The 57,546-nt window shown below is 67.8% G+C and carries 50 protein-coding genes (2 of these 50 running past the window's edge); 16 read left to right on the top strand and 34 right to left on the bottom strand.

The window, feature by feature from the left end; all coding sequences use genetic code 11:
• Positions 1–1,345, top strand: partial view of a lipopolysaccharide biosynthesis protein gene (locus tag JW805_14160; protein MBN2973158.1) — the 3' portion only. It extends 149 nt beyond the left edge of the window; 1,345 of the gene's 1,494 nt are visible here — the last part of the coding sequence; its start codon lies off the left edge, out of view; the stop codon is at positions 1,343–1,345.
• A gap of 6 nt (positions 1,346–1,351) precedes the next feature.
• Here the strand turns inward: JW805_14160 and JW805_14165 are convergent, their stop codons facing one another.
• On the bottom strand, positions 1,352–1,777 hold the full coding sequence (locus JW805_14165) for a CBS domain-containing protein (protein MBN2973159.1): 426 nt from the start codon (positions 1,775–1,777) through the stop codon (positions 1,352–1,354).
• A 68-nt stretch (positions 1,778–1,845) separates the two neighbouring features.
• On the opposite strand from JW805_14165, the gene JW805_14170 reads away from it, so the two are divergent.
• Positions 1,846–2,151 carry a hypothetical protein gene (locus JW805_14170; protein ID MBN2973160.1) on the top strand — a complete coding sequence of 102 codons (306 nt, stop codon included), beginning with the start codon at positions 1,846–1,848 and terminating at the stop codon, positions 2,149–2,151.
• Between the two features lie 90 nt (positions 2,152–2,241).
• Here JW805_14170 and JW805_14175 read toward each other — a convergent pair whose 3' ends face one another.
• From JW805_14175 to JW805_14195, 5 genes are all read right to left on the bottom strand, one after another.
• Positions 2,242–3,024: a DUF4167 domain-containing protein gene (locus JW805_14175; protein MBN2973161.1), complete on the bottom strand. Its 783-nt coding sequence runs from the start codon at positions 3,022–3,024 to the stop codon at positions 2,242–2,244.
• A gap of 279 nt (positions 3,025–3,303) precedes the next feature.
• Entirely contained in the window at positions 3,304–4,113 is an 810-nt protein-coding gene (prmC, locus tag JW805_14180; protein ID MBN2973162.1) for a peptide chain release factor N(5)-glutamine methyltransferase, read from the bottom strand.
• A 124-nt stretch (positions 4,114–4,237) separates the two neighbouring features.
• Complete coding sequence (gene prfA, locus JW805_14185) at positions 4,238–5,311, bottom strand: peptide chain release factor 1 (protein ID MBN2973163.1); 1,074 nt, start codon at positions 5,309–5,311, stop codon at positions 4,238–4,240.
• Positions 5,312–5,405: 94 nt separating this feature from the next.
• Positions 5,406–6,617, bottom strand: coding sequence for a histidine--tRNA ligase (locus JW805_14190; GenBank protein ID MBN2973164.1), 1,212 nt, complete (start codon positions 6,615–6,617; stop codon positions 5,406–5,408).
• A 40-nt stretch (positions 6,618–6,657) separates the two neighbouring features.
• A complete protein-coding gene (locus JW805_14195) occupies positions 6,658–7,341 on the bottom strand; it encodes a response regulator transcription factor (GenBank protein ID MBN2973165.1) in 684 nt (227 codons plus the stop codon).
• Positions 7,342–7,458: 117 nt separating this feature from the next.
• Between JW805_14195 and JW805_14200 the strand changes: the two genes are divergently transcribed.
• The 6 genes from JW805_14200 (at position 7,459) to JW805_14225 (ending at position 16,814) form a co-directional block, all read left to right on the top strand.
• Positions 7,459–8,226: a hypothetical protein gene (locus JW805_14200; protein MBN2973166.1), complete on the top strand. Its 768-nt coding sequence runs from the start codon at positions 7,459–7,461 to the stop codon at positions 8,224–8,226.
• A 32-nt stretch (positions 8,227–8,258) separates the two neighbouring features.
• Positions 8,259–8,681 (top strand): DUF2147 domain-containing protein, encoded by a 423-nt coding sequence (locus JW805_14205; GenBank protein ID MBN2973167.1) that lies wholly within the window; start codon positions 8,259–8,261, stop codon positions 8,679–8,681.
• Entirely contained in the window at positions 8,674–11,301 is a 2,628-nt protein-coding gene (mprF, locus tag JW805_14210) for a bifunctional lysylphosphatidylglycerol flippase/synthetase MprF (protein ID MBN2973168.1), read from the top strand. The genes JW805_14205 and mprF overlap by 8 nt, the downstream gene beginning before the upstream one ends.
• Positions 11,302–11,441: 140 nt before the next feature.
• Entirely contained in the window at positions 11,442–14,759 is a 3,318-nt protein-coding gene (locus JW805_14215) for a glycosyltransferase (GenBank protein ID MBN2973169.1), read from the top strand.
• A 131-nt stretch (positions 14,760–14,890) separates the two neighbouring features.
• Positions 14,891–15,121 carry a hypothetical protein gene (locus JW805_14220; GenBank protein ID MBN2973170.1) on the top strand — a complete coding sequence of 77 codons (231 nt, stop codon included), beginning with the start codon at positions 14,891–14,893 and terminating at the stop codon, positions 15,119–15,121.
• Positions 15,122–15,158: 37 nt separating this feature from the next.
• On the top strand, positions 15,159–16,814 hold the full coding sequence (locus JW805_14225; GenBank protein ID MBN2973171.1) for an MFS transporter: 1,656 nt from the start codon (positions 15,159–15,161) through the stop codon (positions 16,812–16,814).
• Between the two features lie 37 nt (positions 16,815–16,851).
• Here the strand turns inward: JW805_14225 and JW805_14230 are convergent, their stop codons facing one another.
• Both JW805_14230 and JW805_14235 read right to left on the bottom strand, forming a co-directional pair.
• The gene (locus JW805_14230) at positions 16,852–17,811 is read right to left on the bottom strand and encodes a hypothetical protein (protein ID MBN2973172.1); all 960 of its coding nucleotides are present in this window, start codon (positions 17,809–17,811) and stop codon (positions 16,852–16,854) included.
• Positions 17,808–18,575, bottom strand: coding sequence for an SDR family oxidoreductase (locus JW805_14235; GenBank protein ID MBN2973173.1), 768 nt, complete (start codon positions 18,573–18,575; stop codon positions 17,808–17,810). The genes JW805_14230 and JW805_14235 overlap by 4 nt, the downstream gene beginning before the upstream one ends.
• 166 nt (positions 18,576–18,741) lie before the next feature.
• Between JW805_14235 and JW805_14240 the strand changes: the two genes are divergently transcribed.
• Positions 18,742–19,986 (top strand): FAD-dependent oxidoreductase, encoded by a 1,245-nt coding sequence (locus tag JW805_14240; GenBank protein MBN2973174.1) that lies wholly within the window; start codon positions 18,742–18,744, stop codon positions 19,984–19,986.
• A gap of 122 nt (positions 19,987–20,108) precedes the next feature.
• Here JW805_14240 and JW805_14245 read toward each other — a convergent pair whose 3' ends face one another.
• Positions 20,109–20,594, bottom strand: a complete 486-nt coding sequence (locus tag JW805_14245; GenBank protein ID MBN2973175.1) for an Lrp/AsnC ligand binding domain-containing protein — start codon at positions 20,592–20,594, stop codon at positions 20,109–20,111.
• 82 nt (positions 20,595–20,676) lie between these two features.
• Here JW805_14245 and putA point away from each other — a divergent pair, with 82 nt between their 5' ends.
• From putA to JW805_14260, 3 genes are all read left to right on the top strand, one after another.
• Positions 20,677–24,294 carry a trifunctional transcriptional regulator/proline dehydrogenase/L-glutamate gamma-semialdehyde dehydrogenase gene (gene putA / locus JW805_14250; protein MBN2973176.1) on the top strand — a complete coding sequence of 1,206 codons (3,618 nt, stop codon included), beginning with the start codon at positions 20,677–20,679 and terminating at the stop codon, positions 24,292–24,294.
• Positions 24,295–24,402: 108 nt separating this feature from the next.
• Positions 24,403–26,769: a hypothetical protein gene (locus tag JW805_14255; protein MBN2973177.1), complete on the top strand. Its 2,367-nt coding sequence runs from the start codon at positions 24,403–24,405 to the stop codon at positions 26,767–26,769.
• A gap of 225 nt (positions 26,770–26,994) precedes the next feature.
• Positions 26,995–27,171: a hypothetical protein gene (locus tag JW805_14260; protein MBN2973178.1), complete on the top strand. Its 177-nt coding sequence runs from the start codon at positions 26,995–26,997 to the stop codon at positions 27,169–27,171.
• Positions 27,172–27,244: 73 nt separating this feature from the next.
• Here the strand turns inward: JW805_14260 and JW805_14265 are convergent, their stop codons facing one another.
• From JW805_14265 to JW805_14300, 8 genes are all read right to left on the bottom strand, one after another.
• Entirely contained in the window at positions 27,245–27,859 is a 615-nt protein-coding gene (locus JW805_14265; protein ID MBN2973179.1) for a F0F1 ATP synthase subunit B, read from the bottom strand.
• Complete coding sequence (locus JW805_14270; GenBank protein MBN2973180.1) at positions 27,852–28,343, bottom strand: hypothetical protein; 492 nt, start codon at positions 28,341–28,343, stop codon at positions 27,852–27,854. The genes JW805_14265 and JW805_14270 overlap by 8 nt, the downstream gene beginning before the upstream one ends.
• Before the next feature lie 68 nt (positions 28,344–28,411).
• Positions 28,412–28,639, bottom strand: a complete 228-nt coding sequence (locus tag JW805_14275) for a F0F1 ATP synthase subunit C (GenBank protein MBN2973181.1) — start codon at positions 28,637–28,639, stop codon at positions 28,412–28,414.
• A gap of 40 nt (positions 28,640–28,679) precedes the next feature.
• Positions 28,680–29,471 (bottom strand): F0F1 ATP synthase subunit A, encoded by a 792-nt coding sequence (locus JW805_14280; GenBank protein MBN2973182.1) that lies wholly within the window; start codon positions 29,469–29,471, stop codon positions 28,680–28,682.
• A gap of 41 nt (positions 29,472–29,512) precedes the next feature.
• Positions 29,513–29,830 carry an AtpZ/AtpI family protein gene (locus JW805_14285; GenBank protein MBN2973183.1) on the bottom strand — a complete coding sequence of 106 codons (318 nt, stop codon included), beginning with the start codon at positions 29,828–29,830 and terminating at the stop codon, positions 29,513–29,515.
• A gap of 426 nt (positions 29,831–30,256) precedes the next feature.
• Positions 30,257–30,637 (bottom strand): YdbL family protein, encoded by a 381-nt coding sequence (locus JW805_14290; GenBank protein MBN2973184.1) that lies wholly within the window; start codon positions 30,635–30,637, stop codon positions 30,257–30,259.
• Position 30,638: 1 nt separating this feature from the next.
• On the bottom strand, positions 30,639–30,809 hold the full coding sequence (locus JW805_14295; GenBank protein MBN2973185.1) for a YnbE family lipoprotein: 171 nt from the start codon (positions 30,807–30,809) through the stop codon (positions 30,639–30,641).
• 56 nt (positions 30,810–30,865) lie between these two features.
• Entirely contained in the window at positions 30,866–34,009 is a 3,144-nt protein-coding gene (locus JW805_14300; GenBank protein ID MBN2973186.1) for a YdbH domain-containing protein, read from the bottom strand.
• Between the two features lie 59 nt (positions 34,010–34,068).
• On the opposite strand from JW805_14300, the gene radC reads away from it, so the two are divergent.
• The gene (radC, locus tag JW805_14305; GenBank protein ID MBN2973187.1) at positions 34,069–34,761 is read left to right on the top strand and encodes a DNA repair protein RadC; all 693 of its coding nucleotides are present in this window, start codon (positions 34,069–34,071) and stop codon (positions 34,759–34,761) included.
• Positions 34,762–34,973: 212 nt separating this feature from the next.
• On the opposite strand, the gene JW805_14310 is transcribed toward radC, so the two are convergent.
• On the bottom strand, positions 34,974–35,399 hold the full coding sequence (locus tag JW805_14310; GenBank protein MBN2973188.1) for an OsmC family protein: 426 nt from the start codon (positions 35,397–35,399) through the stop codon (positions 34,974–34,976).
• A gap of 282 nt (positions 35,400–35,681) precedes the next feature.
• The gene (locus JW805_14315) at positions 35,682–36,914 is read right to left on the bottom strand and encodes a polyhydroxyalkanoate depolymerase (GenBank protein MBN2973189.1); all 1,233 of its coding nucleotides are present in this window, start codon (positions 36,912–36,914) and stop codon (positions 35,682–35,684) included.
• Positions 36,915–37,080: 166 nt separating this feature from the next.
• On the opposite strand from JW805_14315, the gene JW805_14320 reads away from it, so the two are divergent.
• A complete protein-coding gene (locus tag JW805_14320; GenBank protein ID MBN2973190.1) occupies positions 37,081–38,847 on the top strand; it encodes an ATP-binding cassette domain-containing protein in 1,767 nt (588 codons plus the stop codon).
• Between the two features lie 126 nt (positions 38,848–38,973).
• Here the strand turns inward: JW805_14320 and JW805_14325 are convergent, their stop codons facing one another.
• Positions 38,974–40,671: an acyl-CoA dehydrogenase gene (locus tag JW805_14325; GenBank protein ID MBN2973191.1), complete on the bottom strand. Its 1,698-nt coding sequence runs from the start codon at positions 40,669–40,671 to the stop codon at positions 38,974–38,976.
• On the opposite strand from JW805_14325, the gene JW805_14330 reads away from it, so the two are divergent.
• On the top strand, positions 40,670–41,683 hold the full coding sequence (locus tag JW805_14330) for a threonylcarbamoyl-AMP synthase (GenBank protein MBN2973192.1): 1,014 nt from the start codon (positions 40,670–40,672) through the stop codon (positions 41,681–41,683). The genes JW805_14325 and JW805_14330 overlap by 2 nt on opposite strands.
• A gap of 5 nt (positions 41,684–41,688) precedes the next feature.
• On the opposite strand, the gene JW805_14335 is transcribed toward JW805_14330, so the two are convergent.
• Both JW805_14335 and msrA read right to left on the bottom strand, forming a co-directional pair.
• The gene (locus JW805_14335) at positions 41,689–41,958 is read right to left on the bottom strand and encodes a hypothetical protein (GenBank protein ID MBN2973193.1); all 270 of its coding nucleotides are present in this window, start codon (positions 41,956–41,958) and stop codon (positions 41,689–41,691) included.
• A gap of 69 nt (positions 41,959–42,027) precedes the next feature.
• Positions 42,028–42,570: a peptide-methionine (S)-S-oxide reductase MsrA gene (gene msrA / locus JW805_14340; GenBank protein MBN2973194.1), complete on the bottom strand. Its 543-nt coding sequence runs from the start codon at positions 42,568–42,570 to the stop codon at positions 42,028–42,030.
• A gap of 70 nt (positions 42,571–42,640) precedes the next feature.
• Between msrA and galE the strand changes: the two genes are divergently transcribed.
• The gene (gene galE / locus JW805_14345) at positions 42,641–43,636 is read left to right on the top strand and encodes a UDP-glucose 4-epimerase GalE (protein MBN2973195.1); all 996 of its coding nucleotides are present in this window, start codon (positions 42,641–42,643) and stop codon (positions 43,634–43,636) included.
• Here galE and JW805_14350 read toward each other — a convergent pair.
• The 12 genes from JW805_14350 to cyoB form a co-directional block, all read right to left on the bottom strand.
• Positions 43,587–44,333, bottom strand: a complete 747-nt coding sequence (locus JW805_14350; GenBank protein ID MBN2973196.1) for a phosphatase PAP2 family protein — start codon at positions 44,331–44,333, stop codon at positions 43,587–43,589. The genes galE and JW805_14350 overlap by 50 nt on opposite strands.
• Positions 44,334–44,342: 9 nt before the next feature.
• Positions 44,343–45,314 carry an alpha/beta hydrolase gene (locus JW805_14355; protein MBN2973197.1) on the bottom strand — a complete coding sequence of 324 codons (972 nt, stop codon included), beginning with the start codon at positions 45,312–45,314 and terminating at the stop codon, positions 44,343–44,345.
• On the bottom strand, positions 45,304–46,494 hold the full coding sequence (locus JW805_14360; GenBank protein MBN2973198.1) for a rhamnogalacturonan acetylesterase: 1,191 nt from the start codon (positions 46,492–46,494) through the stop codon (positions 45,304–45,306). The genes JW805_14355 and JW805_14360 overlap by 11 nt, the downstream gene beginning before the upstream one ends.
• Complete coding sequence (locus tag JW805_14365; protein MBN2973199.1) at positions 46,491–49,193, bottom strand: hypothetical protein; 2,703 nt, start codon at positions 49,191–49,193, stop codon at positions 46,491–46,493. The genes JW805_14360 and JW805_14365 overlap by 4 nt, the downstream gene beginning before the upstream one ends.
• A 128-nt stretch (positions 49,194–49,321) precedes the next feature.
• Positions 49,322–50,347 carry a phytase gene (locus JW805_14370; GenBank protein MBN2973200.1) on the bottom strand — a complete coding sequence of 342 codons (1,026 nt, stop codon included), beginning with the start codon at positions 50,345–50,347 and terminating at the stop codon, positions 49,322–49,324.
• On the bottom strand, positions 50,344–53,151 hold the full coding sequence (locus JW805_14375) for a TonB-dependent receptor (protein MBN2973201.1): 2,808 nt from the start codon (positions 53,149–53,151) through the stop codon (positions 50,344–50,346). The genes JW805_14370 and JW805_14375 overlap by 4 nt, the downstream gene beginning before the upstream one ends.
• A 291-nt stretch (positions 53,152–53,442) precedes the next feature.
• Entirely contained in the window at positions 53,443–53,979 is a 537-nt protein-coding gene (locus tag JW805_14380; GenBank protein ID MBN2973202.1) for a response regulator transcription factor, read from the bottom strand.
• Positions 53,976–55,274: a HAMP domain-containing histidine kinase gene (locus JW805_14385; protein ID MBN2973203.1), complete on the bottom strand. Its 1,299-nt coding sequence runs from the start codon at positions 55,272–55,274 to the stop codon at positions 53,976–53,978. The genes JW805_14380 and JW805_14385 overlap by 4 nt, the downstream gene beginning before the upstream one ends.
• Positions 55,271–55,966, bottom strand: a complete 696-nt coding sequence (locus JW805_14390) for an SURF1 family protein (GenBank protein ID MBN2973204.1) — start codon at positions 55,964–55,966, stop codon at positions 55,271–55,273. Before JW805_14390 ends, JW805_14385 begins: the two co-directional genes overlap by 4 nt.
• Complete coding sequence (gene cyoD, locus JW805_14395) at positions 55,963–56,364, bottom strand: cytochrome o ubiquinol oxidase subunit IV (GenBank protein ID MBN2973205.1); 402 nt, start codon at positions 56,362–56,364, stop codon at positions 55,963–55,965. Before cyoD ends, JW805_14390 begins: the two co-directional genes overlap by 4 nt.
• Positions 56,361–56,996 carry a cytochrome o ubiquinol oxidase subunit III gene (gene cyoC, locus JW805_14400; protein ID MBN2973206.1) on the bottom strand — a complete coding sequence of 212 codons (636 nt, stop codon included), beginning with the start codon at positions 56,994–56,996 and terminating at the stop codon, positions 56,361–56,363. The genes cyoD and cyoC overlap by 4 nt, the downstream gene beginning before the upstream one ends.
• Positions 56,997–57,004: 8 nt before the next feature.
• A protein-coding gene (cyoB, locus tag JW805_14405) for a cytochrome o ubiquinol oxidase subunit I (protein MBN2973207.1) crosses the window boundary here: on the bottom strand, positions 57,005–57,546 show its 3' end. 1,465 nt of this gene lie beyond the right edge of the window; only the last 542 of its 2,007 coding nucleotides appear in the window; its start codon lies beyond the right edge, outside the window — the gene reads right to left on this strand; it ends in the stop codon at positions 57,005–57,007.

Genomic DNA, 57,546 nt, shown 5'->3' on the forward strand with positions numbered 1-57,546 from the left:
CCTCGTGATTCGTATCTTGAGTCCGGCGGATTATGGTCTGTTCGCGATGACGCAGGTCATCCTGGTCCTGCTGAACATGCTGAACGGCTATGGACTAGCCAGCGCCGTCATCCAGAAGGCCGAGATCGACGACCGCGCCGTCCGGCAGCTGTTCGGGATGCTCATCCTGCTCAATGCCGGCCTGGCGCTGGCGCAGTTTCTCGCAGCACCGCTGGCCGCCGCCTATTTCCGTCACCCGCAAGTCGGCGAATTGCTGCGAGTGCAGGCCGCCTTGTACATGACGACGCCCTTCATCGCCCTTCCCTATGCGCTGCTGTCGCGGCGGATGGAGTTCAAGCGGCAATCGGCGGTCAATCTGATGTCGGCCGTGCTCGGGGCGATCGCCGCCTTCGCCGGCGCGGTCAGTGGCCTGGGCGTCTGGACCCTCGTCCTGGCGCCGGCGGTCATGTGGACGACGCGTGCCGCGGGCATGATGTGGGCGGCGCAGTGGTGGCGGATGCCCAGCTTTGATTTTCGCGGCGCCGGCGGCATCGCGCGGTACGGCGGTCTGATGGCGGCCGGTCAGATGTTCTGGTTCGTCCAGAGCCAGGCCGACGTGTTCATCGCGGGACGCACGCTGCCCGCCTATGAGTTGGGCATCTACACGACCAGCCTGTTTTTGGCGCAGATCTTCGTGTCGAAGTTCGTACCGCCGCTGAACGAAGTCGCTTTTTCCGCTTATGCGCGCATCCAGGACGATGGCGCGTCGATGGCGGCGGCGTTCCTCACGTCGGTCCGGACCATTTTCCTGGCAGCGATGCCCTTCTACCTTGGTCTCGCGGTCGTCGCCGATCCGCTGGTATCGGTGGTCCTGGGCGAGAAGTGGCTGGACACCGGGCCGATCGTCGCGCTGCTCGCGCTGGCGATGCCGTTCATGACGCTGCAAGTGCTGTTCGCGCCGGCCAGCGACGCCCGCGGGCATCCGGAGATCAGCGCGCGCAATTCAGCGACCGGCGCGGTGGTGCTGGGAATCGCCTTTTTGGTCGGAGCGCACTGGGGTGTCCGCGGCCTCGCGATCGCTTGGATCGCCGCCTATCCTCTGTATCTTGCGATCTGTGCGCGGCGGACGCTGCCGGTGATCGGCGTGCGCGCGCAAGCGGTCGCCGCCGCAGTCGTCGTGCCGGTGCTCGCGGCCATCGTGATGGCCGCAGCGGTATGGCTGCTCGATCGCGCGCTGCCGGTCCTGTCGCCGGCAGCGCGACTCGTCATCCTGATCCCGGCGGGTGGCCTGATCTATCTGGCCGTGTTGCTCGCGGTTGCGCGCGACATGATCCGCGAGACGATCGACCTCGTGCGCAACCGTTAAACCGTATCAGCTTCCGATATAGTCGCGCATGGCTGCGGCCTCGGCCTCGATCCGGTCGATGCGGTGTTTTACCAGGTCGCCGATCGAAACGATGCCGACCAAGGCGTCGCCATCGACCACCGGCAGGTGCCGGATGCGCCGATGGGTCATGACCGACAGCGCGCCCAATACCGGCTCGCCGGGGGCAATCGTTTCGACAGGCGTCGTCATCACGGCGCGAACCGGTCGATCGAGCACGTCGGCGCCGTCGTTTGCGAGATACCGGATCACATCGCGTTCGGAAAAGACCCCGGCGACCGTACCACCCTCCATCACCGGAACCGCCCCGATCCGCTTGTCGGCAAGCAACCGTACCGCATCACCGACACTGGCATCCGCGTCGATCGTCGCCACATCGTGACCCTTGCCGCCCAGGATTACCGCGATCGTCATCGCTTCCTCTCCGCTGCTGCTTTTCCTGCGTTGAGCATCGCGCAAAGCCGGTCCATTGCAAAGCCCCTATGCCACGCCACGACCCGATCCCCCGCCCCGATCCGCTCGACGACCCGGCCTATGCCACGCATGTGTGGGGCCGCTTCAGACGGATCCTGCGGTGGATGACGCTCGTCTCGATTACCGCCGGCGCAGGCGCAGTCGCCATCCTGTGGCGATCGGTCGGGCCGCTGCCCATTCATATGGCCATCGCGACCTTTCTGGGCGTCACGTTGACCATCCTGATGGCCGCGCTACTGATGGGGCTGATCTTCCTGAGCTCGGGCAGCGGCCATGACGAAGCGGTCGAGCGGATCGACCCGGACGCCGGATAAGAAAAAGGCCAGGATCGCGCGAGGCGATCCCAACCCTTGATCTCGCATGCGAAGCGTCCGGCTGCGCTGGCCGGTCTCGCTTCGCTCGACTTATGCTGCGGGTGGAACCGCCTCGTCTTCGGTGCGCACCCGGCGCGGGCGACCACGACGCGGACGCTCGGCAGGGGCTTCTTCCTCCGCTGCGACCGACGCGACCGGATCGGTCGAGATCGCCGGCGGCAGCAACGCAGCGTCGAAGCCGTTGCCCTGATCGGCGTCCTGCGCCGCTTCGCGCCGCGGACGACGGGTGCGGCGGGGTTCGTCATTCGCGGGAATCGGCGCGGGACGCTCTTCCGATGCAGCCTCGCCGCCGTTCAGTTCGCGCGGCTGACGACGCGGGCGCGCTTCCCCCTGATCAGTGCCGGCGTCGCGGTCGCGGCGCGGACGCGCTTCGCGGTCACCGCGGGGCGCGCGATCGGCGCTGTCGCGGTTCTCGCGATAGTCGCGGCGCGGGCGCTCCTGACGCTCGCCGTCCTCGCCACCCTGCTGATATTGCGCCGGGCTGGCGACTTCGCCTTCGAAGCCGAAATCCTCGCCCTCGTCGTCCATGTCCTCATCGCGCTGGCGACGGGCCTGGCCATTTTCCTCGGCGCGCGACCGCGTTTCGGCGAGCACGCGGAAATAATGGTCGGCGAACTGGAGATAATATTCGGTGTTGACCCGATCGCCCGCGCGTTGCGCATCGGCGGCGAGATTCTTGTATTTCTCGAGCAGCTGGGCGGCATTGCCGCGTGCACGATTGTCGATGCGATTGCCGTTATCCGGGCGACCGGGGTTACCCCCTTGACGCTGCCCGCCGCGGCCGCGACGGCGGCCGGCCTGACGATTGTTCATCAAAGTGTTCGGTCCTGTCCTATACTGGCATCTGCATGCGCGCGCCTCAAAAACCGCTGCGCGCTGCGGATGCATGACATCCCCCCGGATACCGAACCTCTTTCCCTGAAAAAGAGGTTAGGCCTCCCGCCAAGGCCACCGGACGTCAGCGGCTCTGTAGCTTGATGGAGCCGGCCCCAACCAATTCAACGATTTGGAAGTGGGTGCCTGCCCTGCCACTGGTCTTAGCGGTTAGGGCATCGCTCGCCAAGCATTATATTGTGCGGCAGCGCGTCGGCTTCAAGTGACGACCAGGCATCGCGCCCGCCCCGCGAGGTCGCGGGCAAGTGTGACGGTGAACTCCTGTTCAACGAACAGCGCAGCGACGCTGTCGGCCTGGGTCGCGCCGATCTCGATACAGGCGACGCCGCCGGGCGCGAGCTGCGGGCGGAGCACGGCGGCGATCCGGCGATAGTCGTCGAGGCCATCGGCACCGGCGAACAGCGCGGATGCGGGCTCCCATTGGGCGACGTCGCGCGGCAGAACTTCGTCGGCGCCGATGTATGGCGGATTGCAGAGGATCAGGTCGTGCGGGCCGCCGTGGCCCGTCCAGTCGCCGCGCAGGATCTGCGCGCGGTCGGTCAGGCTCAGCCGTTCGGCATTATCGCGGGCGATGGCGATGGCGGCATCGGAGGCGTCGATGCCGATGCCGGTCGCTTCGGGCCATTCCGCGAGCGCGGCGAGGAGCAGCGCGCCGGAACCGGTGCCGAGGTCGAGCACCGAGCGCGGGCCGGGCGTCCCGGCGAAACGATCGATCGCGGCCTCGATCAGCGTCTCGCTGTCGGGGCGCGGGATGAGGACACCGGGAGCGACATGGAGCGTGATCGTCCAGAAATCGCGGGTGCCGGTGATGTAGGCGACGGGTTCGTGGCGGAGGCGGCGGGCGACGAGGTCGGCAAACGCCGGCGGCATGGGGTCGTCGAGGTGACGCAGGATCAGCGCGTCGCGCGAGGTGCCCAGCGCATGGGCCATCAGCAACTCGGAGTCGAGGCGCGGGGTTTCGGAGACGTCGGCGAGCTGGGTCGTTGCGGCGCGGAGGGCGTCCCGCACGCGATAGCCCTCTCCCCCTTGGGGGAGAGGGTTGGGAGAGGGGCGATGCAGCGAGGACAGTTCTCGGTGAGACACCTCCCCCTCTCCCAACCCTCTCCCCTGAAGGTGAGAGGGCTTTATCGGGTCATTCATTGATGGACGCCAACCGCTCGGCTTCGTCCTCGGCCAACAGCGCGTCGATCAGCTCGTCCATCTCGCCCATCAGGATTTCGGGCAGCCGGTGCAGCGTCAGGTTGATGCGGTGGTCGGTCACGCGCCCCTGCGGGAAATTATACGTCCGGATCCGCTCCGACCGGTCGCCGGAGCCCACCATCGACTTGCGCGCGCCGGCGCGCTCCGACGCCAGCCGCTCGCGCTCCGCCTCGTACAGCCGTGTGCGCAGCACCTTCAGCGCCTTGGCCTTGTTCTTGTGCTGGCTGCGTTCGTCCTGCTGGATGACGACGAGGCCGGTCGGCAAGTGGGTGATGCGGATCGCGGAGTCGGTCGTGTTGACGTGCTGCCCGCCCGCGCCGGACGCGCGATAAATATCGATCTTCAGGTCCTTGTCCTGAATGTCGACGTCGACCTCCTCGGCCTCCGGGAGCACCGCGACGGTTGCAGCGGAAGTGTGGATACGCCCGCCGCTTTCGGTCACCGGCACGCGCTGCACGCGGTGGACGCCGCTTTCAAACTTCAGCTTGGCGAAGACGCCTTTGCCGACGACAGAGGCGACCACTTCCTTGTAGCCGCCGGCATCGCTGTCGGAGAAGGAGATCAGCTCGACCTTCCACCCCTGGCGGTCGGCATAGCGCTGGTACATGCGCAGCAGGTCGCCCGCGAACAGCGCGGCCTCGTCGCCGCCAGTGCCCGCGCGGATTTCGAGCATCGCGGCACGCTCGTCCGCCACGTCGCGCGGCAGCAGCGCGAGCGCAAGCGCGCGATCGGCGGCTTCCAGCGCGCGCTCGTTATCGTGCAGTTCCTCGATCGCCATCGCGCGCAGCTCGGCATCGCCGTCCTGCGACATATAGGTCAGGCTCTCGGCCTCCTGCCGCAAGCGGCGCACTTCGGCGGCGGCCAGCGCGACCGGCTCGATCTCGGCATATTCCTTCGACACCGCGACGAAGCGGTCGCCCGGCAGATCGCCGGTCGCCATCAACGCCTGCAGTTCGTCACGCCGCGCCTCGATCTGGCGGATGCGGTCGGCGGGGATGCGGGTCATATCTGCTCCCCGGCCGGCACCCCGGCGGAGGCCGGGGCCCAGCTACGGGCTGCTTGCACCTGGGCCCCGGCCTTCGCCGGGGAACGGACTGGTGTCACCCCAACGCCTCCAGACCACGCGCGACCGACCCACGCAAGACCCGCGAGCGCGGCGCACCGCCGGCAAACGTCAGCGTCTCGGCCGGATCCAGCTTCACCGCCTTGTCGTACCGCTTCTTGGGCGATCCGGTCGCGACGATATCAGCGGACAGTCCGCTCTTCCGCAGTTGAGAAAGCGCCGACAGCGCCTGCGCATAATCGGCATCGTCCTCGACGACCACGATCACGTCCGGCCCCGTCTTCACCGGCTCGTCCAACAACATCGCCAGCCGCTCGATCCCCGCGGCCCAGCCGACGCCCGGTGTCGGTTGTCCGCCCAGGCTCTCGACCAGCCCGTCATAGCGCCCGCCGGCCAGCACCGTTCCCTGCGCGCCCAGCCGGTCGGTCACGAACTCGAACGCCGTGTGGCGATAGTAATCGAGCCCACGCACCAGCCGGTCGTTGCGCGTCCACTTCACTCCCGCCGCATCGAGGCCCGACGTGACCGCCGCGAAGAAGTCGCTCGCCTCCGCGGTCAAAAACTCATCGATCCCCGGCGCCGAATCCGCGATCGGCCGGTCGCGCGGGTCCTTCGAATCGAGGATGCGCATCGGGTTCTTGTCGAGCCGGACCAGGCTGTCCTCGCTCAATACGTCGCGGGCGCCCGCGAAATGCTCGACCAGCGCCGCGCGCCACGCGTCGCGCGTGGGGGCATCGCCCAGCGTGTTGAGCTGGAGCGTCACGCCCCCGGCAATGCCCAGTTCGCTCAGCAGTTGGTCCGCCAGCGCCAGCAGTTCGACGTCCGCCGCCGGCTCCGCCGCGCCCAGGATTTCGGCGTCGATCTGGTGGAACTGGCGATACCGCCCCTTCTGCGGGCGTTCGTAGCGGAATACGGGGCCGTGCGTCGCGACCTTGATCGGCGCATGCTGCTGCCAGCCGTTGCCGATATAGGCCCGCGCGATGCCGGCAGTGAATTCCGGGCGCAGCGTCAGCGAATCGCCGCCGCGGTCGGGGAAGGTGTACATTTCCTTAGATACGACGTCGGTCGTCTCGCCGATCGAGCGGGCGAAGACCTGGGTATCCTCGAACACCGGCAATTCGACGCGGCCGAAGCAATAGAGTTTGCGGATACGATCGAACGCCTCGACCACGCGGGCGAAGCGGCGTTCCTCGTCGAACGCGATGTCCTGCGTGCCGCGCACGCGCTGCGGAGTCTGGATGCGGGCCATAAGCGCCGCGCCTTATGTCAGCCCGTCCGCAAACGCTACCCTATCCCGCCGCACCCAGCCGATAGCCGACACCGCGGACGGTCTGAAGCAAGGGCCTGGCGAACCCGTCGTCGACCTTGCGACGCAGGCGGCTCAGATGAACGTCGATGACGTTGGTGCCGGGATCGAAGTGGTAATCCCACACCGCCTCCAGCAGCATCGTGCGCGTCACGACCTGATCGGCGTGACGTAGCAGGAATTCGAGCAGGCGGAATTCGCGCGGTTGCAGATCGATCGTCTGTCCTGCACGGCGGACGCGACGGGCGAGCAGGTCCATTTCCAGATCGTCGTAGCCAAGCTGCGTCTGCGGTGCGTTCGTCGCGGCACTCCCGCGCCGGATGAGCAGTGCGATCCGCGCGGCAAGTTCGGCGAAAGCGAACGGCTTGGTCAGATAATCGTCCGCGCCCTTGGTCAATCCGGCGATACGGTCCTCCGGCGCGCCGAGTGCGGAAAGCACGATGACCGGCGTCTCGATTCCCGCGCCACGCATGCCGGCCAGCACCGCCATGCCGTCGATCCCGGGCAACATCCGGTCGAGCACGATACAGTCGTAGGTGCCGTCCGTCGCCAGGAACAACCCGTCGCGCCCCGTGGCGGCGCGGTCGACGGTATAACCCGCCTCCGCCAACCCCTTGGTCACGAAGGCGGCCATCGCGTCGTCATCCTCGATCACCAGGATCTTCATCGTCCATTCCTTGTCTAGCGCCCGACCCTCATAGCTCGTTGCGGGTCGGAAAGAACATTACGGATCGGTCATGTCCCGGTCAGCGCCCTGCAGCCCGGCGTGCGCCACACACACATCATGAGAAAGACGATCCGCCATCGTCTGCGTCGCACGATGCTGGTGCTGTTGGCCGCGGCCGGCATGGTCGGATATGTCTGGCATCTCGGCTATTTCGGCGGGCCGCTCTACACCTTGGTTCGCGCCGACGCGCCCGCACCGCCTGCGCGGCGTGGGCTGGTCGGCGTACTGCTGTCGGGCGACATGGGCTTCAACACCGGCATGGGACCGCGGATCGCGGCGCATCTGGCGGCCGAGGGCCTGCCTGTCCTCGGCGTCAACTCCCTGACCTATTTCGCGCGGCGCCGCACGCCTGAGCAGGCCGCCGCGCTCGTCGAACAGGCCGTTGCCCGCGCCGCCGCGCTGCCGGGCGCGACGCGGGTGGTGCTGATCGGCCAGTCGTTCGGCGCGAATGTCGCGCTGGTCGGCGTGCCCAAGCTGCCGGCCGCGCTCCGGGCGAAGCTCGCCGCAGTCGAACTGGTCGTGCCGGCCGATACCATGGCGTTCCAAGCGACACCGGGCGGCATCATCGATCTGGGCCATGACGGCCCCGCCCTTCCCTACGCACGGGCGCTGATCGATCTGCCGGTGCTGTGCATTCACGGTTCGGAGGAGGTCGATAGCCTGTGTCCGGTCTGGCGCGCCGCCAATGTCCGGTCGGTGGCGCTGCCGGGCGGGCATTTCCTCGGCAACGACGCCGCAGCGGTCGCCCGCGCGCTGCTGGCGGGTCCGATCATTACCGAAAGTTCAGGCACCGGCCAACGCACCGCAACGTCGCACCGACCATAGCCGGGCGGCGACGGACCAAGGGACGGACGGGCATGGGGACGCTGAGAGAGATCGGACTGGCGGCGGCAGCGATGCTGGCGAGCATACCGGCCGGCGCCACGCCGACCTCTCCCGCAGGCTTATGGATGAGCCCGCACAAAAGCGTGGTGGTTGAGACCGGGGCGTGCGGCGACAAGCTTTGTGGCCGGATCGTCTGGGCGAACGGCGAGGCGCAGGGCGACGCGCGCGACGCCGGCGTCGAGCATCTCGTCGGCACGGTCCTTCTTCAGGATTATCGCCCCACCGGCGACGGCCGTTGGAAAGGCACGGTCTTCGTCCCCGACATGGCGCACAGCTTCGCCTCGGAGATCGACACCGTCTCCCCGGAGGTGCTGCGCGTGAAGGGCTGCATCCTGGGCGGGCTGTTGTGCAAGTCGCAGCTATGGACGCGGATTGCGTCGGTCCCGCGTGACTAGGCTGCGTGCCCTTGCCGCGCGGTATCGCGGCTGGATCATCGGCGGCGTCGCGCTAACGCTGCTCGTCGTGGCGCTCGGCGCCCTCTACCGACTGACGCACGAGGTCCATCTGAAGGACGTGAAGGCGGCTGTGGCAGCGCTGTCGCCGGCACGCCTCGGCCTGGCCGCCACGCTGACTGCAGCAAGCTATCTCGCGCTCACCTTCTACGACGTTCTCGCGCTCCGGATCATCGGCCGGGCGCTGCCGTGGCGGACCGCTGCGACCGCGTCCTTCACCAGCTATACGCTGAGCCATAACCTGGGCCTGGCGCTGCTGACCGGCGGGTCGGCGCGCTACCGGGTCTATACCGCCGCCGGGCTCGACGGGCCCGACGTTGCGCGCGTCGTCGGACTGGCGGGGGCGACCTTTTGGGCCGGAGTCGTCGCAGTCACGGCACTGGCGCTGGTATTGCACGAAGGGCCGCTGATGCTGCCTGGCCTGACGCTTGGTGCCGGTCAGACCCAAGCGCTGGGCGCCGCCGTCCTCGCCCTGATCGCGTCTGTTTTTGTCGCGACCGCCATCGTTCGCACGCCGATCCGCCTGTTCGGCTTCGTCGTGCCCCTCCCCAGCCCCGGCCAGTTCGCTGCGCAGATGCTGGTCGCGGCCATCGATCTGTCCTGCGCGAGCGCCGCCCTGTTCGTCCTGCTGCCGCAGGCCGCGCCCTCGCTGCTGCCGGCGTTCGTCCTTGCCTATGCGCTTGGCATCACAGCGACCGTGCTGACCCATGTCCCGGGCGGAATCGGCGTGTTCGAGGCGGTGGTCATGAGCGTCCTGCCAGGCGACCGCACGACGTTGCTTGCGGCACTCGTTGCGTACCGCGCGATATATTATTTCGCCCCGCTCGGCATCGGCATTGTCCTGTTGGCGTGGCACGAGGGTCGACGCCAGCGGGGCACCGCACGCATCCTGACCGGGCTCGAAGATGCCGTCGCCAGTCTCGCCCCGTTGCTGCTGGCCGCCGCCGCCTTCGGTGGTGGCGCTCTGCTGCTGCTGTCGGGCGCACTGCCCGCGCTGCAACCGCGCCTGCGCGACCTGGCCCACATCCTGCCGCTGCCGTTCATCGAGGCAAGCCACCTGGCGGCCAGCCTGGTCGGCACGCTGCTATTGCTCCTGACGCCGGGGCTCTACCGCCGGCTCGACGGCGCCAATCTTGCCGCGCGCGTCCTGCTCGTCGCCGGCGCGATTTTCTCGCTGGCCAAGGGCATCGATTACGAGGAGGCCGTCGTCTGCCTGGTCATCGCCGGGTTGTTGCACTGGACGCGCGGCGCCTTCTACCGCCGCACCGCACTGACCCACGCACCGATGAGCATGGGCTGGCTGGCGAGCGTCGCCGCGGCGTTCGGTGCTGCGACCTGGGCGGGCTTCTTCGCCTTCCGCCGCGTGCCCTATTCCGACGACCTGTGGTGGCGGTTCGCGCTGCACGGCGACGCCCCGCGGTTCCTGCGGGCAAGCGTCGCAAGCGCGGCGGTGCTGATCGCGATCGCCGTCTGGCGGTTTTTGTCACCGGCCCGGCTGCCGGCGACGCCCGAGCGGATCGACACCGATCGGCTCGACCGCGCGCTCGAACACGCCGACCGCACCGATGCGATGCTCGCGCTGACCGGCGACAAGCGGTTCTTCTGGTCCAGCGACGGCACCGCCTTCGTCATGTACGCGGTCACCGGCACCACTTGGGCGGTGATGGGCGATCCCGTCGGCCCGCGCGACACCTGGCCTGAACTCATGTGGGATCTGCGCGAAGCCGCGCATCGCGCGCAGGCGCGGCTGTTGCTCTACGAAGTCTCGGGCGCGCCGCTCGACCTGACGATCGGCATGGGGCTGGAAATCGTCAAGTTCGGCGAGGAGGCGATCGTCGACCTGCCGGAATTCGATCTTCAGACGCCGCGCCTGCGCAACGCCCGTCGGTCCGCCCGCGCGCTGGAGCGCAAGGGGCTGACCTTCCGTATCGTCCCGGCGGGCGCGGTCCCGGTCATCCTAGACGAACTTCAGGCGGTGTCGGACGCGTGGCTGGCAGCGAAGGAGGGCCGTGAGAAGCATTTCAGCCTTGGCCGCTTCGAGCGTGACTATATCGCCCGGTTCGACACCGCGATCGTCCTGTCGGAGGGGCGCATTGTCGCCTTTGCCAACCTGTGGCTGACGCCCAACCGCAACGAGGCGTCGGTCGACCTCATGCGTCACGTCGATGACGCGCCGGCAGGGACAATGGATTTCCTGTTCGTCCAGTTGATCCTGTGGGCGAAGGCGCGCGGCTATGCCCGCTTCTCGCTGGGCATGGCGCCGCTATCGGGGATCGAGGATCGGCGGCTGGCCCCGGCCTGGGCGCGCGTCGGCGCGTTCGCCTTTCGCCACGGCGAGCGACTGTACGGTTTTCGAGGCCTGCGCGCCTACAAGGACAAGTTCGCTCCCCGGTGGGAGCCCCGCTACGTCGCCGGCCCACACGGCATTGGGCTGTTGCTGGCTCTGCGCGACGTGACCCGGCTGATCGGCGGCGGACCGGCGCCCGCACGGCCGGCGCCAGGCGCAGCCCCGGTCGCGCGTCCCGGCGCGGCTCCTTTGCGGCCCGCGGCAGCGGCGGGCTGACGCGGGTTGGCCGGTGCGCAGGCCTGTCGTCGGCGCGCAGATGACGAAAACGTAATCCAAAGCCAAGCCGCCCGCCATCCGCGACATGCCAGGACGGCGAAGACCGCGCGGGCATGTTCGCGCGGGGGTGGCAGGGACCTATGGCGCAGCAACCGATTTTCTACGATCCCACCGGCCGGCGGGGCCGCTGGGCAAAGCGCCTGTTGGCCCTTGCGATTGCCCTGATCCTGCTGGGCGGCGTCGTCTTTGCAACGACGTTGATTCTGGTTCCGCGCGGGCGTAACCTCGCTCTGCCGCTTCCCCAGCCCAAAGCGGCGGCGATGCGCGGAACCCCGCCGCGCAAGGGCTTGGCCAAATGGCTGCCGCATGAAACCAGCCCCGCGGCGAACACGCCGCTCTCGATCGGTTTCTATGTGCCCGGCGACGATTCGAGCCTCGGATCGTTGCGCCGCAACGTCGGTGCGCTCGACTGGGTCGTGCCATCGATCGTCAATGTCGTGGGAGCGGATCACGCGACGACGGTGTTGCCCGACGTCCCTTTCGACCGGATGATCGCTGCGATGCCGCGCCCACCGCGCGTCCTGCCGATGGTGCAGAATTTCAACAAGGGCGTTTGGGAGGGCGACCGGATCGCCGCGCTGCTCAACGATCCGGCGGCACGAGCGACGCTGATCCGGCGTCTGGCCGCAGTCGCCCGGCAGCCGGCAAACGGCGGGCTCGTGCTCGATTTCGAAGCGCTGCCCGCGCACGCCATGCCTGCCTATCTGCGCTTCATACCGCAATTGCGCGCGGCATTGCCGGCAGGGGCCCAGATCGCGGTGACAGTGCCGGCAGAGGATAGTGCCTGGCCGCTCGGTGGTTTTGCCAAGGTCGCCGACCGTGTGATCTTCATGGCCTATGACGAGCATTATGACGGCGGCACTCCGGGCCCGATCGCGTCGCAGGACTGGTTCATCCGGCAGGTCGTCGCAGCCCGCCGCGCGATCGGCGCCGACAAGCTGGTCGTGGCGCTCGGCAGCTACGGCTATGACTGGCATGGGGGCAACACCGATGCGCTGACCATCGAGGAAGCCTGGCTCGCCGCGCATGACAGCGATGCGAAGCCGATGTTCGATCCCGCCAGCGGCAATACGGCCTTCGCCTTCGACGAGGATGGCCAGCGCCACACCGTCTGGATGATGGACGCGGCCACCAGCTGGAATCAGATGCAGGTCCTCAAGCGGCTGGGGATCGACGATATCGCGCTGTGGCGCCTGGGCAGCGAGGATGCCGGATTCTGGTCCGCACTCCGCGCGTTTCGCAAGGGCGGGACACCGGACCTGTCGACGCCCCGAGCGTTGCTGGAAACCGATGTCGAGGGGGCGGGCGAGATCCTGCGCATCACCGCGACGCCATCGGTCGGGCATCGTACCGTCACCTATGACACGACCGGCCTGATCCGCGGGGTCGACTACACCGCGCTGCCCACGCCCTATGTCGTCAAGCGCGCCGGCGCGGCCGATCCCAAGGCGATCGCGCTCACCTTCGACGACGGCCCCGACGGCACGTGGACGCCGAAGATTTTGGACGTGCTGGAGCGGGAAAAGGTGCCCGCGACCTTCTTCGTCATCGGCCAGAACGTCCTCCAACACCCGCAGCTGGTGAATCGCATCATCGCTGGCGGCAGCGAACTGGGAAACCACAGCTACAGCCACCCGAACCTGGCCGGCGCGTCGGAAACCTTCACGAACCTCGAACTGAACACGACCCAGCGGCTGGTCGAAGCCTATACCGGCCGCCGGATGACGCTGTTCCGTGCGCCTTACTTCGGGGACGCCGAACCGACGACGACCGACGAACTCCTGCCCGCGCTGACCGCACAGGCGGCGGGCTATACGATCGTCGGCTTGCACGTCGATCCGAACGACTGGCAGCGTCCCGGCGCGGACGAGATCGTCCGCCAGACGCTGACCCAGATCCGCGGCGCGACGCCACAGGTTCCCGGCAACGTCGTGCTGCTCCACGACAGCGGTGGCGATCGTTCCGAAACCGTGGCGGCCTTGCCGAAGATCATTGCCGCATTGCGAGCGGAGGGCTATCATTTCGTCACTGCCTCGCAGCTGGTCGGCGTGTCGCCGGCCCAGGCGATGCCGCGCGTGGTCGGTGAGGACCTGGTCGCGATCCGCTATGATGTCGCAGGCTTCATCGTCGTCGCGGCCATCCTGTTCGTCATCGGCTGGATTTTCTACCTGGCGATCGCGCTCGGAATCGCCCGGGCGATGCTGATGGCTGCGCTCGCATGGTGGCAGAGCCGGCAGCGGCGCGCCGATCCGCCGGTGTACACGCCGACCGTCTCGGTCATCATCCCCGCCTTCAACGAAGAACGCGTCATCCGATCCTCGGTCGAACGCATCCTGGCGAGCGACTATCCTACGCTCCAGGTCATCGTCGCCGACGACGGCTCGCAGGACGCGACGAGCCGGATCGTCGCCGCGGCGTTCGGCGCCGATCCGCGCGTGACTTTGCTGACGCTGGAGAACGGCGGCAAGGCGGCGGCTCTGAACCGCGCGCTCAAGCAAGCGACCGGCGACGTCATCATCGCCCTCGACGCCGATACCCAGTTCGAAACCGGCACGATCCGCCGCCTGGCGCGGTGGTTCGCCGATCCGCGGATCGGCGCGGTCGCGGGCGATGCTCGCGTCGGCAACCGCGTGAACCTGGTCACGCGCTGGCAGGCGGTCGAATATATCACTGCGCAGAATCTGGAGCGCCGCGCGCTCGCCGGGTTCGACGCGATGACGGTGGTCCCGGGCGCGGTGGGCGCGTGGCGCCGCGCGACGCTCGACCAGGTCGGCGGCTATCCGGAGGACACGCTGGCCGAGGACCAGGACCTGACCATCGCGATCCAGCGCGCAGGCTGGCGGGTCACCTATGACCCGATGGCGGTCGCGTGGACCGAGGCGCCGGAAAGCTTCAAGGGCCTCGCCAAGCAGCGCTATCGCTGGGCATTCGGGACGCTGCAGTGTCTGTGGAAGCACGCCGGCATCTGGCGCACGCGCCGCCCGCGGGGCCTGGCGCTGGTCGGCATGCCGCAGGCGTGGCTGTTCCAGATCGTCTTCGCCGCAATCTCGCCGCTGATCGACCTGGCGCTGATCCTATCGATCGCCGGCACGGTGACGCGCGTCATGCAGCATGGTTGGGCGCAGACCGCCGGCGACGTCAGCACGATGGGCCTCTACTGGCTGGCCTTCACCGGCATCGACGTGCTGTGCGGCTGGATCGCGTACCGGCTGGACGGCAAGGGCGTGCGCTATCCCGCGCATCTGCTGGTCGCGCAGCGGTTGGTCTACCGCCAGATCATGTACTGGGTGGTCATCCGTGCGGTCGTCTCCGCCATCGGCGGCTGGGTGGTCGGTTGGAGCAAGCTGGAACGCAGCGGGCGCGCGACGACCGACGGGGCGACGCCGGCGGCGGCCTGAGCCGCATGCCATCTGCGCCGCGCTTGTTTCGTTCATGCCTGATCGCCAGAGGCTTAAGGAAGCTTAGCGCGTCGAGCAGCGCGTACGAACGGAGGTTTCTCGATCCTGATTTTCTGCGTATCGCCCACCGCATGAAAGCGAGCGACCTTCAGGACCGGATCATCGCGCAACTGTTGCGCGATCATGGCGGGACGAAGCGGCACTGGCGCGCGGTCGTCGGCCGGGTGAAGCTCTATGACCCGGCGACGCATCCGCATTGCAACTGGTCGCTCGATCCGCAGGGCAATGCGCACGAAAACGCAATGATCGAAGCGATGATGGACGACCTGCGCCTGCGTTTGCGGATCGTGACGCCCGGATAACGGATCGTCCCTGCCGTTCCGGCATTCTCCCCCATAGATGACGACCGCCGCCCAGCCCTTCCCCACGTCTCCCTTCGGCATTTCGCTCTACCGGCAGGTTTGGGTCGCAAGCCTCTGTTCGAACTTCGGCGGCCTGATCCAGTCGGTCGGGGCGTCGTGGATGATGACGTCGCTCGGCGCGTCACCCCAGATGATCGCGCTCGTCCAGGCCTCGACCAGCCTGCCGATCATGCTGCTGTCGCTGTGGGCGGGCGCGATCGCCGACAACCTCGACCGCCGCCGGATCCTGCTGACCGCACAGAGCTTCATGCTGGTCGTCTCGCTCATTCTGGCGGTGGGGACGTGGGCCGGCTGGATCACGCCGTGGCTGCTGCTGACATTCACCTTCCTGATCGGCTGCGGCACCGCGATCAACGGCCCGGCGTGGCAGGCGTCGGTCGGCGACATGGTACCGCGCCCGCTGCTGTCGAGTGCCGTTTCCTACAACAGCATGGGCTTCAATATCGCACGCAGCGTGGGACCCGCGATCGGCGGCGCGATCATCGCTGCGGCGGGCGCGGCGGCGGCATTTGCGGTCAATGCGGTGAGCTATGTCGGGTTGATCTTCGTCCTGAAACGCTGGCAGCCGAACCTGCCGCCCCGCCGCCTGCCGCGCGAACGGCTGGGTGTCGCGATGGCGGCGGGTGTGCGCTACGTCCGGTTATCGCCGCCGATTCTGACCGTCCTGATGCGCGCCGCGGTGTTCGGCGTAGCGGCGAGCGCGATTCCGGCATTGATGCCACTGGTTGCGCGTGACCTCGTCCGCGGCGGGCCGCTGACCTATGGCATCCTGCTCGGCGCGTTCGGGCTCGGCGCTGTCGGGGGCGCGCTGATCGCCCGGCGGCTGCGCGAGAAGGCGACGACGGAGCAGATCGTCCGTCTGGCGTCGCTTGGCCTCGCCATCGGGGGTGCGACGACCGCGACCGGCATGCTGCCGCTCGCCATCCCCGCCCTCGCGCTGGCTGGCGGCGGCTGGGTACTGGCCCTGTCGACCTTCAACGTCAGCGTCCAGCTCGCCTCGCCGCGCTGGGTCGTCGCGCGCGCCATTGCGCTCTACCAGATGGCGGCGTTCGGCGGGATGGCGGCGGGCAGCTGGCTATTCGGCTCGATCGCGGGCGTCCACGGTGTCGCCGAGGCGCTGATCGCCGCTGCTGCGGTTCAGTTGCTCAGCGTTCTCGCCGGCTTCGTGCGGCGGATGCCCGAGATCACGCAGGCAGATCTCGCCCCACGCTCGGGCTGGGTCGAACCGACCACCGCCGTTCCTGTCCAGCCCCGTAGTGGGCCGATCGTCATTACCGTCGAACATCGCATCGCCGAGGTCGACGTAGCGCGCTTCCTGACCGTCATGAGCGAACGCCGTCGCATTCGTCGCCGCGACGGCGCACGGGCGTGGCAACTGCTGCGCGACCTGGGCGAGCCCACGCTATGGGTCGAGCGATTCCATTTCGGCACCTGGCTCGACTATGTCCGCCACAACGAACGCCGTACCCAGGCCGACGCTGCGAACAGCGACGCGCTTCACGCCCTGTGGATAGACGGCGCGCCGCCCGTCATCCACCGGCGGATCGAACGCCAGACCGGCTCGCTGCCGGGCGTCGGCGAAGACGACGTCCAGACGCTCGATCCGATCACCGACCCGACGCGGTCGAGCTGAGCGTCGCCGGGCTCCGGCGCGCATGCGCAATTTGCTCCTAACTCTGCCGGATCAGGGCTCTCGCCAGTTTGCGGTCCTCGAGCGAATAATAGAGCCAGATCGCAGCACCATCGACCACGACCGATGCGGCGAAAGCGATATCGGTCTGCGTGCGGTCCTCGGGCGGCGGTGGAGTGATCAGCGGCTCGATCCCGCGGTCGACGACACGCGTGTATTCGCGGTCGAACGCCACCCAGCCGATCCGCCACCGCGCATCACGTGTCGCGCCGTTGTAAAACATCACCGGCATGTCGGGATCGGTCGTCAGCAACGGTCCGGTCGAGAGATGCCAGTCGTCCCAGCTGTCGCGGCGCGGCATGAACGGCGTGGGCTGTTCGACCCACGGCCCGACTTCGCTGGCACCGACCGCCAAGCCGACGCGCGACGCCTGGTCGGCGGCATATTCGTAGAACAGCCGCCAGTGGCCATCGACGGTCTGCTCGACCGTCGCTTCCTTCGTATTGCCCTCCGACTTCGACGAGGCGAGTGCGACGCCGCGCTTTTCGAGCCGGTCGAGCGATGGGCCGGTCGCATAGGCAAGCTCGCCATGCGCCATGTCGGCCAGCACGCCGGTATAATAGACGATGTAGCTGCCGTCGGCGCGGCGCAGCACGGTCGGATCCTCGACCCCGCCCGCGTCATGGTCGCCCGGCCCCGGCACGATCGACGGCGCGTCGAGCATCGTGAAGCGGCAGCCGTCCTCGCTCCAGCCGGACCAGATCACGCCGGTATCGGTCATTGCCTGACCAGCGCGGACGACCGCGCGGACCATGATGCCCCAGCGCCCGTTCGGCTCCTGCCAGATATAGGGGCTCATCAGGTCGCGCGTCATCAGCGCCGGCGGGCCGTCGAGCACGACCGTCTCGATCGCCTTCACGTTGAAATCGATCGGCGTCCGGCTGCCTTCGACCGCGTCTTTCCGGTGGGGATCAGCCGTCCCCGGCTTGGGCGCGGTCATGCGCCGAGCGCCTGAAGCAGCGACAGCCCACCGTCGATGACGATTCGCGCACCGGTGATGTAGCGCGCCTTGTCGGAGGCGAGGAACACCGCCAGATCGGCCACCTCCGCCGGATCGCCGGCGCGGCCCATCGGGATGTTGCGCTCCAGCGACCGACGATAGGCTGCGTCCTTCAGCGCGCGGTCGTTCATCGGCGTCAGGATCATGCCCGGCTCGATCGCGTTGACACGGATGCCGCGTGGCGCTTCCTCGATCGCCAGCGTCTCGACCAGATTGGTGAGCCCGCCCTTCGCCGCACAATAATCCGCCCCGCCGGCGCGGACCGCATAGGCGTGGATCGACGAGATGTGCAGGATCGTCGCCGGCCCGGCCGCCTCGCCGCGCCCGGTCAGAAAGCGGCGCGACGTCAGAAAGGCGCCGGTCAAATCGGTGTCGATCAACCGCCGCCACTGTTCCAGGGTCATCTCGCGCACGGTGACGCCGGTCATGTTCAGCCCGGCCGAATTGACCAGCACATCCGCTGGCCCCCACGCCTGTTCGACGTCGCCGAAGGCTGCGGTGACCGAGGCTTCGTCATCGACCGCCGCCTGGACGGTCATCGCCTCGCCGCCGGCCGTGCGCACCGCGTCTGCGCTCGCCTTCGCCCCCGCAGTGTCGCTGTGATAAAAGATCGCGACCCGGTCGCCCTGGGCCCCGAACGCCGCCGCACAGGCCGCCCCGATCCCCGATTCCGCGCCCGTTACCACCACCGTCCGCGCCGCCACCGGTTTCTCCTCGTCACAAATCACCCGATCGCAACGAACCGCAGGCGAAAGGGCTTCGTCTGCCGCAGGATTTTGCCATCATGTCATCAGCGTCGGCCATTGCAGCAACGATCGCCTACGCTTCGTCCCCGCTGGATTTTCGCTCCCGTTGCGGTAGCGGTCCTGCATGACGGCATCGGACACGACCCAATCCTATGACATACTGATCGTCGGCGGCGGCCACGGCGGCGCGCAGGCGGCGATCGCGCTGCGCCAGCGGGGATATGCCGGCAGCATCGCCATCATCGGCGAGGAAACCGAACTGCCCTACGAACGCCCGCCGCTCAGCAAGGAATATCTGCTGGGCGACAAGCCGTTCGAGCGCATGCTGCTCCGCCCCGCCGCCTTCTGGGCCGAACGCGACGTGACGCTGTTGCTCGGACAGCGGGTCACCGCGGTCGATGCGGGGGCACGGCAGGTGACTACCGCGGATGGCACGCACATCGGCTATGGCGACCTGATCTGGGCGACCGGCGGCAGCCCGCGCCGACTGATCTGCGCCGGGCATGACCTGGTTGGCGTCCATTCCGTCCGCACCCGCGCCGATATCGACCGACTGATGGGCGAACTGCCCGCGGTTACCCGCGTCGTCGTCATCGGCGGCGGCTATATCGGGCTGGAGGCGGCAGCCGCGCTGACGAAGCTCGGTAAGGCGGTGACGCTCGTCGAGGCGCAGGACCGCGTCCTCGCCCGCGTCGCCGGGCTCACGCTCTCCGCCTTCTACGAGCGCGAACACCGCGCGAAGGGCGTCGACCTGCGCACCGGTATCAGCGTCGACTGTATCGAGGGCGACACCCGCGTCACCGGGGCGCGCCTGTCCGACGGCACGCTGCTGCCATGCGAGATGGCGATCGTCGGCATCGGTATCATGCCCGCAGTCGAACCGCTGCGGACGGCCGGTGCGGCCGGCGGCAACGGCGTGCGCGTCGACACGCTGTGCCGCACCAGCCTGCCGCACGTCTATGCGATCGGCGACTGCGCCGCGCATGCGAATGCCTTCGCCGACGGGGCCGAAATCCGTCTCGAATCAGTGCAGAACGCCAACGACATGGCCACCACCGCCGCCCGCGCGATCCTGGGCGATCCGGTCCCCTACCGCGCGACGCCGTGGTTCTGGTCGAACCAGTACGACCTGAAGCTCCAGACGGTCGGCCTGTCGATGGGCCACGACGCCGAAGTCGTCCGCGGCGATTCCGGAACGCGCAGCTTTTCGGTCGTGTATCTGAAGGCCGGTCGCGTCGTCGCGCTCGACTGCGTGAATATGGTGAAGGATTACGTCCAGGGCCGTGCGCTGGTAGAGGCCGGCGCGGTGATCGATCCCGCGCGGTTGGCCGATGCCGGGGAGCCTTTGAAAGGGATGGTCGAAGGCTAACCCCTCCATCGTCATCCCCGCGAAGGCGGGGATAAATTGGCGCCGACCGTCGTGGGTCTCATTGCCACCAGCGACTATTGATTCCCGCCTTCGCGGGAATGACGACCAGGGGAATTGTACGCCTACACCGCCGCGTCCCGAATCGTCTCCATCGCGACGAACGTCGACGTATTCGCCACATGCGGCAGCGCGGATATCCGCTCGCCCAGCACCTCGCGGTACCGCCGGATATCCGCCGTCCGCACCTTCAATAGATAGTCGAAGCTGCTGGCGATCATGTGACATTCCTCGACCTCGGGAATGCGCAGCACCGCACGGCGGAATTCCTCGAGCGCCGCCTCCCGCGTGTCGGACAGCTTCACCTCGGTAAAGGCGATATGGTCCAACCCCAACCGCGCCGGATCGACGATCGCGCGAAAGCCCAGGATGTAGCCGCCGTCGATCAGCCGCTTCAGCCGCACCTGGCACGGCGTCTTGGACAGGCCGACGCGTTTCGCGAGTTCGGTGACCGACAGCCGCCCGTCGGCGCGCAGAGCCTCGATGATCCGCCGGTCGAAACCGTCAATCGGCCCTGAAACGGGCAGTCTGGCGTCCGTTCGATCTGTCATCAGGCGTCCAAAAGGTTCGATCGGACTGACATTGCGCCAAATCCGGGCGGATCGCCAGCGTAGAAACTGCTATGGGCCGGCCATGACGACGCCCCCCTTCGCCGACTTCGCCCCGCCTGTCCGCCCGCAGGACGCCCAGCGCCGCGCGATCACCGCCGCCTATCGCCGGCCGGAGCCCGAATGCCTGGCTCCGCTGATCGAGGCCGCGACGCTGCCGGACGCGATCCGCACCGCCGCGACCGTGACCGCAACGCAGCTCGTCACCGCGCTGCGCGCCAAGCACAAGGGCACCGGCGTCGAAGGCCTCGTCCAGGAATATGCGCTGTCCAGCCAGGAGGGCGTCGCACTGATGTGCCTGGCCGAGGCGCTGCTGCGCATCCCCGACACCGCAACCCGCGACGCGCTGATCCGCGACAAGATCGCCGGCGGTGACTGGCGGTCCCACGTGGGCGATGGCCGCTCGCTGTTCGTCAACGCCGCGACCTGGGGCCTGGTCGTCACCGGCAAGCTGACCGGCAGCGTCAACGACAGTGGTCTCGGCGCCGCGCTCACCCGCCTGATCGCGCGCGCCGGCGAACCGGTCATCCGCCGCGGCGTCGACATGGCGATGCGGATGATGGGCGAGCAGTTCGTGACCGGCGAGACGATCGCCGAGGCGCTCGACCGCGCCCGCCCGCTGGAGGCACGCGGCTTCCGCTACAGCTACGACATGCTCGGCGAAGCGGCGACGACCGCGGCCGATGCGGAGCGCTATTACCGCGACTATGAAAACGCCGTCCGCGCGATCGGCGAAGCGGCGGCGGGGCGCGGCGTCTATGCCGGCCCCGGCATCTCGATCAAGCTGTCGGCCCTCCACCCGCGCTACGTGCGTGCGCAGGCCGAACGCGTCATGGGTGAACTGCTGCCCAAGGTGAAGGCGCTTGCCGTCCTTGCCAAAGGCTATGACATCGGCCTTAACATTGATGCGGAGGAGGCTGACCGGCTCGAACTCTCGCTCGACCTGCTCGAAAGCCTCGCGACCGATCCCGACCTCGCGGGCTGGGATGGTCTGGGCTTCGTCGTCCAGGCCTATGGCAAGCGCTGCCCGTTCGTCATCGACTGGATCGTCGACCTCGCCCGCCGCGCGAACCGCCGCATCATGGTCCGGCTGGTGAAGGGCGCCTATTGGGACGCCGAGATCAAGCGCGCGCAGGTCGACGGCCTCGCCGACTTCCCGGTCTATACCCGCAAGATCCACACCGATGTCGCGTACATCGCCTGCGCGGCCAAGCTGCTGGCGGCGAAGGATGCGGTGTTCCCCCAGTTCGCGACGCACAATGCGCAGACGCTGTCGACGATCTACCACCTCGCCGGCCCCGACTTCACGGTCGGCGATTATGAATTCCAGTGCCTGCACGGCATGGGCGAGCCGCTGTATGACGAGGTCGTCGGCGGCAACAAGCTGAACCGCCCGTGCCGTATCTATGCGCCGGTCGGTACGCACGAGACGTTGCTCGCGTACCTCGTCCGCCGCCTGCTCGAAAACGGGGCGAATTCGTCCTTCGTCAATCGCATCGCCGATCCCGAAGTCTCGATCGCCGATCTGGTCGCCGATCCGGTCGACGCCGTTCGTGCGATGCCGGTGCCGGGCCAGAAGAACCCGCACATCGCGCTGCCGCGCGAACTGTACGGCGCGCGCGTCAATTCCGCCGGCCTCGACCTCAGCGACGAAACGACGCTTGCGATGCTCAGCGAGACGATGGCTGGGGAAGGACCGTGGACGGCTGGCGACGTGGGCACCGAACGCCCGGTGCTGAACCCCGCCGACCGCCGCGATCAGGTGGGCATGGTGCGTGAGATGAGCGTCGCCGACGCCCAGGCCGCCGCCCGCACCGCCGCTGCCGCCGCGCCTGGCTGGGCCGGGACCAGCCCGGCCGACCGCGCCGAGATGCTCGACCGCGCCGCCGACGCGATGCAGGCCCGCATGCCACAACTGCTCGCGCTCATCGTGCGCGAAGCGGGCAAGTCGCTGCCCAATGCCATCGCCGAGGTGCGTGAAGCGATCGACTTCCTGCGCTATTATGCCGAGCAGGCCCGCTCGACTTTGGGCGTCGGCCACCGGCCGCTGGGCGTCGTCACCTGCATCAGCCCGTGGAACTTCCCGCTGGCGATCTTCACCGGCCAGGTCGCCGCCGCGCTGGTCGCGGGCAACGCGGTGCTCGCCAAGCCGGCGGAGGAAACCCCGCTGATCGCCGCGCAGGGCGTCGCTCTGCTGCACGAAGCCGGCGTGCCGGCCGACGTGCTCCAACTGGTCCCTGGCGACGGCGCGATCGGTGCGGCCCTGGTCGCGGCGCCCGAGACGATGGCGGTGATGTTCACCGGATCGACCGAAGTCGCGCGCCTGATCCAGAAGGCGCTCGCCAAGCGTCTGCTGCCCGGCGGCGCGCCGATCCCCTTCATTGCGGAGACCGGCGGGCAGAACGCGATGATCGTCGATTCCTCGGCCCTCGCCGAACAGGTCGTCGCAGACGTCATCGCCTCGGCGTTCGACAGCGCGGGCCAGCGCTGTTCCGCACTGCGCATCCTGTGCCTGCAGGAGGAGGTCGCCGACCGCACGCTGGCAATGATCAAGGGCGCGTTGCACGAGCTGTCGATCGGCCGCACCGATGCGCTCAAGACCGACATCGGCCCCGTCATCACCGCCGAGGCCAAGAGCATTATCGAAAAGCACATCGCGAAGATGCGCGGCGCCGGCCACCGCGTCGAACAGCTGACGCTCGCCGGCGACACCGCCAACGGCACTTTCGTTGCGCCGACGATCATCGAACTCAGCGACATTGCCGAGCTGGAGCGCGAGGTGTTCGGCCCCGTCCTCCACGTCGTCCGCTTCCGGCGTGCGGAGCTCGACCGGCTGATCGACCGGATCAACGCGACCGGCTACGGCCTGACCTTCGGGCTGCATACCCGGCTCGACGAGACCATCGCGCACGTCACCAGCCGCGTGAAGGCGGGCAACCTCTACATAAACCGCAACGTCATCGGCGCGGTCGTCGGCGTCCAACCATTCGGCGGACGCGGCCTGTCGGGCACCGGGCCGAAGGCGGGCGGGCCGCTGTATCTCGGCCGGCTGGTGACAGGTGCCGACCTGCCCCCGCCGGTGATCTGCGACGCCGCCGACCCGGCCGCACGCGATCTCGCGATCGGGCTGGAGGATCGCGACGAAAATCGCGCCGCTGCCCGCGTGCGCGAGGCGATCGCGGCGTCGATGCTGGGCGCGGACGTCGAGCTCGCCGGCCCGGTCGGCGAGCGTAACCTCTATGCCCTCCACCCGCGCGGCCGCGTGCTGCTGCTGCCGCAGACCCGCGAAGGGTTGCTCGAACAGCTGGGTGCGGCACTGGCGGCGGGCAACGACGCGGTGATCGGCGACGCAGCCGTCTTCCGCGAGCTGCTGGCGACATTGCCGCAGAGCGTGACCGCGCGCGTCCGACTGGCCGATGACTGGCGCCACGAAGCTACGTTCGCCGGCGCGCTGATCGAAGGCGACGCGTCGCAGGTCTCGGCCGCACTCGCCGCGCTGGCCGAGCTGCCCGGGCCGATCGTCCTGCCGCAGGCCTCGACCGTCGGCTATCGCCTCGACTGGCTGGTCGAGGAGGTCTCGACCTCGATCAACACGACCGCCGCCGGCGGCAACGCCAGCCTGATGGTGCTGCCGACAAGCTGAACCACCGTACCCCGCCGTCGCGGGAGCACGGCGGCGGTGCAACCCACGTCACATCATCGCCACGCCCCCGCCCGGTGACCGCCATGCCGGCCATGTGTAAGGGGAGCCATGCTCGCACGTCTGCTCGCCTTCGCCGCCCTGATCCTGGCAATGCCCGCCGGTGCACAGAGCAACGGCTTCGACCTGTCGGGTCCGGACGTATCGGTCAGCGTCAGGCGCGGTGAGACGGTGCTGCCGCTCGGCGCCGTCCCCAGTCTCAGAAGTGGCGACCGTCTGACGCTCGCCGCCGTGCTGCCCGACGACCAGTCGGCGCGCTATCTCCTCGTCGTCGCCTTCCTGCGCGGTGCGACCAACCCGCCGCCCAAGGACTGGTTTTTCCGCGCCGAGACCTGGAAGCGCGGCAAGAATATGCTCGACATCGCCGTGCCCGAAGGTGCCGAACAGGCCGTGCTGTTCCTGGCGCCCGAAACCGGCGGCGGCTTCGATGCGATCCGCGACGCCGTTCGTGGACGGCCCGGCGTGTTCGTCCGAGCGGCGCAGGACCTGCACCAGGCCTCGCTCGACCGTGCACGACTCGATGCCTTCGTCACCGGGATGGCGGCTGTGGCCGACCGCGATCCCGACAGGCTGCCGACCGTGGCACCGGTGCTCGCCAATGCACTCAGGATCAAGCTCAACCCCGACTGCCTGTCCCGCCAGCGCGACCTGCAAGCGACCTGCCTCAGCCAGGCGCGCGATTCAGTCGTGCTCCAGGCTCAACGCGGCGCAACGCTCACCGAGACGCTGACCGGCGCGCCCGTCGACCTGGCGTACCGCGTTGCCGCGACGCGGGAAGGCGGCGCAGGCTTCTACAGCCCCTATATCGGCCTGGCGCGCGATCTCGCACGGCTGTTCGGCGCGTTCCGCAGCGCGCAATATCAATATGTTCCCGCGCTTGCGCTCGGTCGCGGCGAGCGGGTGCATCTGCAGCTCAACACCGCCCCCTCGTTCCAGAATCCGCGATCGGTGCTGGTCGCGCCGCTACCGCCGATTGGCGCAGTTCCCCCGCCGGCGTGGCGCCCCGCAAGCGGCGAGACCCAGTGCCTCACTCGACCCGGCCTGACGCTCGCACTCGACGATGCGTCGCTGATATTCGCCACCGGCTATGCCCGCGACCTCGCGCTGCGGCTGACCGTCGCGGACGGCAAGATGGTGGACGTTCCGCTGGCTCCTCAGGCGGCGAGCGGTGGCCTGCGTCTGGCCGGCGACCTGCCGGCGCTGTCCGGCCCGGTCTCGAGTGCGATGCTCCACGGCCGTTGGGGCTTCGATCCCTTTACCGGCCCCCGCCTGCCCGTTCGCCTCGATGCGGCGGGCGCCTGGACCGCACCGGGCGAAGGTGTCGTGGTGGTCGGCCGCGACCATCCGCTGATGCTCCGCGGCGGGATAGCCGCCTGTGTCGCGCAAATTGCCTTGAAGGAGGCGGACGGCAGCCTGCGTCCGGTGACCTGGAAGGCGGCAGGGCCCGATGCGATCGAAGCCACCTTGCCGCTCAGCAAGACGAAAGCGGGGCCACTGACGCTGTCGATCGGCCGAATCGGTGTGGTCGACACCTCCACTGTTGCCCTGACCGGTCGGGTGGAGGCGAGCCGGCTCGACCGCTTCACGATTCACGAGGGCGATCGGGTTGGTACGCTGACCGGCGCCCGGCTCGATCAGGTCGCCTCGCTCGAGCTCGGCGGTCGGCGCTTCGTCGCGGGCACCCTGGCGCGCGGAAGTGGTGGCGACCGACTGGAACTGACCGCCGATGCTGCTTTCGAGCCGACCGCCAATCTCAGCGAGGCGCGGGTTAAGCTGCGCGATGGGCGCAACGCTGTCGTGTCGGCCGGCATCGCGCCGCCCCGCCCGGCGGCCACGTTGATCAGCCGGGACGTTGCGCTTGCCGACACGCCCCGCGCGTTCGCCATTGCGCTGCCCGCCGGCGTGGTCCCGCGCGACGCGACCCTGACCTTCTCGGTCCGCGTACCGGGGGGCGTGTCCGCGGACGATGCGATCGAGGTGACCGCCGGCGCCGACGGCGCCGCAACGCGGCTGACCGTCGCATCGGGCGCGGTGCAGCGGGTCGGCGAGGACGTCGCCGTGACTCGCCTGTCCCCGGCAGTTGGCCTCGGACCGGCGGTAGCGGGGGAAATGCGTTTCCGCCTGTGGCGCGGCGACGTCGCAGGCGACTGGCAGCCGCTCGGCCGGATCGTCCGCCTGCCCGCGCTCACCGCCTTCGACTGTCCCGTGTCGGGAAAGCCGTGCACGCTCGCTGGACGCGACCTGTTCACTGTCGCGGAGATCGCCGACACCCCGGACATGTCCAGCGCCGTCGCCCTGCCCGCAGGGTTCGTCGGCGCCGAGATCGAGCTGCCCAAGCGGCCGGGCAAGACCCTTTTCCTGAAGCTTCACGACGCACCCGACGCGGTCCTGTCGGTCGCGCTGCCGGCCCGGTCCTAAGCCGCCGCCCGTTCGAGCGACGGCGGGAGCGCTGGCGAGCGCCACGGCTTTGCTCGCCGATGCTTCGGTTTTTTCGGCAGTATCGCGATCGGACACCTTGGCTTCGCGCGGACGCCCCGCTGGCGTCCCACTCCGGCTAAGATTAGGCAGCTAGCCGAAACGCAGGCGAAACAGCTGGCACCTTCCGGGGTCACGTCGGTTATCCCCTTTCGAAAGGAGGCGCCTGTGTCTGAAAAAATCGTCGCGATCGGATTGCTGACGCAACGCGACCTCGATCTGTTGGGCAGCGGCTTCGAACGTGCCTTCTCGATTCAGGAGGATGATGTCTTCGCTGATCTGATCGCCCGGCTCGATCACATTCCGCCCGTGCAGGAACCCCGGAACCAGCATCGATCTCGCTGACCCGATACCGACAAACGAAAACGGCGGACCTCGCGGCCCGCCGTTTTCTTTACGTCATTGACGTGCAGCCGGCTCAGTTCAGCCGACCGAGCCCCGCGATGGTGCGGTCGACCAGCGCCTGGTCGACATCGGCACCGTGCTTGGCTGCGATCAGCGATGCCGCCGCCTTGGTCGCGGCGTCCGCCGTCTTTGCCCGGACTTCGGCCAGCGCCGAGCGTTCAGCCGCAGCGATCTTGTCTTCGGCCATCTTGGCACGGCGTGCGACCAGGTCGGCCGCGTCGGCTTCGGCTTTGGCGACCAGCGCCTTGGCCTCTTCCTCGGCGTGGGCGACGATGTCACGCGTCTGCGTCTCGACGTCGGCCAACTTGCGCGCATATTCATCGCGCAAGGCTTCGGCCTCGGCACGAAGCTGCTTTGCCTCTTCCAGCCGCTGCCGGATGCCGGCGATCTGTTTGTCGAGCATGCCGCCGATCAGCTTGGGCACGCCCTTGACGATCAGCACGGCCAAGAAGACGGCCATCGCCAGGCTGACCCAGACGGTCGCATCCAGCCCGAACAGCGCCGGATCCGGGTGGTTGGCCGGGCCCGTCCCACCATGTTCGGTGGTCAGCGCTTCGCCGCCCGTCTTGGGCACGCCCTCCTCGTGAATCGCCTGATTCAGTGTCGGGGCAGTCTGGGTATTAGCCATGGAGCACCGCCTTCGTCGCCGCTTGCGCCTCCGCTGCGGTCACCGGTGCCCCAGACAGGCGCGACACGATGTCCTGCGCGGCTTGCGCCGCCACGGTTTCGATCTCCGCGAGCGCAGCCTGGCTGGCGGTCGCGATCCGCGCTTCCGCCGCCGTCACCTGTGCAGTCGTCGCCTCGCCCGCCTGTGCGAGCGTCGCTTCACTGGCAGCCTGCGACCGCGCACGCGCTGCGGCGATCGTCTGGCGGGCCTGTTCGCGCGCGGCATTCTCGATCCCGCGCCAGCGCTCTTCCTGAGCATCGGCCTCGGCGCGCGCGGCTTCCGCGGCAGCGAGGTCGGTCGCGACCGACGCATCACGCGCGTCGATCGTGCCCTGGACCTTGGGAACCATGCCCCGGCCCACGATGAGGAAGGCGATGCCGAAGGTGAGCGCCAGCCAGAACAGCTGCGACGCCCAGGTGGCCGCCAATTGTTCGATCTGAGGCATCTCTACTCCGTCCGTCTACGAATATGCGTGCCCGGCCGCCGGAAAATCCGCCGGCCGGGACAGCATCATTACGCGACGAAGATCAGCAGGACGGCAACGACGAACGCCAGCAGGCCGAGAAGCTCGGCGGCGGCGAAGCCGATGAACATGTTGCCCTGCTGGCTCGACGCCGCACCCGGATTGCGCAGCGCGCCTTCGAGGAAAGCGGCGAAGACGTTACCCACGCCCAGCGCGGCCAGGCCGGCGCCGATGGCAGCGAGACCGGCACCCAGCAGCTTGATCGAATCGGCTTCCATTGTTCAACTCCCGTAAGAAATCAGTGTGTTGGTAAGAAAATCAGTGATGGTCGTGCAGGTGCACGGCATCGTTGATGTAGAGCGAGGTCAAGAGCGCGAAGACATAGGCCTGCACGCCCGCCACCAGCAGTTCGAGGGCCGAGACGCCGACCATCAGCGCGAAGCTGGGCAGGCCGACGACGATGCCGAGGCCGGCCCCTGCATTGCCGGCGTTGATGATGAAGCCGGCCAGCACCTTCAACAGGATATGACCCGCGGTCATCGCGACGAACAGTCGCAGCGCGAGGCTGAACGGACGCACCATGAACGAGACGAACTCGATGGGCGTCACCAGGAACAGCACCGGCAGCGGCGTGCCCTTCGGCACGAACAGCGAGAAGAAGCGCAGGCCATGCCGCGCGAAGCCGACGCCCAGCACGATCAGGAAGCTGGCGATCGCCAGCACGCCCGTCGCGGTGAAGTGGCTGGTGAAGGTGAACGGGTGCACGCCGACGACGCCCAGCGGCAGGAGCCCCAGGATGTTGGCGAACAGGATGAACATGAACAGCGTGAAGACGTAGGGCAGGAAGGCGCGGCCTTCCTTGCCAATGTTCTGCTTCAGCAGCTTGTCGATGAAGCCTGTGAAGCCTTCCACCGCCATCTGCCAGCGGCCCGGCACCTGCGCGCCCTTCATGCCACCCAGCATGAACAGCCACAGTGCGACCAGCGCCACGCACATCCACATCGCCGAGTTCGTGAAGGCGATCTGATGACCGCCCAGCTGGAACCCGTTCCAGATGGTCTGCACCTCGAACTGGTGCATCGGATCGATCTTGCCCGAACCTGCCGACACGTTTTCTGTTTCCCGCAAATATTACGACAGGCGCCCGAAGGTCACTTCGAACGCCCGCTGGAAATCCGGATGATGTTCCTGAACGCGGCTGCGATCCCGAGGAACAGCAGCCCGAGCAGGAACCACGGGGAGGTATTGAACAGATAATCGAGCGTCCACCCGATCACCGCTCCTCCGACCATCCCCCCGACCAGTTCGGCCAGCACGCGGTTGCCGAGACGATAGCCGTCCCCGCCGTCTTCGCGCACCTCACCGCTCCGGATCGCCTCGTCGGTCTTCGCCCGATTCAATCGCTCGTTGAGCGAATTCAGGCGCTTATCCTCCGAGATTGGGTCCAGTCCGGGCTCTTGCTCCGCCATGTCATCCCCTCCGCCTGAGCGGGCAGGTTCAACGGCCGAGCGGCAAGCCCGCCAAGGCAGGCGCGCTTTAGGAAGCGTAAATCTCCGAGTCAACCGAAAGCCCACCCTGCCGGTGGCCTATGCGGTTGCAAAGGCGTCGCTATGATGCCCGCGCGCCACATCCCGTGGCGTGAAAGGGGGTGATCATACTTGGATCATAATACCGCAATTGTCATCCTCAGCGCTGGCTCGCTGATGGTGGCATTCGCTGCCTTGGTGCTCAAAATCATCGAGGTGGCCCGCTCTAAGTAGCGGCGGGATGGGGTCGGGCTGGCACCCGGCCCCTGAACGTAGAAGACCCCGGCCGCTGGCACGACCGGGGTCCGGAGGTGATACCTGAACCAGATACCGCGCCGCCGATATAGCGCGATATCGTTTAATATTCAATCACACACACCGCGGATCCCGCGTCGGCGCGCTCGCCCCGCGCGTCAGCCACTGGCCCGACGGCGACTGGTATTTCTCGCCCGCCGACGTCTGATTGATCAGGTTGCAGCCCGCGACGAACGCCATCTGCTCGACGGTCGCGCCATTGCCGGCCTGACGCGTGTAGGCCGCCTTGCGCTGAATGTTGATGTTGTTGACCAGCGCACGCAACTCGGGCGTCGGGCTGCCGACGATGCCGAGGTAGCCATCGGGCTGCTCGCCGACCTGGCCGGCCGACCGCGCCGCCGCATAGGCCGGATCGCGTTGCGCATAGGCGGCGGTCGCGGCCAGAGCACCGACGGCGGCGATGCCGATCAATGCAGCGATGTGAAGCGTCTTCATCTTAGAAAATCCCGGGATTCTGCTGGATGAGCGACTTCGCCTCCCCATCGAGACGATAGACGACCTCCTGCGTGATCGAGATGTTGAGGTTGATGACGATCGGCTTGTCCGGCGCGTTCACGGTCACGCATCCGCTCACACTGCCGGCCATTGCCAGTCCCAGAATACCCATCTTCTTCACGCGTCCGATGTTCGTACAAATGCGCACGAACCTCAATCCTGCAGTCTTCATGGACGTTTCTCGCTTGATGGGGGCTGAATGACGGGGGCCGGCGGCGGCTGCGGCCCTTCGCGGCGACGCTGCTCGTCGATCAGCGCGGGCAGGTTGCGCTGAATGAGCCGCGACGGATCATAATAGCTGCGCACCGAATCGAGCAGCTGACGGAAGGGGGCTCGAATCGTGATGTTGAACACGAACGGCAGGCGTGCGAGTCGCCGGATGAGGAAGTTGCTCTTCGTACCCTTGCCCTGGCTGACGCCCGCGAACTGGATCGCAGTCACCATCTCGCCCGACAGCGGGCCGTTCAGCGTGATGTTCAGACTGCGATAGTTGAGCGCACGCAGCGCCTGGAACGCCATGTTGCCCCACACCCCCACATCCTTCTCGGTGATGGTCCCGACATAGGCGATGCTGCCGCCTGATCGTGCGGCCAGTGTCCCGTCGACGATCCGCCCGCCGGATTCGTCGAACACCATCGGCAGCACGCCATCGAAGGTGCCGGTGGCATTGAGGTTGTCGAAGTCGAATTGCTGGAGGAACGTCGCGGCGTCTGCCCCCACGACGCGGAAGGTCATCCGCCGCTGCTGGTTGGCGTTGAAATCCAGCAAGGTCGGGTCCAGCGTCAGCTTGCCTCCCGCAAACGGCCAATCCCCGCCCTCCACCTGCACCCGGTTGTTGCCGGTTAGGCGATAGCGGACGGTCCCGTTCTCCACCGCAATGCCGGGATTGACTGTGGTGATCGTCGCGACCTGATCCGGCGCGCTGACAAGGCCGAGCAGGTCGGTGAAGACGATGTCGCCGGACAGGCCGGTCACGGGACCGAAGGCGGCGGCAAGATCAAGGTTGCTTGTCCCGAATCTGCCGGTGCTCGTCACGCCATCGGGCGTCCAGGCGATCCGCCCGCGGCCCGACACGCTGCCGTTCACGTCGGCGATGACGCCATAGGTTAGGGGAGTCAGCTCGTTCGGCTGGAACGCCTTGCCGAAGGTGATGCCAGGCACGCGCAATTCGGCGTCCCCCGCCCCCCGCGCCAGATCGTGAAGGATCGTGACGTCGGCAACCTTCACCCGCTTCGTCGGATGGATCAACGTGCCCGTCGCATCGATGCGGTTGCCCGCCAGTGTCAGCGCGACAGTCTCGCTTGCCAGCGGCTCGAACCGACGCTCCTTGGCGGCATCGGCGATCATCAGCCGCCCGCCGAGCGACAGCTTGCCACCTGCGAAGACCCAGTCGCCGCTCGCCGCCGACAGGATCAGCGGCACGTTGCCGATCTGCCCGCCGCCGTCGGCGAAGCTGCCTGCCACGCGACCGCCGGCGACACGCCCCGTCAGCCGCCCGGCATCGATCCGCGTCACCCGTTCCGGTAAGCCGAGCCGCGTCTTCACGTCGTCAAGCGCAAAGGTCAGATCGCCAAGATCCATTCGCGCGCCCGACATGCTGAGCTCGAGCGGCGTCGCGCCGATCCGCCCGGCCAGCCGGGTCGTCGCCAGTCGCGCTCGTCCGTCGATCCTTCCGCGCTCGAATACCACCAGTCCCGCCCCGCCGGCGCAGACGCGCAGCCGCGTCGGATCGAGGGTCAGGCTGGAGATCGCGAGCCGCTGCCACGCGATCGCGGTACAGCCCGGGTTGGCAACCATCGTGGTGCCCCGCCACCGCACGTCGATCGGCATCTGCACGCCGTCGATGCGGCCATCGCCGAGCGGTCCCGAGACCGTCAGCTGAGTCGTCACCCGCGTCACCGCACCGTCAGTCGCCTGGAAGCTGACCGGCGTCAGCGCCAGCCGGGCACCGCCTGCCGCATAGGGTTCGACGATCGCGCGTCCCGCGAACCCGCCGCCGGCCCGGCGCAGCGCGATCGATGCCGCCGGCAGGCCGCCGCCCCTGAGCGCGATCTGTCCGCCGACTTCGAGCGCGCCGAACCGAATCGGGTCGCCGCCGATCGTTGCCACCGCGCCACTGGCGGATCGCAGAGTCAGGTTCGTCACCCGGACCGCGCGAGCATCGCCGCGTTGGACCGCCTCGATGCGCGCATTGCCCGAAACATCGCGTCCTGCCGCGACGCCGGCCTTCGCTAGCGCCTGGACGAGCGGCCCGACCGGCGTACCCGCGGCGCTCGTCCCCATCGCGGCGACCTGCCGCAAAAGCGCATCGGCTGCACGAGCGTTGCCGATCCGGGCGTCTCCGGCAAATTCGAGGCCCGTCGGGGCGACGCGGTAGCGTCCCGTAACCTCGGCCTGCCCCAGCCGCCCCTGTGCCATCGCCACGGTGTTGGCGGTGAGACGCACGTCACCGACCGTTCCCCTGGCACTGCCGTCGAACGCGACTGTCGCCGACAATGGCGCAGCGGTCAGGCCCGGCGCGCTGCCCTTGGCGGCAGCCGCGGCCACCTTGCCGGACCAGCGATCCAGCCCTGCGCTCAGGTTCAGATCGACATCGGCGCCAAACGCCTGGACAACGGCATCGCCACAGCGAACCGCGCCTGCCCGCAACGGACCGATCAGGCTCGGTGCCTGCTTCGCGACCTTGAGCGCGAAGGCGCCGCCGATGCCGGTCGCAGTGCAGCCCGACAGCGACTGCCGATCGCTGACCAGCGCCAGCCGGCCGGAAAACCCGTCATCGAGCCGGCCCGACCCCTGCAACTTCAGTCCGACGATACCGTCGGGCAACTCCAGGCGCACGCGCGCATCGGCGATGTCCGCGGTCAGTTTCGGGAGGGCGAAGGGCGCGTTGCCGTCCCCTTTCGGCATCAGCTTGTCGATCGCGCCGAGCGACAACCCGTCCCGTGTCCACCGGGCGCGCAACCGGACGTGGCCGGAGTCGATCCCCGTCACCTCCGGCCCGCCTCCGCGGATCCGGGTATGGACGACGACCCAGTCGGCCACCAGGTCGGGGTCGCTCGGATCACCGATGACGACGTTGATCAGCCGTTGGCGGGCAAAGCCGATATCCGCCACGGTGTACCGGGCCGGCACGCCGCGCTTGGCGAGTTCGTCGTCGATGAAGCCGGTCGCGACACTGCGCCGCTGGTGCCACAACACGGCGATGGCGGCCGCAAAGACGATCAAGAGCGCAATAAGCGTGCGCCAGCGCTTGCGCTGGTGCCAGCGCCGCCGCCGCTGCTCCGTGCCCGTCTCCGCGGCGTCCGCCGTCACGCATCGCTCCCACAGCGACCGGTTGCATCGCCGGCGCACTCGCTTAACCTTGGTCGCAGATGAGTGTTCCTGCAACCGTTCCGGAAGACGCCGCCGGCCACCGCGCCCGGTTGCGCGAACGGCTGTTCGTCGGCGGAGCGGAGGCGCTGCAGGATTACGAGTTGCTCGAATATCTGCTGGCCCTTGCCATCCCGCGGCGCGACACGAAGCCGCTGGCCAAGGCTTTGCTTCGGGAATTCGGCGGCTTGTCGGGTGTGATGACCGCGGCGTCGGAGGATCTCGCCCGCATCAAGGGCATGGGGGAGACGTCGGTCGCGGCGATCAAGGCCGCGCACGGCGTCGCACTCCGGCTGCTCAAGACCGAGACGAGCGCCCAGCCGGTGCTGAGCAATTGGCAGGCCCTCCTCGATTATCTGCGTGCCGACATGGCGCACCACCAGATCGAACGCGTGCGCGTGTTGCACCTCGACAGCCGCAACCGGCTGGTCCGCGACGAAGTGATGAACGAAGGCACCGTCGACGAAGCCCCCGTCTATGCCCGCGAGATCGTCCGGCGCGCGTTGCAACTCGGCTCGGCCGCGGTGATTCTGGTCCACAATCACCCCTCGGGCGATGCGTCGCCCAGCAAGGCGGACATCGACATCACGCGCCAGGTCGCAGCGGCCCTGAAACCGCTGAACATCGCGCTGCACGACCATATCGTCATGGCCCGCGGCGGGCACACGAGTTTAAGAGCGCAAGGGCTGATCTGAATTCCTCCCCCAGCTTGTCTGGGGGATGGGGAGTGCCGGGTCGAACGCGCCTCGCGCGTTCGAGGATCGTCCCGGGGGACGATCCGACCCGTCACTCCGCGCAAGCGATGGTGGAGGGGCTTGCGGCGTCGGGCGCGTGCCGCGCCACCCCTCCACCACTCGGCTACGCCGAGCGGTCCCCCTCCCCCAGCAAGCTGGGGGAGGACTTCCACTCACCCCAGATCATGCTCCAGCGTGATCTCGGCATTCAGCAGCTTGGAGATCGGGCAGCCCTTCTTGGCCTCCTCGGCAATCCGCTCGAAGTCGGCCTTGTCGATCCCGTCGACCCGCCCCTTCAGCTTCAGCGCCGACTTGGTCACCTTGAACCCGTCGCCGTCCTTGTCCAGCGTCACCGCCGCATCGGTTTCCAGCGTGCCTGCCGAATACCCTTCCTTCGCCAGCGCGAAGCTCAGCGCCATGGTGAAGCAGCTGGCGTGCGCGGCCGCGATCAGCTCTTCGGGATTGGTGCCGGGTTCGTTCTCGAACCGCGTGTTGAAGCCATAGGGATTGTCGGACAGCACGCCCGACTGGGTCGAGACATGCCCCTTCCCATCCTTGCCGAGGCCATCGTAGCGGGCGGATGCGGTGCGGGTCGTCATGTGCGTCGTCTCCTCAGATTTAGACGCCACCCCGAACGCACGCCTGCGCGTTCGGGTTCACATGGGTTACGATCCGGCAACCGGTGTGTCGTCATTTCGCGGACGCCCTAGCTTCCCGTTCCCCGGCGAAGGCCGGGGTCCAGGTGCACGCGATCTCCGAAACTTACCGCCCGACCGGAACTGGGCCCCGGCCTTCGCCGGGGCACTCGAGAGAAATACCCGGGGGTCCCGCCTCCGCGGGAATGACGGAAGAGAGCGTAGTCCTCCCCCGCCGTGACCACCTCACCCCGCGTGCTCGGCGATCCACGCCTCGACGACCGGCGCGATGCGGTTGCGCCACTTCGACCCGTTGAAGATGCCGTAGTGACCGACTTCGGGGGCCATATGATATTGCTTCATCGCCTCCGGCAGCGCGGTCGCGATGGTCAGCGCGGCCTTGGTCTGGCCCAGGCCGGAAATATCGTCGCGCTCGCCCTCGATCGCCAGCAGCGCGACATCGCGGATCGCGCCCGGATCGACGCGGCGGCCACGGTGCATCATCTCGCCCTTAGGCAACGCATGATCCTGGAACACCACGCGGATCGTCTGCAGATAGAATTCGGCGGTCATGTCGCACACCGCGCGATATTCGTCATAGAACGCCATCGTCGCCTGGCTGCTTTCGCCGTCGCCGGCGACCAGGTGTTTGAACAGCTCCCAATGCGACATCATGTGGTTGCCGAGATTCATCGTCATGAACCCGGCGAGCTGCAGGAAACCCGGATAGACCCGACGCCCGGCGCCCGGATAGGTCGCAGGAATCGTCGCGATGACGTTCTGTTCGAACCAGGCATAGGGCCGCTCGGTCGCCAGCGTATTGACCGCGGTCGGCGCCTCGCGCGTGTCGACGGGTCCGCCCATCAGCGTCACCGTCAGCGGGCGATTGGGGTGATCGTCGGCCGCCATCAGGCAGGTCGCGGCATAGGCGGGAACCGACGGCTGGCAAACGGCGAGCATGTGCGAGCGCGCACTGCCGTCCTTGCCCATGGTTTCCAGGAATTCGATGACATAGTCGACATAGTCGTCCAGGTCGAAGCGCCCCTCCGACAGCGGCACCAGCTTCGCATCGCGCCAGTCGGTGATGTACACGTCATGGCCCGGCAGCATGCGCTCGACCGTGCCGCGCAGCAGCGTCGCATAATGGCCCGACATCGGCGCAACGATCAGCAGCTTGGGCCCGCCTTCGACGCCTTCGCGCACGAAGCGCTTGAGCTGGCCGAAGGGCTTGCGCAGCACGATCTCCTCGCGCACCGCCACTTCGCGGCCGTCGACGACGGTCTTGGTGAGGCCGAACGCCGGCTTGCCGCGCGGGGCGCTGGCGTGGGCGAAGACCTCGAGCGCTGACGACAGCACCGGTCCGCCACCGAAATAGGCGAACGGGTTTGCCGGGTTATTGAGCAGACCTGCCGAAAAATTCGCTAGCGCGCTGGCCCCCGCAAGCATCGAGCGCTGCATTTCATAGGCATTATAGAGCATCGGGTATGGACCTTTACCGGCGCCCGCTCCCCCGCGGCCGCACCGCCAATCGATCGGCGGGTATAACCGACATGGGTGGACGTGCAATTAATAAGACAAGCGGTTCACCGCAGTCGAAGTTCCGCTCAAACATTGCCGTCGCCTGGCAGTCAGCCTAACCGGCGCCATGGCCACCGCCCCGACTCCCCCGCAGCCCAAGGCGAAAATCGAGAATCTGCGCGTCATCTGGCGAATGGCCGCGCGCTATCCGGGACGGATCGCGGCCGCGCTGACGGCGATGCTGGTCGCGGCTCTCGCGACGCTTGCCATTCCGTCGAGCTTCAAGCTGATCATCGACCGCGGGTTCGCCAACGGCGGCGACGGCGATATCGGGCGCTGGTTCCAATATCTGCTGCTGCTGGTCGTCGTCATGGCGATCGCCACCGCCTTCCGCTTCTATTTCGTGTCGTGGCTGGGCGAACGCGTCGTCGCCGACCTGCGTATCGCGGTGCAGGCCAACCTGCTGCGCCTGTCCCCGAGCTTCTTCGAGGAAAACCGCCCGTCCGAGATCGCCAGCCGGATGACCTCGGACACGACGATCATCGAGCAACTGGTCGGCGGGACCATTTCGATCGCGGTGCGCAACCTGGTGATCGGGGTGGGCGGGATCCTCTACCTCTTCACCCTCTCGCCGAAGCTGACCGGGCTGCTGGTACTGGGCATCCCTCTCGTCATCCTGCCGATCATGCTGCTCGGCCGCCGCGTCCGCACCATATCGCGTGCCAGCCAGGACCGGGTGGCCGACGTTGGCGCGATGATCAGCGAAGTGCTGGGCGCGATGAAGATCGTCCAGGCATTCGGGCAGCAGGACCGCGAAGGGCAACGCTTCGCGAACGCGGTCGAAAGCGTGCTGGCGACCGCGAAGCGCCGCATCCTGCTGCGCGCGATCATGACGGCGGCGGTCATCGGCCTGATCTTCTCGGCGATCACTCTCGTGATGTGGCAGGGCGCGCTCGACGTCGCCGCCGGGCGGATGAGCGGCGGGTCGATCGCCGCCTTCGTGCTGACCGGCATCTTCGTCGCCGGCGCGTTCGGCGCGCTGACCGAAGTCTGGGGCGACATCCTGCGCGGGTCGGGCGCGGCGCAGCGCCTGTCCGAATTGCTCGCCGAGACCCCGGGCATCGCCGCCCCCGCCCAGCCCGCGACCCTACCCGAACCGGCGCGCGGCGAGATCGCCTTTGACGGCGTCGAGTTCCGCTACCCCACCCGCCCCGACGTCAGTGCGCTTCACGACTTCTCCCTGCGCGTGTCGCCTGGCGAGACGGTCGCGCTCGTCGGCCCGTCGGGCGCGGGCAAGACGACCGTTTTCCAATTGGTCCAGCGCTTCTACGATCCCGCCGCCGGATCGGTCGCGGTCGACGGTCTGGACGTGCGCTCGGTCGATCCAGCCGCACTGCGGAGCCGGATCGCGGTCGTGCCGCAGGAAACCGTGATCTTCGCCGCGTCGGCCCGCGACAACCTTCGCTACGGCCGCTGGGATGCCGACGACGCCGCACTGTGGGACGCGGCCGAGGCGGCCAACGCGGCCGATTTCCTGCGCGACCTGCCGGACGGGCTCGACACCTTCCTGGGTGAAGGCGGCGCGCGGCTGTCGGGCGGCCAGCGCCAGCGCGTCGCGATCGTCCGCGCGTTGCTACGCGACGCGCCGATCCTGCTGCTGGATGAAGCGACCAGCGCGCTGGATGCGGAGAGCGAGCGACTGGTCCAGTCGGCGCTCGAACGCCTGATGAAAAGCCGGACGACCCTGGTCATCGCCCACCGCCTGGCAACCGTCCGCGCGGCCGACCGGATCATAGTGATGGATGGCGGCCGAATCGTCGAGCAGGGCCCGCACGCCGCGCTGGAGCGTGGCGGCGGCCTGTACCAGCGGCTGGCGGGATTGCAGTTCGGCTAACCAATAGCCCTCTCCCCGCTAGCGGGGAGGGTTGGGAGAGGGGCCCTTCCACAAGCGCCGGTCTCCATGAGACCCCTTCCCCTCTCCCAAACCCTCTCCCCCGAGGGGGGAGAGGGCTTCAATAATTTACGCCGCCAGCGTTTCCGCATCGACCGCGTACAGCACGTCCGCCTTGGCCGTCGCCGCCGCCTTCAGCCCGAACGCCTCGGGCACGATCTGCTCGACATAGAAACGGCACGCCGCCGCCTTCATCTTGAGGAACGGCGTATCGCCCTCGGCCGCGATGCGCCCCTGTTTCTCCATCAGCCAGCCGCACACCGCGACCGACAGCATCGTTAGGAACGGGTAGCTTGCCGCCAGGCGATCGTCCGGGTCGGCTGCCATCAGCGAGCGCACGACCTCCTCGCAATCGTCGATCAGGCGCGCCAGCCCGGCGTCCTGCGCTTGCCCACGCATCTCCGCGACCAGCCGCGCCAATACGCCGCCATTGTCGAGCCCCAGCTTGCGCCCGACCAGATCGGCCGCCTGGATGCCGTTGGTGCCTTCGTAGATCGGGGTGATCCGTGCATCGCGGTAATGCTGGGCGGCGCCTGTTTCCTCGATGAAGCCCATGCCGCCATGGACCTGGATGCCGATCGAGGCGACTTCGCAGCCGATGTCGGTGCCGTGCGCCTTGGCGAGCGGCGTCAGCAGGTCGAGCCGCGCCTTCGCCTCCTGGTCACCCGCACTGGCGCGATCGACCTGCCCGCAGGCGAGATAGACCAAGGCGCGCGCCGCCATCGTCTGGGCCTTCATGCGCAGCAGCATGCGGCGAACGTCGGGGTGCTCGACGATCGCCACCGATCCCGCGCCGGGTGCGGAGGCGCGCGCGGACTGCACGCGGTCGCGGGCATAGGCGATCGCGCGCTGCGTCGCGGCCTCCGCCACCTGCACGCCCTGCAGCCCGACGTTAAGGCGTGCATTGTTCATCATCGTGAACATCGCACGGATGCCGCCGAATTCCGGGCCGATCAGTTCACCGACGCAATCGCCGTTGTCGCCGAAGCTCAGCACGCAGGTCGGCGAGGCGTGCAGGCCCATCTTGTGCTCGATCGACACGACGCGGACGTCGTTGAACGCGCCGGGATTGCCGTCGGCATCCAGCCGGTATTTCGGCACCAGGAACAGGCTCAGTCCCTTGGTCCCCGCCGGTGCATCCGGCGTCCGCGCGAGCACGAGATGGACGATATTGTCCGCCATGTCATGGTCGCCGAACGAGATGAAGATCTTCGTGCCGGTGATGCTGTAGGTCCCGTCGCCGCGCGGCACCGCCCGACTCCGCAACGCCCCCACGTCGCTCCCCGCCTGCGACTCGGTAAGGTTCATCGTGCCGGTCCATTCGCCGGTAGAGAGCTTAGGCAGATAAAGGGCTTGCTGCTCGTTGCTACCATGATGCAGCAGCGCCTCGATCGCGCCGACCGTCAGCGTGGGCGCCAGCGCAAATCCCATGTTGGCCGCGCCGAGCGTCTCCAGCACCGCGGCCGACAGGACGAAGGGCAACCCCTGGCCACCGAACCCTTCGGGCGATCCGATCGTCCCCCAGCCGCTCTCGACATAGGCCTTGTAGGCTTCCGGATAGCCGGCGGGCATTTTCACGCCCTCTTCGGTCCACTTCGGGCCGTCGGTGTCGCCCGCGCGGGCAAGCGGCGCCCATTCGCCGGCCGCGAACGCTCCGGCGCCCTCCAGAACGGCATCGAGGATATCGTCCTCCACGCCAAGATCAGCGATGCCGGCGACGTGTTGCAGCACGAATTTCTGCTCTGCGACGGGCGCGGTGAAGGGCATGGGCAAATCCTCTCGCTTGTGCTGTGCCTCAACCGCCTATAGCCGCGAAAAAGTGAGCGCAACGGGCACGAAAACCTTACCCTACGGCGAGGCCGCGATTGCCGAAGCGGCACGTGTCATTGCGGGTGGCGGATGCGTCGCGGTACCGACCGAGACGGTCTATGGTCTCGCCGCCGACGCGACCGATTCGGATGCGGTGGCGGGAATTTATGCCGCCAAGGGTCGGCCGAGCTTCAATCCGCTGATCGTCCATGTGCCGGATCTGGCGGCGGCGGAAACGCTGGCGGTGTTCGATGACGCCGCGCGGGCGCTGGCGGCGCGGTTCTGGCCGGGACCGTTGACCCTGGTCGTACCGGTGCGGCCGGGGGCTGTTTCTACGCTGGTGACGGCGGGCCTCGACACGGTCGCCATCCGGGTTCCGGCGCACCGCGCGATGCAGGCGCTGCTTCGGACGACCGCCAAGCCCTTGGCGGCGCCGTCCGCCAACGCCAGCAACCGGATCAGCCCGACGCGGGCCGAGCATGTGCTGGCGACGCTCGACGGGCGGATCGCGCTGGTGATCGATGACGGACCGACCAGTGCGGGGTTGGAATCGACGATCGTCGATGCCCGGACGGGTGCGGTGCTGCGGCCGGGGCCGATAACCGTGTCCGATCTGTTCCCCGGCGACGACCGAGGTCCGGTTACGCCGGGGTTCGAGATTGAACCCCGACTTTCCCCGGGGAACGTCCTGGCACCAGGCCAGCTTGCATCGCATTACGCGCCATCAAAGCCGGTGCGTCTGAACGCGACGTCGGTCGAACCAGACGAGTGGCTGATCGGCTTCGGCCCGGTTTCCGGCGACGACACCCTTTCCACATCCGGCGACCTTAAGCAGGCCGCCGCTCGCCTGTTCGACGCCCTCCACCGCGCCGACGCCAGCGCGCGCGCAGGTATAGCCGTCGCCCCGATCCCGACATATGGCTTGGGCGACGCGATAAACGATCGGTTGCGTCGCGCCGCCCACCGCTGATCCGCTTATTGCGGCGCGGTCATCGCATTCTTCTGACCCTGGGTCAGTTCGTCGGCATCGACGTCCGAATCGTCGATCGCATCCGCGCGACGCTCGCCGTCCTTTTCGATCCGCTCGGCGGTCGCTTCGTTGCCGCCCATCGCGCGGACTTCGTCGGCCTTCGCCTCGGCGCGCTCTTCGGCCTGGGTCGCCAGCTTGTCGTCACCGTTGCCACCACAGGCAGCGAGCGACGCGGACATCGCGACAAGCATGGCGGTTGCAGCAAGTTTCCTCATGATATTGATCCCCGTTAGAACAGACCGTTCGGTCGCCGCACAACCGGCAACCGAGCGGTCGGTTCCGCCTCAGGCGTCGGCCGTGACCGCCTTCGACCGGGCAGCGAACGACTTGCGCAGCTTCTGAAGCTTCGGTGGAATGACTGCGAGGCAATAGGGATTGCGCTGGCCTTCCGCGTCCCAATAGTCCTGGTGGTAATCCTCGGCCGGATACCATTCCGCCAGCGGCTCGATGGTCGTCACGATTTTCGCCGGCCAGCTCTCGCCGTTGCGTTCGATTGCGGCTTCGGCTTCGGCGCGTTGCGCATCGTCGTGCGGGAAGATCGCCGAACGATACTGAGTGCCGATGTCGTTGCCCTGACGGTTCAACTGCGTGGGGTCATGTGTCGCGAAGAAAATGTCGAGCAGATCGGCGTAGCTGACCTGGGCGGGATCATAGGTGACGCGGATCGCCTCGGCATGGCCGGTGTCGCCGCCGCACACCTGTTTGTAGGTCGGGTTCGGCACATGCCCGCCGATATAGCCGCTCTCGACGCTCTCGACGCCGATCACGTCCTTGAACACCGCTTCGGTGCACCAGAAGCACCCGCCGGCGAACGTAGCCGTTTCCATTGAACCAATCTCCTTGCTTTGCCCGCCTAGATAGGATTGAGCCGCCACCGGACAACACGAAGGTACGATGATGATCGACGGCAGCGTGATGGTGACGGGCGGGGCGGGCTATATCGGCAGCCATGCGGTGCTGGCGCTACTCGATGCGGGGTACCAGGTCGTGGTGATCGACAATCTCGTCACCGGGTTCGACTGGGCGGTCGATCCCCGCGCGACCTTCGTGAAAATCGCGGTCGAGGATGCGGGCGTCGCCGACGTCATCGCCCGGCATGACGTCCGGGCGATCCTGCACTTCGCCGGGTCGGTGGTGGTGCCGGAGTCGGTTGAAAATCCGCTCAAATATTATCGCAACAACACCGCTGCCTCGCGCGCGCTGATCGAGACCGCGGTCACGGGGGGCGTGAAGCATTTCATCTTCTCCTCAACCGCCGCGACGTACGGCATCCCCGAGAAGGTGCCGGTCGCGGAGGGCGACCCGCAACGCCCGATCAATCCGTACGGCATGTCGAAGCTGATGACGGAGGCGATGTTGCGCGACGTCGCCGCGGCGCACCCGATGAACTTTGCGGCGCTGCGCTATTTCAACGTCGCGGGCGCCGACCCGCAAGGGCGATCGGGTCAGTCGACCGCGGGTGCCACGCACCTGATCAAGGTCGCGGTCGAGGCTGCCATCGGCAAACGCACCCACGTCGGCGTCTATGGCACCGACTTTGCGACCCCGGATGGGACCGGCGTGCGCGATTACATTCACGTCACCGATCTGGCCGCGGCGCACGTCCACGCGCTGGAACTGCTGATCGCCAACCCGACCGAGAGCCACTTCCTCAACGCCGGCTATGGCAAGGGCTTCTCGGTCCTCGAAGTGCTCGATGCGGTCGACCGGGTGACCAACATGACGATCGACCGGCGGATGGAGGGTCGCCGCGCGGGTGACCCCGATGCGCTGATCGCCGACAATTCCGCCATCCTCGCCACGCTGCCCTGGCGGCCGCAGCACGCCGACCTCGACGGGATCGTCAAGGATGCGCTGGCGTGGGAGCGGGCACTGGCGGAACGCGGCGCCTGAGTCGCGCACCGAGCAGCCACCACATCGCCGCCCACAAGGTCCCGAAACTCCACCCGGCCAGCACGTCGCTCGGCCAATGGACACCCAGGTACACGCGGCTGAACCCGATCGCGCCGACCAGCAGGATGGCACCGGCCAGCAGCACGTTGCGCGTCGCCGCGCCCTTGGTCACCTGGCTGCCGATCGCGGCGATGGTCAGATACACGATGGCGCTGTTGGCGGCGTGACCGCTCGGGAAACTGTTTCCGGTGACCTGGACCAGGTGATCGACGATCTCGGGCCGCGGGCGCCCGACGTGCAACTTCATCTGCGTCACCGCCCATGACCCGCTAATGGTCGCCGCCGCGGTCAGGGCTGCCGTCAGCCACAATCGGCGCGACGCGAGCAGCGCAACCGTACCGATGACGACCAATGTCAGCACGGTCGCCCCGCCGGTCGCCGTGATGTCGACCATCGCGTCGTGGAACCAGCCTGGCCCGACCGGCTGTCCCGTGTCCCCTGGCACTCGCAGCGCCAGGGTGATTCTCGGATCGAACGCGAACCCGCCACGACTGTCGATGATCGCGCCGACGATCAGCAGCAAGGCGATCGCTACCGCCCCGCACACCGCTGCCCAGAGCAACACGGGCGGGCGTTTGACGCCGCGGGCGATCGATTCTTCGGGCGATAGGGTCGGGGTCAGGTCTTCAGTCTTCACCCTGACGGTCTAGGCTGCTGCGCCCTGGCCCGGCAATCCGTGATCGGCGGCAAAGGCCAGATACATGCCCAGCCAGTCTATCGCCTGTCCGTTCTTGCGCGGTGCAGGCGGGCCGTGGCCGCCGCGGTCGAAGATATGGAGTTCGGTCGGGATCTTCGCGGCCACCAGACCCGCGTACATCAACAGGCTGTTGGCGGCCGGTACCGTCCTGTCATCGGTATTGGTGGTGACGAAGCACGGCGCCGCATCGGCAGGAATGTCGAGCTGCGCCGAATAGCGGCGCTGCGACTCGGCATCGCTCGAGCGGGCACCGAGCAATTCGCGACGCGACGACGCATGGACACCGTCGTCGAGCATCGTCACGACCGGATAGAACAGCCCTGCGACCATCGGCCGTGGCGACAGGGTATCGGCAGCATCGACCGGGTCGTAGGTCTTGAGCGCGAACCTGGTCGCGATCCGCGCGGCGAGATGCCCACCCGCGGAAAAGCCCATCACGCCGATCTTGGTCGGATCGATCGCCCAGCGCTTGCCCGCACCCGCCCGGATCAGCCGGATCGCGCGCTGGGCATCCTGAAGCGGCGCGTCAGGGCCCGCCGCCCAGCCATCGTGCGGCAGTCGATAGAGGAGTTCGAAGACCGTATAGCCGCGCTTGGCGAGGTCGATCGCCATACCGCTTGATTCGCGGCGGGTCGCGACGCGGGTGTAACCGCCGCCCGGAATTATCAACAACGCGGCGCCATTGGGCTTGGCGGGGCGTGCGATGACGACGACGGGGTCGCCGACGCTGGTCCAGGCAAGGTCGCCCGGCGTCTTAGACCGCTGGATCACCACGTCCTTTACGCCGGCGGCCGGCTCCCCGGGCGGGCGGCCCGGCCACAGGGTGATCCGCTCCGATGCCGCAGGGATCTGGGCAAGCGCAGGGCCGGCGACCAGTGTCGCAGCACCGGCGCCGAGCAGGGTACGGCGATCAATTGCCATCGGGACGGACTCCACTGGTGCGCGCGCTGGCTGCGAGCGCCAAGGTTTCGGGCGCCGGAGGGCGGGCGGGGTCGAAATGCGTGAGGTCGCCCTGAAGGTGCGCGGCGAGCGGCAGCCCCGCTTCGGCCATGCCTTGGGCTACCGCACGCGCCAGCAGCCAGGCGCCGTAGTTGTTGTGGTGCGTCGCGTCCTTGCCGCCGTCGTTGAAGGCCAGCGGAGCGCGCTCTTTCCCCAGCGCTTCGTAGATTCGCATGCTGGCGGCGTTGAGGTCGATGACGGGCACCTTCTCCTCCGCGCCGACCGCCTTCACCGCCGCGGCATAGTCGGAGAGCGTCGAGCGGATGTGGCCGTCCGCGGTCCAGTTGCGCCGCTCCGGCGAGGTGATCAGGATCACGCTCGCCCCGCGACGGCGAAATTCATCGATGAAGACGCGTAACCAGCTGCGATAGGTCGTGTCGGCGGCGGCATAGGTCTGTGGCCAGTTGGCCTTCTGGTCGTTGTGGCCGAACTGAATCATCGCGGTGTCGCCCGGCTTCACGCTCTCGAGCACTTTGGCCAAGCGTTTGGCCATGACGAACGACTTCATCGATTCACCCGATTCCGCGTGATTGGCGACCGCGATGTCGGGCTTGAAAAACGCCGTCAGCATCTGCCCCCAGCTTGCGGCGGGTTCGAATTGCTGGTCGGTCACCGTCGAATCGCCGAGCAGGAACAGCGTCGGCACTTGCGCCGGCTCGATTCTCACCGCGGTCACGCCGGGCTTCGGGCCGGCAAATTCCAGCGTCAGCCGGTCGTCCCAGGTGAAGCTGCCCTTCTCGCGTGGCTTCAGATCGACCATCGTCGCGCCGGGCGCATTGGCCTCGGGCGGGGTAATGGCGGCATTGCGCACGTTGACGATGAAGCTACGCTCGACCCGCTTGCCCGCAGGCACCTTGACCGCATCCAGCATCAGGCGGCGCGCCTCTGCCTTCACCGTCGTGTCGGTCGCCTGCTTGGGCAGGCCGAGCGTTACCGTCACGCGGTAGTTGCCGGGTTGTACCTTGACGGAGAAGAGCCCAGGCGCCTCGAACCCGGCATCGCCGTCATAGGGTTTCGCCGCATCGAGCGCGAAGCTGCGGACCTGCGCCGCGGCAGGCGTGGCGAGGCTGAGAACCGCGGCAGCCATCAGCAGGGCCCTCATTCACCCTCCCCGGGGCGGCGCGCCCGCCGCGGCGGAAAGGCGCGGGCGTCGAGGGCGGCGGGGACCAGGTCGAGCATCTGAATGGCGGTCAGCCCGAACTGCGACGCGGCGTTGGTCGAGATGCCCGGCCATTCGGTAACGCCGCCCACCGTGCGCCGCGGATCGCTCGGCTCGACCATCAGCCCGGCGTCGGCGCCGTAGAACTCCTCGACGGCACGGTTGGCAAGCGTCGCATCATTCTCCATCTTGGCGACATAGGCGGTCAGACGTGCATGGCTCGCGCGCAGATTGCGGTTGATCCAACGGCTCTTGAACCGCGCTTCGAATTCGACCTTCGGCGCATTGTACCAACGGCAATAGTCGAGCCACGCCGTCTTGTACCGCGGCACGTCGAGGAGCGCGATCAGCTCGGCACTGATCTCTGGCGCGCCGAAGGCGGCGTTGAGGTGACTGATGCGGATGCCCTTGTCCTGCCCCATAAAGCGGCCGGAGGCGAGGTCGAACCAGGCGCTCCCTTCCAGCCAGCCGTTCGGCAGGCGGCCGATGCTGTCCATCCCCGCAACGATCCGGTCGCGCCAGCGCGTGTCGCCGGTCCGCTCCCACTCGGTCAGCCAGGCGGCGGCGATCGTGCACCACGTCGTGCCGAAGGTCATGTCGATCATGCCGGCAGGCGGGCGCACGTTCGCAGACGGCGTCTTGCGCCCGATCTCGACCCCGGCGAGCGACCGGTCGGACGTCACCAGCGCGCGCATCAAATCGCCGACCCGCTCGTCGCCGCCGGTCAGGTAGAAGAAGATGCGGCGATAGGCGGCGTTGCTGACGCGCGTCTGCTTCGAACTGTCGGAGAAATGCTGGACGCCGTGCCGCGTGCCCAATCCGGCGAAACGCCCCAGGTGATAGACGTCGACCTCGCCTGTATGCCGCGTCATCGCTTCGGCAAAGCGGAACGCGCGGGGCTCGCCCGTGCGCAGGACGTGATACCATAGCCACAGATCGGGCGAGAGTTCGCTGTTCGCCCAGGCGAACCCGCCGATGTCGTAGCGCCACTGATGCCGGTCGCTGTCGTAGGTGTGCATCACGTCGCCGTGATCCCAGAACCCGTACCACGACCGCTGATCGACCTCGCGATCGTAGAAGTCGAGCATGTTGGCGAGCTGGTTTTCGAGCGCGGTGCGGTTGGGGCTGGTGCGATCGGGCAGGTTCCAGTCGCCGAAGATGCCGGCGCGGTGGAGGTGTTCGGGCGCGGCCATCAGCTGCGGCGGGGTGGCGACAGCCTTTGCCATCGCCTCGAACCGCGGCGTCTCGGGCGTCGCCGGCAGTGCCCAAAGCGTCAGTTCGCTGGTGCGCGCAATGCCCGTCGGCGTGTCCCAACCGGGTTCGTAATCCTCGTAGGTGATGTCGAGCCCGCGGATCTGGCTCTTGTAATCGTCCATCCCCGCCGTGCCGTGATAGGGCCGCAGGTCCATCGCCGGCGCGCGCGGCGACCACAGCCAGGCGGTGAGGCGCGCGGTGTCGCCGGTCGCGCCGTCGATGTCGATCGCACTGGGGTGGCGTTCCCAGAAATAGCGAACCCCGATCGCCGCACCGCCCGTAGGTGAGCCGACATAGGCAAGGCCCGGGGCTCGACGGCCTTCGTCGCTGTCGACCCACGCATGACCGGGTGCGGTGCGCTTCGTCAGCGTAAAGCCGTTCGCATTCGCCTGTTCGAGCCGGAAGTCGCCCCAGGCGGGGATCAGGTCCAGGCTGCCGCGCACGCTTGCCGCCATCTGGTCGAGCGGCGGCACTGCCTTGCCTGCAATCTGCGCGGTGCGGAACGCGGCGCCGGGGTCGCGGCGCAGGCCGGTCAGCGGCCGCACCGCTTCGACGAAGGTCTGGCGGTCGTGCGCGATACGCACATGGCGGTCGTGCAGCGCGCCGCGCATCGGCACCTCGGCACTGAGGCCGAGCGAGGCGAGGAAATCCTTTGCCGGATCGCCGTCATAGATGAAGCTGTGGACGATCCTGAGCGACGGCGTGCCGGCGTACGCGTAGAAGCGGACGGTGAAGGGCAGCCAGTCGCGCGTGCCGAGCCGATGCTTGCCCTCGACACGGATGACGGCGCGGACGGGGCCGGTCTGCTCGACGGTGACAGTGGCGATCGTGCCTTCGAACTGTGTGATGCTGCCGCCCTCGGGATCGCTGCGGACGCTGCCGACCAGCCGCACCGGGCCGACGAGCTGGCGGCTCGCTTGCCATGCACCACGAATGACGACGCTGCCGGTCCGGGGAAATTCCCAGCGCAGGTCGCCGCTCGACACGATTATCGCGTCGGTGGTCTCGCGCACCGTCACCGGATCGGTCGGTGCGCGGGGCTTGCCCTGGACGACGGTCACGCCGGCAGGCGCAGTATCGGCGGGAAGCGCGTGTGCGCTCCACTTCACCGAACCGTCGGGCCAGGTCGCGACGGTCCAGCTCTGGCCGCCCACGCGCGCGCCATCGGCGGTCGCGAGCGCCAACGCGGTGCGCTTGCTCACTACGCCGCGCGGCCAGGCGACGCCGAAAGTCTGGCCGAAATGTACCGCAGGCGCGGTACCGTCGATCCAGCGGATCGGCGCGGGCATGAATCCCGCGCCTCGCTCGGCGGCGGCCGCCTTGGTCGACAGAGCGGCACCAGCGCCCGTCAGCGCCGTCGTGCGGATAGCCTCGCGGCGGGTATACATGCCTCTCCGTCCCACATTGTCGAACCGTATCTTACGATCTGGTCCGACTTGTCGGGGGAGAAGTCAAGTACATGCCCTGCCGCTCGACCCATATTCGAGTGACGGCAGGGCGTTGACGGAAACTCGGCCTAGCGCAGCCCCAGCGCTCGCAGGACGTCGGCCCAGCTGACATATTTGAAATTCTGCGTGTCCGGCGCATTGTCGCCGTCCTGCGCCACGAACAGGCCGCGCGGATATTTCGGGCCGAAATCGCCGAGCATAAGCTCGATCCCGTCGGTATCGCTGGTCCCGTCGATCGGCCCGCCGCCGATGCGGAAGCGGCCGGCATAGGCGACGTCGGGCAGGCGGTAGAGCGTATAGGCATTGTCGCCCTGGCTCGACACGACAAGGTATCCGCCGTCGCGGCCCTTGGGCGCGAGTGCCAGCCCTTCGGCGTCGTCGAACAGGATTTGGCGATCGACCTTGGCGATCGGCGTCGCAGTGGTCGGCGCGGCGGGATCGGCGTCGAAGCGCCACAGCCCGACGTCTTCTTCGGCAACGTAGAGCTTGCCCGTGCGGTCGTCGACGACGCAGCCTTCGGACTGGGTGCCGAGCTTCAGCTCCCGGACCTTCGTCACCCCCGGCGTTGCGCCCGACAGATCGATCGCAACCTGATCGATCCGGCCGTCCTTCAGCACGACGAAGCCGAACAGCGCGGCGTCCTTCGCGCGGCGCCACAAGCACATGCCATAGGCCTCACCGCTGCCGACCGCAAAGCGGCCGGTGGGCACCAGCCGGCGCGCCGCGGTGTCGAGGGCGAACATCGATACATGGGCCTGGTTCACGTCCGCCCGGTCGCTCGCCGCGACGACGACGCCCTTGGCCCCCATGTCGCGCAGGTCGACGTTGTTCAGCCGCGCCGCCGGCGTGAACGATACCCGCTTGCCATTCAGATCGTAGACGTGGATCCCCGCCTTCTTGTCGGTTCCGATCACCAGACTGGCGCCCGGGTTACGCGGGTTTCGCCAGATCGCGGGATCGTCGGCGGCATCGTGGGCAGTATCGACCGGATCGGTTTCCGCCGCGGCGGCGACCTGCGGTGCCTGCTGGGGTGGCGGCGCGACCGGGGTCGTCGCGCAACCGCCCAGCAGCAGGGCTAGGACGGCCGCCCTCACAGCTTCACCCGCACGCCACCGAACAGCGTGTAACCGAACTTTTCATATTCATAGACGCGCTGACGCTGACCGAAGTAGCGAACGCCCGCCGAGTTCGTCAGGTTCTTGCCTTCGAAGAACAGATTGATGCCCTTCATCAGCTGCAGGCTGGCGGTCGCATCGAGCTGGCCGCGGCCTTCCCAATAGAGGTCGAGCGCAGCGTTGTCGGCGTTGATCTCGTCGAGATAATCCGACCGCTTGGTATAAGCGACGCGGACGTTGACCGGGCCGCGTTCGTAGAACAGCGACGCGTTCCACATATGCTTCGACTGGCCCTGCAACGCGAAGTCGCGCCGGCCGCCATAGCTGGTGTCGAACCGCGCATCGCCCTGCGTATAGGTGTAGTTCGCGAACACGCCGAACCCGCCCAGCGCACCCGGCAGGAAACTCAGCTGCTGCTGCCAGTTGAGCTCGACACCATAGAGCTTGCCGTCGGGCGCGTTGACCGGCCGGCTGAGGATCGCGGCGGCGCCCTGGTACACGCCCGTGCTCGTCACGGTGTAGCGATAGTCGAACAGGTCCTTGTAGAAGCCGTTGATCGCAATCAGGCCGAGCGGGCGGATGTAATATTCAAGCCCCGCGTCGATATTGTTCGACAGCGTCGGCCGCAGATCGGGGTTGCCGAATTCGACGCGAACCGTGTTGCCTTCGGTCGTTTCGAGTATGCGCGGCGCGATCTGCGGAAAGTTCGGGCGATTGATCGCGCGGCTGAGCGCGAAGCGTGCGATGACGTTCGGCGTGAAGGCCTGGCGAACGGTGACGTTCGGGAAGAAGCGGGTGTAGCCCGACTTGCCGAGCGCGGTCGTAATCGCGCCGGTGCGCGACACGCTGGGCGCCTGCGCGCGGAAGTCGGTCGTCTCGACGCGCAGACCGGCGATCAGCGTCGTGCCGCCGAATTCGCCCTTGCCCATGCCGAAGACGCCGAGGATCTTCTCGTTGGCGGTATAGTCCGCGGTCAGCGACTGCGGCAGGCGGCGTTCGGACGCAGCCTTTGTCGCGTCGAAATAGGCATCGGCCAGGCCGCCGTTGATGCGGTTGCCGAGGTTGTAATCGAAATTGCGCGAGCCTTCGTCGGTCAGGAAGCTGGCGAGCGTCTGCGTCGGGCCCGCAGTCGTGCGGCGATCGCGGAATCGCTCCTCGTCGGCGGCGATGTTGCGTTCGCGATACTTGCCGCCGCTGGTGAAGGTTATCGTTTTCCCATCGAGTGTCACCGGCAGGTCGATGCGCAGCGCCGCGGTCAATTCGTCATTCTTGGTCGTGTTCGACCGATAGGTATTTTCGCGGAAGGCATAGGTGCCCGTCTGGAGGTGCTGGCCGCCGGTAAACAGCGAATAGACCGGAAGATCGGCGCTGGTCCCGAAGTCGTAGCTGAGCGTCGGACGCAGCGACGAGCGGAACAGCAATTCGTCGCGGCGCGGATAGGTCTGCGACGATTCGCTATACGCGCCGTCCAGGCGGACGGTGCCGTCGCCCAGCCTCTGCTCGATCCCGCTGGTGATCGACCAGATCTCGTTCACCTGGATGCGGTGGCGGATCTGCTTTTCGATGCGGGTGTTGATGTAGGTCGCCGCGGTGTCGGTCGACCCGGCCTGCAGCGTTCCCTCGCTCCACAGAATGCCGATGCGGTCGCGGAATTCATTGTCCTTGAACCGGGCATAGGTGCCGCGCACCCACAGCTGGGTGCGGTCGCTGGGATGCCATTCGAACGCGCCCGAGCCGGCGACGCGGGTGCGACGCGTGCGGTAATCCTTGAACAGGGTCTCCGTAACGCGCAGCCCTGCCGGCGTCTGCGACCAGGTGTTTTCGACGTTGTCCGGCTGGCGATCGGTCTTCGAAAAGCTGCCCGACAGCAGAATCCCGAACTGCCGATCAGCGCCGAAGCGCTCGCTGACCGAGGCCGAGGCGCGATAATCGTTGCCCTTGCCGAACTGGTTGTAGCTCATGCCCGCCATGCCGGTCAGCGCGAAGCCCTTGCGGTCGAACGGCGAGCGCGTGGAGATGTTGACAGCGCCGGCGATCGAATCGGCGTCCTGATACGGCAGCAGCGACTTGGTGACTTCGATGTTGCCGACGATGTCGGACGGCAAGGTGTCGAGATCGACCGCGCGGGTGGTCGGGTCGACCGAGGGGACCTGGACGCCGTCGACCGACACCGCCGACCATTCCGACGGCGCGCCGCGGACGTTGATGTATCGGCCTTCGCCCTGGTCACGCTCGATGCTGACGCCCGCGACACGCTGCAATGCTTCGGCGATGTTGGGATCGGGGAATCGGCCGATGGCGTCCGACGACAGGATGGTGACCGTGTTGTCGGCCTGGCGCATCTGGTTGAGCGCGCGCGCGGTGTTATCGAGCAGCGACTGGCCCGTCACGACGATGTCGCCCGCCCCGCCGGCAGCCGGCAGCGTGATGATCGCAGGCCGGCCGCGATCGGCGGCGGTGACGGTGTAGGGCACGACGTCGCGACCGAGATAGTCGATGCGCAGGCTGACATCGCCCTCGGCGCTCGGCACCGCGACGGTGAACTCGCCCTGCAGGTTCGTCGTCGCCTCGACCCCTGTCGCCTCAACGACGATCCGCGCGCCCGGCAGCGCGACGCCGGTTGCATCATAGACCCGCCCCGACACCGTCGGCCCGGCGACCGGCGTGGTCGCGCTCGGCGTGCCGGGATCGTTCGGCCGCGCGATCGCGCTGCTGGCAGCGACGGCGAGTGCGAGAATCGAGACGCCCGCGAATGCGCGAGCGCCGGTGAGGACTATGGTCATGATGCTCCCCCCGAGCGAATGGATGTCGCGCGGCGCCCGATGACGCCATGCGTTGCGCGGCCCTTGGCGGGGGAATGTTACGCTAGCGTGCGGATTTGGTTACGGCTGCGTGACGGTTTGGGGACACCGGGTGTCACAATCCGCTGCGATCCATTCCATTGCCCTGCCGCCGTTGGCCCTGAGCCTGTCGAAAGGCCGAACTCCGATACACCCGCCACGTCCTCGTGGCTCGAAGAACGGTGCTTCGACAAGCTCGGCACGAGCGGGTGAGAGGGGGCATCGGCCCGTCGCTCATTTGACCGGCCGCTTCTCCAGCTTCCGCGCGAGCGTACGGCGGTGCATGCCCAGGCGTCGTGCGGTTTCGGAGATGTTGAACCCCGTTTCCGCCAACGTCTGGTTGATCATCTCCCACTCATGGGTCTTGATCGACGACGGACGGGCCGTGATGTCCACGTCGGGATCGCCTGCCGCCTTGCTGAACGCAGCTTCGATGTCGTCGGTGTTCGACGGCTTTACGAGATACTGGCACGCGCCCAGCTTGATCGCCTCGACCGCGGTGGCGATGCTGGCATAGCCGGTCAGCACGACGATCAGCATCGCCGGGTCGAGCGCATGGAGCCGCGCGACGCAGGGCAGGCCGGACCCGGTGCCGAGCTTCAGGTCGACGACGGCATGATCGGGCACCTCCTCGACGAGGAGGGCGTCGAGGGCGGTCGCGTCGGCGGCGATCCGCACGCGGTAGCCGCGGCGCTCGAACGAGCGGCCGAGCGTGCGGGCGAAGGTCGCATCGTCTTCCACGATGACCAGGCTGGGGGTGTCGATCGTCATGCTCCGTTCCCTGCGACCGGCAGGATCAGCCGGACCTCGGCGCCGCCATCGTCGCGGTTACGCGCTTCCAGGCGACCACCCAGCCGACGCGCGAGATTGGTGGCGAGGAACAGGCCCAGGCCGTGTCCCTCGCCCTTGGTCGAGCGATAGAGCTTGCCGACGCCGGCCAGCCCCTCCGCCGTGAAGCCGGGGCCATTGTCAGCGACCGTGACCACCACCTGCCCGCCCTCGACCCGCGCAAAACAGTCGATGCCCCAAGGCGACACTTCGGCGGCATTGTCGAGCAGGTTCCAGATCGCCTGACGCAGGGCCGGATCGACCGCCAGGGTGACGTCGTCCAGACCATGCGGTTCATAAGCCAGGCACACGTCGGGATGCAGCCGCTCCCAGGTCTGAACACAGTCGCTCAGGAACGTCGCAGCACTGGCCCGTTCCATGGCCTCGCCGCGCGGCTGACCGGCGGATTGCAGGATATCGCTGACGATCGCCTTGCAGCGCCCGACTTCGCCCTGCATCTCCGCGACATCGGCGGCCAGGCTCGGGTCGCCGGCGATCGCCGGCATGCGGCGCCAGTCGGCAAGGATCACCGACAGCGTGCCGAGCGGGGTGCCGAGTTCGTGCGCGGCGCCGCTGGCGAACAGACCCATGCGGACGATCCCATCCTGTTCGGCGGCATGCTGGCGGAGGTCGGCGACGTGCGCGTCGCGGGCGCGCAGGTTGCGGCTGATGCGGGCGATGAACATCACTAGCAGCCCCGCGACCATCACGAAGGCGATCCACCGCCCGATCGCGAACAGATCGGCGCTGTCGGCGATCAGGCCGCTCGGCAGCGTCAGCGGCAGCGCGCGGATGGTGAGCAGAGCGTAGCTCGCGCCCGTCGCCGCGACCAGCACGACCGCGGCGGGCGGCGGCAGCAGGATCGCGCCGAGCACGACCTGCAGCAGATAGAGCGAAATGAAGGGATTGCCCGCGCCTCCGCTGAAATAGAGCTGAAGCGTCAGTGCCGCCATGTCGAGCAGCAGCGCGAGCATGATCTCGATCGTCCTCACGCGGTGTCGCGGCGCGGCGAGCGTCGTTGCCAGATTGACGAGACCCAGCCCCAGCGCGACGCCCAGCATCTGCACTGTCGGCAACGGTACGCCGAGCCCGAAATGAACGAGCAGGATCGTCGCCGTCTGCCCCGCCACCGCGATCCAGCGCAGCTGGACGAGCTGGCGCATGTTCTCGGCCGCGGCGCTATCGTCCGGCGCATCGCCGCGGCGGCGGGTGAGGGCCAGGAGCGGTGGCTCGGTCATGCGCGCCGCTCACCGCGCCAGAACAGCCAGGTGCCGAATGCGGCGAGACCGGCAAGCGCAAACCAGGTCAGCGCATAGACCAGATGCGTGTTGCGGAACGAGACGACGGTCAGCCCGCCGGCGGGATAGCCGCCGGGATTGGGCGTCGCGTCGGCATCGACGAAGTGGGACGCGACCCGCCCCAGCCCCTTCGCCGCGGCGATGGCGGCGACGTCACGCGAATACCAGCGATCGGCCGCAGGGTCGTTGCTGCGCAGGAAGCCGCCGCCGGGTTCGCTCAGCCGGACGAGGCCGGTGATCGTCGCCGGCCCGGCGACCTGCCCGGCAGCACGGCTCCATGGATCGCGGCGATCCTCAGGCACGAAACCGCGGTTGATGAGAACCGTGCCATCGGCTGTCCGCAGCGGCGTCAGCACCCAAAAGCCCGCCCCACGCGCCGTCAGCGCCTGCACGAACGTCTCGCGATCATGGTCAAATACGCCGGTCACCCGGACGCGGGCGTACTCCAGATCCTTCGGATCGCCACCACCCCACGGAAAAGCGGTCGGCGCGGCGTGGATGCGTGCATCGACACGGGCGATCAGATCGAGCTTCCACGCCCGCCGCTCCAGCTGCCACACGCCCAGCCCGACCAGCGCCGCCGTCACCAGCGCCGCGATCAGCGCGAGATACGGGCGGCGGCGCGTCGTCAGGGGGTTCCGTCCATCGCCGACATCGGCATCATGTTGGTGTTGAGGTGGTACATGATCCACAACGATCCCGCGATCACGATCAGCACGATGACCGCGGCAAAGGCGTAGGACATCAGCGTCCAGCCGCCTTCCGACGTCGTGTTGACGTGGAGGAAATAGATGGTGTGGACCAGGATCTGCGCCACGGCGGCGGCAACGACGACGGCGACCGTCCAGTTGGTGCTGAGCGCGCCGGTCATCACCGCCCAGAACGGGATGGCGGTCAGGACGACGGACAGCGCAAATCCGGTCAGGTAGCCGCGGCGCGAGACGTGCAGATGTTCGTCCTCGTGCGTCGGCACGTCGTGGCCGGCGCCGTGGCCATAGCCGGTTTCCGCCGGGCGGGTGGTATCGGTCATCGCAGGCTTCCCAGCAGGTAGACGAAGGTGAACACGCCGATCCAGACGACGTCGAGGAAGTGCCAGAACATGCTGAGGCACATGACCCGGCGCCGGTTGTCGGCAGTGAGGCCGCGCTGCTTCAGCTGGATCAGCATCACGCCGACCCAGATGATGCCGACGGTCACGTGCAGACCGTGCGTGGCGACCAGCGTGAAGAAGGCGGACAGGAACGCGCTGGTCTGCGGCGTCGCGCCTTCGTGGACGAGCTTCGAGAATTCGTAGAGCTCGACACCGACGAAGGCCGCGCCCAGCAGGCCGGTCAGTGCCAGCCAGCCGCGCGTGCCGCCGAGCCTGCCTTCCTGCATCGCGATCATCGCGAAGCCATAGGTGATCGACGACGTCAGCAGGATCGCGGTGTTGAGCGCGACCAACGGCAGTTCGAACAGCTCGCGCGGCCCCGGCCCACCGGCATAGCTGGTGCCGACGACGCCGTACGTCGCGAACAGCGTCGCGAAGATGAGCGCGTCGCTCATCAGGTAGATCCAGAACCCCAGCATCGTGCTGCCGCCGGGGCCGGTGTGGGCGTGGGTATGGCCGTGGCCTTCGCTCTCGTCGAGGTAGAAGACGGGCGCGTCGTCGTCCTTCGTCATCGCCGTGCTCATGCCGCGGCTCCCTTCGCCAGCAGGACGGTGCGGGCGTCCTCGACCTGCGCCACCTCCTCTGCCGGAATGTGATAATCCCGGTCGTAGTTGAACGTGTGACCGATCGCGACGACGATCATGCCGACGAACGACAGGATCGCCAGCCACCACATGTACCAGACCATCGCGAAGCCGAGCGCCAGCGCGAGCGCCGACAGGATCACGCCCGCGCCGGTGTTCCTGGGCATGTGGATCGGGGTGAAGCCCGTCTCCGGCCGCGCGGCGTGGCGCGCCTTCATATCGTACCAGGCGTCGAGGTCGTGGACGACAGGCGTCTTGGCGAAATTATAGGCCGGCGGCGGCGAGCTGGTCGCCCATTCGAGCGTGCGGCCGTCCCAAGGATCGCCGGTCGTGTCGCGCAACTGGTCGCGCCGCAGGATGCTGACCGCGATCTGGATGATGAACGCCAGGATGCCGATACCGATGATGAAGGCACCGATCGCCGCGATCACGAACCACGGCTGCAGCGACGGGTCGCTGATGTGGTTCAGGCGCCGCG

It is taken from the genome of Roseomonas aeriglobus, assembly GCA_016937575.1.
In the GTDB taxonomy this organism is placed as follows: Bacteria; Pseudomonadota; Alphaproteobacteria; order Sphingomonadales; family Sphingomonadaceae; genus Sphingomonas; species Sphingomonas aerigloba.

Excerpts from the sequence above, each read along its gene's own strand:
- JW805_14380 (MBN2973202.1), bottom strand. The coding sequence starts at position 53,979 with ATGACGATCGACACCCCCAGCCTGGTCATCGTGGAAGACGATGCGACC.
- JW805_14265 (MBN2973179.1), bottom strand. The coding sequence starts at position 27,859 with ATGGCTAATACCCAGACTGCCCCGACACTGAATCAGGCGATTCACGAG.
- JW805_14325 (MBN2973191.1), bottom strand. The coding sequence starts at position 40,671 with ATGCCCTTCACCGCGCCCGTCGCAGAGCAGAAATTCGTGCTGCAACAC.
- JW805_14360 (MBN2973198.1), bottom strand. The coding sequence starts at position 46,494 with ATGAGGGCCCTGCTGATGGCTGCCGCGGTTCTCAGCCTCGCCACGCCT.
- JW805_14245 (MBN2973175.1), bottom strand. The coding sequence starts at position 20,594 with ATGACAGATCGAACGGACGCCAGACTGCCCGTTTCAGGGCCGATTGAC.
- JW805_14375 (MBN2973201.1), bottom strand. The coding sequence starts at position 53,151 with ATGACCATAGTCCTCACCGGCGCTCGCGCATTCGCGGGCGTCTCGATT.
- JW805_14290 (MBN2973184.1), bottom strand. The coding sequence starts at position 30,637 with ATGAAGACGCTTCACATCGCTGCATTGATCGGCATCGCCGCCGTCGGT.
- JW805_14335 (MBN2973193.1), bottom strand. The coding sequence starts at position 41,958 with ATGAGGAAACTTGCTGCAACCGCCATGCTTGTCGCGATGTCCGCGTCG.
- cyoC (MBN2973206.1), bottom strand. The coding sequence starts at position 56,996 with ATGACGAAGGACGACGACGCGCCCGTCTTCTACCTCGACGAGAGCGAA.
- JW805_14355 (MBN2973197.1), bottom strand. The coding sequence starts at position 45,314 with ATGGCAATTGATCGCCGTACCCTGCTCGGCGCCGGTGCTGCGACACTG.
- JW805_14230 (MBN2973172.1), bottom strand. The coding sequence starts at position 17,811 with ATGACCGCGCCCAAGCCGGGGACGGCTGATCCCCACCGGAAAGACGCG.
- JW805_14255 (MBN2973177.1), top strand. The coding sequence starts at position 24,403 with ATGCTCGCACGTCTGCTCGCCTTCGCCGCCCTGATCCTGGCAATGCCC.
- JW805_14175 (MBN2973161.1), bottom strand. The coding sequence starts at position 3,024 with ATGAACAATCGTCAGGCCGGCCGCCGTCGCGGCCGCGGCGGGCAGCGT.
- cyoD (MBN2973205.1), bottom strand. The coding sequence starts at position 56,364 with ATGACCGATACCACCCGCCCGGCGGAAACCGGCTATGGCCACGGCGCC.
- JW805_14165 (MBN2973159.1), bottom strand. The coding sequence starts at position 1,777 with ATGACGATCGCGGTAATCCTGGGCGGCAAGGGTCACGATGTGGCGACG.
- JW805_14240 (MBN2973174.1), top strand. The coding sequence starts at position 18,742 with ATGACGGCATCGGACACGACCCAATCCTATGACATACTGATCGTCGGC.
- JW805_14220 (MBN2973170.1), top strand. The coding sequence starts at position 14,891 with ATGAAAGCGAGCGACCTTCAGGACCGGATCATCGCGCAACTGTTGCGC.
- radC (MBN2973187.1), top strand. The coding sequence starts at position 34,069 with ATGAGTGTTCCTGCAACCGTTCCGGAAGACGCCGCCGGCCACCGCGCC.
- JW805_14225 (MBN2973171.1), top strand. The coding sequence starts at position 15,159 with ATGACGACCGCCGCCCAGCCCTTCCCCACGTCTCCCTTCGGCATTTCG.
- JW805_14310 (MBN2973188.1), bottom strand. The coding sequence starts at position 35,399 with ATGACGACCCGCACCGCATCCGCCCGCTACGATGGCCTCGGCAAGGAT.
- JW805_14285 (MBN2973183.1), bottom strand. The coding sequence starts at position 29,830 with ATGGCGGAGCAAGAGCCCGGACTGGACCCAATCTCGGAGGATAAGCGC.
- JW805_14365 (MBN2973199.1), bottom strand. The coding sequence starts at position 49,193 with ATGTATACCCGCCGCGAGGCTATCCGCACGACGGCGCTGACGGGCGCT.
- JW805_14170 (MBN2973160.1), top strand. The coding sequence starts at position 1,846 with ATGCCACGCCACGACCCGATCCCCCGCCCCGATCCGCTCGACGACCCG.
- JW805_14205 (MBN2973167.1), top strand. The coding sequence starts at position 8,259 with ATGGGGACGCTGAGAGAGATCGGACTGGCGGCGGCAGCGATGCTGGCG.
- JW805_14295 (MBN2973185.1), bottom strand. The coding sequence starts at position 30,809 with ATGGGTATTCTGGGACTGGCAATGGCCGGCAGTGTGAGCGGATGCGTG.
- JW805_14275 (MBN2973181.1), bottom strand. The coding sequence starts at position 28,639 with ATGGAAGCCGATTCGATCAAGCTGCTGGGTGCCGGTCTCGCTGCCATC.
- JW805_14385 (MBN2973203.1), bottom strand. The coding sequence starts at position 55,274 with ATGACCGAGCCACCGCTCCTGGCCCTCACCCGCCGCCGCGGCGATGCG.
- putA (MBN2973176.1), top strand. The coding sequence starts at position 20,677 with ATGACGACGCCCCCCTTCGCCGACTTCGCCCCGCCTGTCCGCCCGCAG.
- JW805_14320 (MBN2973190.1), top strand. The coding sequence starts at position 37,081 with ATGGCCACCGCCCCGACTCCCCCGCAGCCCAAGGCGAAAATCGAGAAT.
- JW805_14195 (MBN2973165.1), bottom strand. The coding sequence starts at position 7,341 with ATGAAGATCCTGGTGATCGAGGATGACGACGCGATGGCCGCCTTCGTG.
- JW805_14315 (MBN2973189.1), bottom strand. The coding sequence starts at position 36,914 with ATGCTCTATAATGCCTATGAAATGCAGCGCTCGATGCTTGCGGGGGCC.
- prfA (MBN2973163.1), bottom strand. The coding sequence starts at position 5,311 with ATGACCCGCATCCCCGCCGACCGCATCCGCCAGATCGAGGCGCGGCGT.
- JW805_14330 (MBN2973192.1), top strand. The coding sequence starts at position 40,670 with ATGGGCAAATCCTCTCGCTTGTGCTGTGCCTCAACCGCCTATAGCCGC.
- JW805_14270 (MBN2973180.1), bottom strand. The coding sequence starts at position 28,343 with ATGCCTCAGATCGAACAATTGGCGGCCACCTGGGCGTCGCAGCTGTTC.
- JW805_14200 (MBN2973166.1), top strand. The coding sequence starts at position 7,459 with ATGAGAAAGACGATCCGCCATCGTCTGCGTCGCACGATGCTGGTGCTG.
- msrA (MBN2973194.1), bottom strand. The coding sequence starts at position 42,570 with ATGGAAACGGCTACGTTCGCCGGCGGGTGCTTCTGGTGCACCGAAGCG.
- JW805_14190 (MBN2973164.1), bottom strand. The coding sequence starts at position 6,617 with ATGGCCCGCATCCAGACTCCGCAGCGCGTGCGCGGCACGCAGGACATC.
- galE (MBN2973195.1), top strand. The coding sequence starts at position 42,641 with ATGATCGACGGCAGCGTGATGGTGACGGGCGGGGCGGGCTATATCGGC.
- JW805_14215 (MBN2973169.1), top strand. The coding sequence starts at position 11,442 with ATGGCGCAGCAACCGATTTTCTACGATCCCACCGGCCGGCGGGGCCGC.